Annotated in this window: 48 protein-coding genes and 1 tRNA gene (1 of these 49 running past the window's edge); 28 read left to right on the top strand and 21 right to left on the bottom strand. The window is 48.5% G+C overall.

Going from position 1 to position 57,671, the window contains the following annotated elements:
• Positions 1-502, bottom strand: a 502-nt coding sequence (locus KK083_RS20565) for an MATE family efflux transporter (protein WP_254167134.1), incomplete at its 3' end; no start/stop codon positions are given.
• 89 nt (positions 503-591) lie between these two features.
• Between KK083_RS20565 and KK083_RS20570 the strand changes: the two genes are divergently transcribed.
• The 3 genes from KK083_RS20570 (at position 592) to KK083_RS20580 (ending at position 5,605) form a co-directional block, all read left to right on the top strand.
• The gene (locus KK083_RS20570; RefSeq protein ID WP_254167136.1) at positions 592-1,746 is read left to right on the top strand and encodes a glycosyltransferase; all 1,155 of its coding nucleotides are present in this window, start codon (positions 592-594) and stop codon (positions 1,744-1,746) included.
• Positions 1,747-2,138: 392 nt separating this feature from the next.
• Positions 2,139-4,997: a sensor histidine kinase gene (locus KK083_RS20575; protein ID WP_254167139.1), complete on the top strand. Its 2,859-nt coding sequence runs from the start codon at positions 2,139-2,141 to the stop codon at positions 4,995-4,997.
• Positions 4,994-5,605 (top strand): response regulator transcription factor, encoded by a 612-nt coding sequence (locus KK083_RS20580; protein WP_254167141.1) that lies wholly within the window; start codon positions 4,994-4,996, stop codon positions 5,603-5,605. Before KK083_RS20575 ends, KK083_RS20580 begins: the two co-directional genes overlap by 4 nt.
• Here the strand turns inward: KK083_RS20580 and KK083_RS20585 are convergent.
• On the bottom strand, positions 5,597-6,904 hold the full coding sequence (locus tag KK083_RS20585; RefSeq protein WP_254167144.1) for a glycosyltransferase: 1,308 nt from the start codon (positions 6,902-6,904) through the stop codon (positions 5,597-5,599). The two genes, KK083_RS20580 and KK083_RS20585, sit on opposite strands and share 9 nt — an antisense overlap.
• A 105-nt stretch (positions 6,905-7,009) precedes the next feature.
• On the bottom strand, positions 7,010-7,912 hold the full coding sequence (gene miaA, locus KK083_RS20590) for a tRNA (adenosine(37)-N6)-dimethylallyltransferase MiaA (RefSeq protein WP_254167146.1): 903 nt from the start codon (positions 7,910-7,912) through the stop codon (positions 7,010-7,012).
• Between the two features lie 177 nt (positions 7,913-8,089).
• Here miaA and KK083_RS20595 point away from each other — a divergent pair, with 177 nt between their 5' ends.
• From KK083_RS20595 to KK083_RS20605, 3 genes are all read left to right on the top strand, one after another.
• Positions 8,090-8,362: a hypothetical protein gene (locus KK083_RS20595; protein WP_254167148.1), complete on the top strand. Its 273-nt coding sequence runs from the start codon at positions 8,090-8,092 to the stop codon at positions 8,360-8,362.
• On the top strand, positions 8,359-9,120 hold the full coding sequence (locus KK083_RS20600; RefSeq protein WP_254167150.1) for an MBL fold metallo-hydrolase: 762 nt from the start codon (positions 8,359-8,361) through the stop codon (positions 9,118-9,120). Before KK083_RS20595 ends, KK083_RS20600 begins: the two co-directional genes overlap by 4 nt.
• 204 nt (positions 9,121-9,324) lie before the next feature.
• The gene (locus KK083_RS20605) at positions 9,325-10,875 is read left to right on the top strand and encodes an NFACT RNA binding domain-containing protein (protein WP_254167153.1); all 1,551 of its coding nucleotides are present in this window, start codon (positions 9,325-9,327) and stop codon (positions 10,873-10,875) included.
• Between the two features lie 88 nt (positions 10,876-10,963).
• Here KK083_RS20605 and pyk read toward each other — a convergent pair whose 3' ends face one another.
• Positions 10,964-12,394, bottom strand: coding sequence for a pyruvate kinase (gene pyk, locus KK083_RS20610; RefSeq protein WP_254167155.1), 1,431 nt, complete (start codon positions 12,392-12,394; stop codon positions 10,964-10,966).
• Between the two features lie 57 nt (positions 12,395-12,451).
• Positions 12,452-12,871: an IPExxxVDY family protein gene (locus KK083_RS20615; RefSeq protein ID WP_254167157.1), complete on the bottom strand. Its 420-nt coding sequence runs from the start codon at positions 12,869-12,871 to the stop codon at positions 12,452-12,454.
• A 115-nt stretch (positions 12,872-12,986) separates the two neighbouring features.
• Here KK083_RS20615 and KK083_RS20620 point away from each other — a divergent pair, with 115 nt between their 5' ends.
• From KK083_RS20620 to KK083_RS20645, 6 genes are all read left to right on the top strand, one after another.
• Complete coding sequence (locus KK083_RS20620) at positions 12,987-13,226, top strand: acyl carrier protein (protein ID WP_025537672.1); 240 nt, start codon at positions 12,987-12,989, stop codon at positions 13,224-13,226.
• Between the two features lie 39 nt (positions 13,227-13,265).
• Positions 13,266-14,513, top strand: a complete 1,248-nt coding sequence (gene fabF / locus KK083_RS20625; RefSeq protein WP_254167159.1) for a beta-ketoacyl-ACP synthase II — start codon at positions 13,266-13,268, stop codon at positions 14,511-14,513.
• Between the two features lie 241 nt (positions 14,514-14,754).
• Entirely contained in the window at positions 14,755-15,486 is a 732-nt protein-coding gene (gene rnc, locus KK083_RS20630; RefSeq protein WP_254167162.1) for a ribonuclease III, read from the top strand.
• A 125-nt stretch (positions 15,487-15,611) separates the two neighbouring features.
• A complete protein-coding gene (gene nadE, locus KK083_RS20635; RefSeq protein ID WP_254167164.1) occupies positions 15,612-17,450 on the top strand; it encodes an NAD(+) synthase in 1,839 nt (612 codons plus the stop codon).
• 199 nt (positions 17,451-17,649) lie between these two features.
• A complete protein-coding gene (locus tag KK083_RS20640; RefSeq protein ID WP_254167167.1) occupies positions 17,650-18,774 on the top strand; it encodes a prolipoprotein diacylglyceryl transferase in 1,125 nt (374 codons plus the stop codon).
• Positions 18,775-18,815: 41 nt separating this feature from the next.
• Positions 18,816-20,285, top strand: a complete 1,470-nt coding sequence (locus tag KK083_RS20645) for a BamA/TamA family outer membrane protein (protein ID WP_254167169.1) — start codon at positions 18,816-18,818, stop codon at positions 20,283-20,285.
• On the opposite strand, the gene KK083_RS20650 is transcribed toward KK083_RS20645, so the two are convergent.
• Entirely contained in the window at positions 20,282-20,896 is a 615-nt protein-coding gene (locus KK083_RS20650) for a toxin-antitoxin system YwqK family antitoxin (RefSeq protein ID WP_254167171.1), read from the bottom strand. The genes KK083_RS20645 and KK083_RS20650 overlap by 4 nt on opposite strands.
• A 47-nt stretch (positions 20,897-20,943) precedes the next feature.
• On the opposite strand from KK083_RS20650, the gene KK083_RS20655 reads away from it, so the two are divergent.
• From KK083_RS20655 to KK083_RS20680, 6 genes are all read left to right on the top strand, one after another.
• On the top strand, positions 20,944-21,771 hold the full coding sequence (locus KK083_RS20655; protein ID WP_254167173.1) for a hypothetical protein: 828 nt from the start codon (positions 20,944-20,946) through the stop codon (positions 21,769-21,771).
• Entirely contained in the window at positions 21,768-23,819 is a 2,052-nt protein-coding gene (locus tag KK083_RS20660; RefSeq protein ID WP_254167176.1) for a ComEA family DNA-binding protein, read from the top strand. Before KK083_RS20655 ends, KK083_RS20660 begins: the two co-directional genes overlap by 4 nt.
• A gap of 272 nt (positions 23,820-24,091) precedes the next feature.
• A complete protein-coding gene (locus KK083_RS20665; protein ID WP_254167178.1) occupies positions 24,092-24,817 on the top strand; it encodes a head GIN domain-containing protein in 726 nt (241 codons plus the stop codon).
• A gap of 401 nt (positions 24,818-25,218) precedes the next feature.
• A complete protein-coding gene (gene rbp / locus KK083_RS20670) occupies positions 25,219-25,542 on the top strand; it encodes an RNA-binding regulator (protein ID WP_254167180.1) in 324 nt (107 codons plus the stop codon).
• Between the two features lie 191 nt (positions 25,543-25,733).
• Positions 25,734-26,639 carry a DUF2167 domain-containing protein gene (locus tag KK083_RS20675; protein ID WP_254167183.1) on the top strand — a complete coding sequence of 302 codons (906 nt, stop codon included), beginning with the start codon at positions 25,734-25,736 and terminating at the stop codon, positions 26,637-26,639.
• Between the two features lie 179 nt (positions 26,640-26,818).
• Positions 26,819-27,271 (top strand): DoxX family protein, encoded by a 453-nt coding sequence (locus KK083_RS20680; protein ID WP_254167185.1) that lies wholly within the window; start codon positions 26,819-26,821, stop codon positions 27,269-27,271.
• Positions 27,272-27,396: 125 nt separating this feature from the next.
• On the opposite strand, the gene KK083_RS20685 is transcribed toward KK083_RS20680, so the two are convergent.
• From KK083_RS20685 to KK083_RS20715, 7 genes are all read right to left on the bottom strand, one after another.
• Positions 27,397-28,632, bottom strand: coding sequence for a metallophosphoesterase (locus KK083_RS20685; protein WP_254167187.1), 1,236 nt, complete (start codon positions 28,630-28,632; stop codon positions 27,397-27,399).
• 79 nt (positions 28,633-28,711) lie between these two features.
• Positions 28,712-32,134 (bottom strand): efflux RND transporter permease subunit, encoded by a 3,423-nt coding sequence (locus KK083_RS20690; RefSeq protein ID WP_254167189.1) that lies wholly within the window; start codon positions 32,132-32,134, stop codon positions 28,712-28,714.
• A 112-nt stretch (positions 32,135-32,246) separates the two neighbouring features.
• Complete coding sequence (locus KK083_RS20695; protein ID WP_254167191.1) at positions 32,247-33,383, bottom strand: efflux RND transporter periplasmic adaptor subunit; 1,137 nt, start codon at positions 33,381-33,383, stop codon at positions 32,247-32,249.
• 31 nt (positions 33,384-33,414) lie between these two features.
• Positions 33,415-34,902: a TolC family protein gene (locus KK083_RS20700; protein ID WP_254167193.1), complete on the bottom strand. Its 1,488-nt coding sequence runs from the start codon at positions 34,900-34,902 to the stop codon at positions 33,415-33,417.
• A 2-nt stretch (positions 34,903-34,904) separates the two neighbouring features.
• Positions 34,905-35,543: a TetR/AcrR family transcriptional regulator gene (locus KK083_RS20705; protein ID WP_254167195.1), complete on the bottom strand. Its 639-nt coding sequence runs from the start codon at positions 35,541-35,543 to the stop codon at positions 34,905-34,907.
• 126 nt (positions 35,544-35,669) lie between these two features.
• Entirely contained in the window at positions 35,670-36,020 is a 351-nt protein-coding gene (locus tag KK083_RS20710) for a hypothetical protein (RefSeq protein WP_254167197.1), read from the bottom strand.
• Positions 36,021-36,047: 27 nt separating this feature from the next.
• Positions 36,048-36,602: an RNA polymerase sigma factor gene (locus tag KK083_RS20715; protein ID WP_254167199.1), complete on the bottom strand. Its 555-nt coding sequence runs from the start codon at positions 36,600-36,602 to the stop codon at positions 36,048-36,050.
• Positions 36,603-36,706: 104 nt separating this feature from the next.
• Here KK083_RS20715 and KK083_RS20720 point away from each other — a divergent pair, with 104 nt between their 5' ends.
• The 7 genes from KK083_RS20720 (at position 36,707) to pth (ending at position 44,464) form a co-directional block, all read left to right on the top strand.
• Positions 36,707-37,504: an alpha/beta fold hydrolase gene (locus KK083_RS20720; protein WP_254167201.1), complete on the top strand. Its 798-nt coding sequence runs from the start codon at positions 36,707-36,709 to the stop codon at positions 37,502-37,504.
• 63 nt (positions 37,505-37,567) lie between these two features.
• A complete protein-coding gene (gene purL, locus KK083_RS20725; RefSeq protein WP_254167203.1) occupies positions 37,568-41,257 on the top strand; it encodes a phosphoribosylformylglycinamidine synthase in 3,690 nt (1,229 codons plus the stop codon).
• Positions 41,258-41,355: 98 nt separating this feature from the next.
• Entirely contained in the window at positions 41,356-41,937 is a 582-nt protein-coding gene (locus KK083_RS20730; protein WP_254167205.1) for a DUF4136 domain-containing protein, read from the top strand.
• A 100-nt stretch (positions 41,938-42,037) separates the two neighbouring features.
• Positions 42,038-42,110: transfer RNA gene (locus KK083_RS20735), tRNA-Gln, on the top strand.
• Positions 42,111-42,188: 78 nt separating this feature from the next.
• Positions 42,189-43,118 (top strand): ribose-phosphate pyrophosphokinase, encoded by a 930-nt coding sequence (locus KK083_RS20740; RefSeq protein WP_254167208.1) that lies wholly within the window; start codon positions 42,189-42,191, stop codon positions 43,116-43,118.
• 27 nt (positions 43,119-43,145) lie between these two features.
• The gene (locus tag KK083_RS20745; protein ID WP_254167210.1) at positions 43,146-43,835 is read left to right on the top strand and encodes a 50S ribosomal protein L25/general stress protein Ctc; all 690 of its coding nucleotides are present in this window, start codon (positions 43,146-43,148) and stop codon (positions 43,833-43,835) included.
• A 68-nt stretch (positions 43,836-43,903) separates the two neighbouring features.
• The gene (gene pth / locus KK083_RS20750; RefSeq protein WP_254167212.1) at positions 43,904-44,464 is read left to right on the top strand and encodes an aminoacyl-tRNA hydrolase; all 561 of its coding nucleotides are present in this window, start codon (positions 43,904-43,906) and stop codon (positions 44,462-44,464) included.
• A 127-nt stretch (positions 44,465-44,591) separates the two neighbouring features.
• Here pth and metG read toward each other — a convergent pair whose 3' ends face one another.
• Both metG and KK083_RS20760 read right to left on the bottom strand, forming a co-directional pair.
• Positions 44,592-46,685, bottom strand: coding sequence for a methionine--tRNA ligase (gene metG / locus KK083_RS20755; RefSeq protein WP_254167214.1), 2,094 nt, complete (start codon positions 46,683-46,685; stop codon positions 44,592-44,594).
• A 110-nt stretch (positions 46,686-46,795) separates the two neighbouring features.
• Positions 46,796-48,901 (bottom strand): tetratricopeptide repeat protein, encoded by a 2,106-nt coding sequence (locus KK083_RS20760; RefSeq protein ID WP_254167215.1) that lies wholly within the window; start codon positions 48,899-48,901, stop codon positions 46,796-46,798.
• Positions 48,902-49,005: 104 nt separating this feature from the next.
• Here KK083_RS20760 and KK083_RS20765 point away from each other — a divergent pair, with 104 nt between their 5' ends.
• Complete coding sequence (locus KK083_RS20765; protein ID WP_254167216.1) at positions 49,006-49,149, top strand: hypothetical protein; 144 nt, start codon at positions 49,006-49,008, stop codon at positions 49,147-49,149.
• 1,048 nt (positions 49,150-50,197) lie between these two features.
• Here KK083_RS20765 and KK083_RS20770 read toward each other — a convergent pair.
• The 5 genes from KK083_RS20770 to KK083_RS20790 form a co-directional block, all read right to left on the bottom strand.
• Positions 50,198-50,566: a hypothetical protein gene (locus KK083_RS20770; protein WP_254167217.1), complete on the bottom strand. Its 369-nt coding sequence runs from the start codon at positions 50,564-50,566 to the stop codon at positions 50,198-50,200.
• A 113-nt stretch (positions 50,567-50,679) separates the two neighbouring features.
• Positions 50,680-51,300: a hypothetical protein gene (locus KK083_RS20775; RefSeq protein WP_254167218.1), complete on the bottom strand. Its 621-nt coding sequence runs from the start codon at positions 51,298-51,300 to the stop codon at positions 50,680-50,682.
• A 64-nt stretch (positions 51,301-51,364) separates the two neighbouring features.
• Positions 51,365-52,264: a tetratricopeptide repeat protein gene (locus KK083_RS20780; RefSeq protein ID WP_254167219.1), complete on the bottom strand. Its 900-nt coding sequence runs from the start codon at positions 52,262-52,264 to the stop codon at positions 51,365-51,367.
• Between the two features lie 68 nt (positions 52,265-52,332).
• Complete coding sequence (locus tag KK083_RS20785; RefSeq protein ID WP_254167221.1) at positions 52,333-53,904, bottom strand: tetratricopeptide repeat protein; 1,572 nt, start codon at positions 53,902-53,904, stop codon at positions 52,333-52,335.
• A gap of 48 nt (positions 53,905-53,952) precedes the next feature.
• Positions 53,953-55,551, bottom strand: a complete 1,599-nt coding sequence (locus KK083_RS20790; protein WP_254167222.1) for a tetratricopeptide repeat protein — start codon at positions 55,549-55,551, stop codon at positions 53,953-53,955.
• A gap of 158 nt (positions 55,552-55,709) precedes the next feature.
• On the opposite strand from KK083_RS20790, the gene KK083_RS20795 reads away from it, so the two are divergent.
• Complete coding sequence (locus tag KK083_RS20795) at positions 55,710-56,381, top strand: sensor histidine kinase (protein ID WP_254167223.1); 672 nt, start codon at positions 55,710-55,712, stop codon at positions 56,379-56,381.
• A 25-nt stretch (positions 56,382-56,406) separates the two neighbouring features.
• Here KK083_RS20795 and KK083_RS20800 read toward each other — a convergent pair whose 3' ends face one another.
• Positions 56,407-57,015 (bottom strand): response regulator, encoded by a 609-nt coding sequence (locus KK083_RS20800; RefSeq protein WP_254167224.1) that lies wholly within the window; start codon positions 57,013-57,015, stop codon positions 56,407-56,409.
• A gap of 234 nt (positions 57,016-57,249) precedes the next feature.
• Between KK083_RS20800 and KK083_RS20805 the strand changes: the two genes are divergently transcribed.
• Positions 57,250-57,671: the 5' portion of a hypothetical protein gene (locus KK083_RS20805; RefSeq protein ID WP_254167225.1), read on the top strand. The gene runs 43 nt beyond the window's last position; 422 of the gene's 465 nt are visible here — the first part of the coding sequence; its start codon is at positions 57,250-57,252; its stop codon lies beyond the right edge, outside the window.

Consider the following 57,671-nt stretch of genomic DNA (forward strand, 5'->3'; position numbering starts at 1 on the left):
GGACGATGCCCGTAAACAAAAACAGGTTTGACCAAAAGAAGGTCTCAGGCTTTTCGCGGCTTTGAAGCAGGTTGCTGTGCACTTTGAAGATCGCCTGAAAAATGCCGCCGCCCAGCGCGAGCCACCCGTTCGGAAAAAAAGCGATGTCCTGGTGTTTGAAGATCAGCCCCAGAATAGAACCGCCCGCCGGCAATATGATGATCGAGAGGCCGGCGGCGATGAGCAGCATCAACACAAAAGCAGAGCTCACAAAAGCGGAAAGTTTGGCCTTGTCGTTCTTGAACTCGTGGTAGTGGATGTACAACGACGTATCGAAGCTGTAGGTGACCAGCAACTGCACCAATAATGAAAAGGCCAGGTAAATCGACAACGCCCCGAAGTCTGCCGTAGACAGGCCTACCATGTAGAAGGGCACCAGCAGAATGGCGCTTGCCATGGGTAACGCACCGATGGCCGTATAAATGATAGATCCCTTAATGAACGAACGACTGATGCGTACCATGTTACAACGGGCAAAAATAACGTTTTACGTGAAAGTTGCGGCGCTTTATTTATCGACTTTTCACAAAACTTCCTCTATCTTCGCCGGCAATGAAAAAAGAGGTTCTTGTGCTGGTTTTCAGCAACCTGAAACACGACGCGAGGGTAATGCGCCAGGTATCTTTTCTGGCGAAAAATCATCACGTTACTCTGGTCTGTTTTGATGCCGACCCCATGACCAATGTTGACCTGGTACGCATTCAGCAAACGAAGCTCACCTTAACACGGAAGGCTATCATGAGCGCGGCGCTGCTTCTTCGACAATACAGCCTGGCATACCGTCTTTTTCACGAATATGAAGCTGATCTAAAGGAACGGCTTTCGAATAAAAAATTTGATCTTGTAGTTGCCAACGATATCGATACGCTCCCCCTGGCATTTGCGCTGAAGGGAAAAGCAAAGTTGATCTTCGATGCCCATGAGTATGCGCCCCGTCATTTTGAGAACAACCTTACCTGGCGCATCTTCTTCCAGCGATTTTATATCTATCTGTGCCGGAAATTTATTCCTGAAACAAATGCCATGCTTACTGTGGGTCAGGGGCTGGCCTATGAGTACGAAAAGAATTTTGGTGTAAAGCCGGTGATCATTACAAACGCCGCGAGGCAACATGCCATTGAGCCCAGTGCGATGGTCCCTGACAAAATAAGATTGATCCACCACGGCATCGCCAATCCGTCACGCAGGCTCGAGCTGATGATCGAGATGATGGGATACCTGGATGAGCGGTTCTCGCTCGATCTCATGTTGATGACCTCCAACTACGCCTCCGCGCAAACCCGCGCTTACATCGAATCGCTGAAAGCAAATGCTGCGAAAGATGCCAGAATAAAAATATTGCCGTCCGTTACCAGTACCGCAGTAGTTGCAACCATCAATCGTTACGACATGGGTGTATTTCTGTTGCCTCCTGTCAACTTCAACTACGCCAACACACTTCCCAATAAACTTTTCGATTTCATCCAGGCGCGGTTGGGCATCGCCATCGGGCCAACCCCTGAAATGGCAGCCATCGTCAATCAATACCAGAATGGCGTAGTGTCAGCAGATTTCACCCCGAAAAGCCTTGCCGCAAAACTCAACAGCCTCACGGCAGCGGATGTTGCCCGGTTCAAAGCACAATCGGCGAAAGCTGCGCTGGTGCTCAATGCAGAAAGAAATGAAATGATCTTCAACGATCTGCTTGTGAAGATTGAAAATGCGTAAGTTTGGAGGGCCTGAAAAAAACAAGATCACCATGGTGAGATCTGCTTCGAACAAACCTGACCATGGTGATCATTCAATGGAGAGGGTCCTCCTGTAATTTCTTGTAGAATCGTAAACTGTTGTTTACGTTTACTGAATCTAAGGTCGCAGAACTTCCGTATTTAAAAAAATTCAATCCACCGTTTTCACTACGCAAATTCCGCTACTCCTTTTTAAGTATCGGAGAATTCCTTCCTCTGAAAATCAAAGCGTTGTCGGCAATTTTTTCAGCGTTTCAAACGGCTACCTTACTTCTTCTCCACACACGAAACCAATAATTTAAAGCACTACGGTTTTCATGCATTCTTAGGTAATACATCGTACCTTGGCCGACGAATGGCCTTACCAGATTCATGAGAGCAACCGCCGTCATTTGTTTCATTCTCCTTCTCGCCCTGGAGGTAAACGGCCAATCGTTCACAATTTACAATTACTCTGTTCCCGAAGGCCTTCCCAGCTCAGAAGTATATGAAGTGTACCAGGACCGGAAAGGATTTCTCTGGTTTGCTACCGACAATGGAATAGTGAAGTTTGATGGCCATGAGATGAAGACCTATCATACAAAAGATGGATTGACAGACCCGGTGGTGTTCAGTTTTTTTGAGGATCACAAAGACCGGATCTGGTTCAGGACTTTCTCCGGCATCTTGTCATATTTTGAGAACGACAGCATTAAAAAATACAAGTACAATAACAAGCTTGGTTCCTATGCCCAAAAAGGATTGTTCAACTATGTGATCGATGACAAGGGCGGGCTGTGGTTCACCGTAAGAACCACGTTCGGACATGTTGATACGCTTGGAAACCTTGAAATAGTAGATGAGGTCAAAATACAAGGCGTCTACTACAAAAAGATCGGAGAACATTATTTAATGGAAGGTTCCAATCGCGGCGACCCCTATGTAAAGAGACTAATTATCGATGGAAAGCAACTTCCTGTGACAGGGTCAAGAAGCCCCTACCTGAACCGCGTGCTGCGAAATGTGAAATGGAAAGGCAAGGATTACTTTTCGCTGAACCAGGAGGTATACGCCTATGACGGGCAAACCCTGACCAAAGTGGTTTCTTCCGTCCATCCCGTCATCAGCCTTTCCGTTGACAAGGAAGATCAGTTATGGGTGGGCTATATGAGCGGCGGCACCACGCGATACGCCACCGATGATTTCAGCATAGCTTGGGAGCCTGATTTTCTGAAGAACAAATCCGTTACAAAAGTAGCGCAGGATCATGAAGGCGGGCTTTGGTTTTCTACGCTTGAAAACGGTGTCTTCCACGTACCGAACGTGCTGATCAGCCACTATTCGTTACCATCGCCCTCGCGTATCAAAAGTGTAGCATCCGGGGGCGATCATATGTGGGTAGGCAAGCAGGACGGAAGTATTTTTGAAGTGAACATTAAAACCAAAAAGGCCACCCTGGTAACAACGGTGGAAACTCCCCTGGTGCTGATGTTCAGCAATAATAAGACGTTGTGGGTCTCCACCAGCTCCGAGATCAAGGTATATGACCACAACCTGAAGCTCAAAAGAAAATACATCGGTCTATCGAATGATTTTTATGAAGATGACTATGGAAACGTGTATGCCGTTGGCGGATTCCGTGTTAGAAAATTCGATCCCGATGGAAATGAAGTGATGGCTGATACCATCCACCATCACTACCGGTCTGTGCTGGCCATCGACAGCATGATCATTTTTTCGGACCGCCTGGGCCTCCACCTCCGCGACACATCCTTAAAAACACGCACGGCTCCCGCGCAATTTTCTGATGTGAAATTCCCCGACCTTCTGCGCTTCAACGACACCACCCTGCTGCTGACAACATTAGGGAAAGGCTTTTTGCTGATGAACTACCGTGACCAGACTTATAAGTGGTACAACACGCAAAATAATTTTCTGGCCGATAACATCTATTCCTCGCTTCTGAATGACTCCATCTTATGGCTGGGCACCGAAAAAGGATTGGTGCGCATACCGGTTTCAAGTTTCAGCAACCAGGACATGTCACTGAAGTACCTCAGCAAAAAAAGCGGGTTGATCAGTGACAAGATCGACTTCCTGATCGAAGCCGACGATGCTGTGTGGGCTTTTTCGGATGAGGGATTTTCCGTGATCCCCAATACCTTCACCAAGTTCACCAATACGCGCCCCCTCTTTTACATCCAGGAAATAAAAGCCAATAAAAAGATCATTTCACCTGACAGCAAAGACATCAGGCTCGGCCCGCAGCAGAACAACATTGAAGTAGCGTTCAGCTTCATCTCTTTCAACAATCCGAACATTTTACTGCGATACCGTCTCTCTGAAAAAGACAGCTGGATCTACACCACCAGCAAAAAGCTCCTGTTCTCTTCCCTGGCGCCGGGCAAGTATACCTTTGCCCTTGAATACTCCACGGATAATTCTCACTGGATCCCCGCTACGGCCTCCATCAATTTTACGATCGTACCTCCCTGGCTGAGCAAATGGTATATACAATTGCTCTTGTTTTTTGTATTCCTCATGATAGCCTACTTGTATTTCAGGTATCAACGGTCCATCAACCGGGAGAAACATCGTTATCTCAAGATCATCAATGATCACCAGCAGAAATTAATTCAATCCGAAGTTGTTGCCCTGGAGCGTGAACGCAACCGGATCTCGAAAGAATTGCACGACCGCGTAGGCACGAATCTCACCGCCATAAAACTGATCGTGAGCCAGCTTCTCAAGAGCTACAAAGAACCGCTCGCCTCCGATGTGGAAGACCAGTTCCAGATCGCTATCGGTGAATTGAAAGAGATCATCTACGGCCTCACGCCCCCCAGCCTCGAGCGTTACGGGCTTTTTACAGGATTGAAAAATTATATCGGCAAGCTCAACAAAAGTATCCCGATCGCCATTTCATTAAAAACATTCGGCAAGGAGTTCAACAACCACGAGCTGAATACCATCGTGTTCAGGGTACTGCAAGAGCTGCTCACCAATTCCATCAAACACTCTTTCGCCAAACATATCACCATTCACATGAACGCGTTCGACGACGTGCTCAACATCGTTTACGAAGACGACGGCGTTGGCTTCAATTATGATCCGCTGCAAAGCGGGCTCGGTCTTGACAACATCGAATCCCGGATCCAGTCGGTTAACGGCACATTGAAATTCGAATCCGGAAATTTTGGTATTTCTTACACAATTGATATCCCCGTAACTATAAACAAGGAGATAGTATGATACGAACCATACTCGCTGATGACCACAAATTATTCTGTGATGGACTTGAAAGAGTGTTGAATGACTCCGGTCATTTTCAGGTGGTCCAAAAATTTTACAACGGCCAAAGCCTGCTCGAAAAGATGCAGGCATACAATGCAGACCTGCTGATCATCGATGTGGAGATGCCGGCCATTAACGGTTTCGATGCCATCAAACGGATCAGGCTCAATAACAATACTTCGAAGATCGTGGTGCTGAGCATGCACGAAGAAAGTGTATTCTCGCAGGAGGCGTTTATGCTGGGCGCCGATGCTTACCTGAACAAGTCTATGGAAAGTATGCAGCTGATCGACTCGCTGCTGAAGACCTGCCAGGGTGCCAAGTTGTTTCCGGCCGCGTCCATGACCACCAAGATCGAATCGCCTTTTTCAGAAAGGGAGCAGGAGATCCTCAGGCTGATCGCCTCCGGAAAAACGAGCGAACAGATCGCAGAAAGGCTCAAGATCTCTCACCTCACGGTAAAGGCCCACAGAAGGAACATGATGCGGAAGCTGAATGTGAACAACGCCGCCGAGCTCATCACCAAAGCGCTCGAGATGGGCTTTCTCTACAGGTTATCACAATGACAGCAGCTCGGCAAGCTGGCCTGCCACAGCCCGCCGGGAATAGGTCATGGCCCCTGTGCGTTTGATCGCCGGCTGGGCCCCCGAAAGCCAGTGGTTGAAATGCTGAAGCACGAATTGTTTAATGGCGGCGGTATCATCGCCTTCGAACATGGTGCCGCCCTGTGTTTCTTTCAGCAACGCCGCTGCATCTCCCCCCGAAGGACCGATCCCCAGCACCGGCAAACCCGTGGCCAGGTATTCGAACAGCTTGCCAGGCATGTAGCCCTCGGCATTTTTATAACCTGAGAGGATCAGCAGCAACAGCGATGAAGACCCGTATAATTTGGTCAGCTGCTTGTGCGGGATGTTGCCCGAAAAAACAGTAATGCCCTTCAACACCTCAGAATCGTTTATAAATTGCCGGAAGTGCGGATGAACCTCGCCGATGAACTCGAGCCGTGCGTGTGTTGCAAACCGTTCATCTTCACGTGCCAGGGCCAGCAAAGCTTCCATAAGAGGACGCGGGTCAACCTTCTCGTTGATGATGCCCACGTGCCGCAGGGTGAACTTGTCGGGCCTTGAATAAACAATGCCGTTGAAATCATCTTCATCGAAGCCATTGGTGAGCAGGTATACTTTGCGGTTTCCAAGCGCCTCGAATCTTCTCCGGTAGAAGGGCGTGGTGGCGACTACCTCATCGGCCGTTGAAAGCACTGCGGCCTCAAGGCGCTGATGTTGCCTGCGCGCCAGCTTTCCAACGGCCAGGCTATCCAGCAATCCCCACTCCGACCAGGGATCGCGGAAGTCGGCGATCCATCGCAGTGACGGATTTTTCTTGCGGAGCCTGAGCCCGATCAGGTGAATGCTGTGGGGTGGACCGGTGGTAACGATGGTGCGGATCTGGTTGTCTTCCAGAAACTCGTGCAGGAATTCCACCGAAGGCCTCACCCAGAACCGGCGCGGATCGGGAATGAACAGGTTGCCCCTGATCCACGTGCTGATGCGCTGAAACAACGAGCGTTTCTTTACCGATACCAGCTCCGTGGGCTTGGCCGAGCGTGCCGACCCGAACAGGGAAGACAATCGCATAAAAGCATTGTAAGGCTCCCAGATGGGAAAACGGATCACCTCCGCTTCGTTGGGCACGTCTTTCAGCAACGATTCATCCCTGATGTCGAACGAAGGATTTTCAGGTGTGAACACGTAAGGCTCCCACCCGAACGATGGCAGGTACTTCACAAACTTGAGCCATCGCTGAACCCCGCTCCCTCCACTCGGAGGCCAGTAGTAGGTGATGATGAGAACTTTATTACCGTTCAAGTCAGTATGGTTTCAATTCGAATATTAGAGTTTAAAGTTAGAAGTTTCAAGTTTCAAGTTTGAAAGCCGAGCCGTGTTAATCTTGACAGCCCCAACTTTAAACTTCTAACTTGTAACATAACCAACGATCTCCTCCACCTCCCCCGGATGAAACCATTCCATTTCAGTGTCCCGCTTAAACCACGTAAGCTGCCGCTTCGCATAACGCCGCGAGTTCCGCTTTAAAAGCCTCACGGCCTCCTCCTTGTCATAAGCGCCATCCATAAAATCGAAGATCTCCTGGTAGCCCACGGTTTGCAGCGCCTGGTGACTCTTGTAATCATACAAGCGCGCTGCCTCCTCGAATAATCCCGCGGCGATCATCTGGTCCATCCTGTCATCGATGCGCCGGTACAATTCTTCACGCGGAAGCTCGAGGCCTACCTTCACAATATCGAAGTGGTGCTGAAGTTTTTCGTTTTTCCGGAAAGATGATATGGACATGCCCGTTGCTATTTTCACTTCAAGCGCGCGGATGAGGCGGTGGGGATTCTGCCGGTCGATTGTTTTCAGATGCTCCGGATCCAGCTCGGCCATGCGCTGCTGCAGCCACACGATGCCATGATGGTTGAATTGTGTGGTAAGCTCATTGCGCACCTCCTCCGGAACTTCCGGTATATCGTCAAACCCCTCACATACCGCTTTGATGTAAAGCCCCGATCCACCACAGAGTATAGCGTAATCGTGGTGATGAAAAATGGTATGGATCACAGGCAGGGCATCGCGGCCGAATTGTGCGGCGTCGTAATCTTCGGTGATGGAGTGGCTGTTGATAAAGTGATGGGGCACGGCGCGCAGCTCCACTTCCGAGGGTTTGGCCGTGCCGATGGTAAGCTCGCGAAAGAACTGCCTTGAATCGGCAGACACGATCTCCGTTTTCAGCTGCCTGGCCAGCTCCAGGGCAATGGCGGTTTTACCTACGGCGGTGGGTCCGGCAACGACCACAAGTTTTTTTCGATCCGTTCTCAAATCTTCGCAATTTAGGGTGATTTTTTGACTGAAAAATGTGTTAAAATAGCCGCCGCAAACTGCCTCTGGCTGTTCGAGTTATCCACATCACAGCCGCTTATCCACAAGAAATTCCACATCAAAAAGCCCCAAAATGGCAAAATGGATTATCTTTGTGCATAGAATCTTGTAGCCACTATGATTAAATACACCACACAGTTTTTAGCCAAACTTGAAGACCTGGTTGCCGAATCGGATTACACCCTCCGGTACGAAAAAGGTAACTTCAAGTCGGGGTATTGTGTATTGAAAGATCAGAAGATCATCATTGTCAATAAGTTCTACCCCACAGAGGGAAAAATCAACGCTATGCTGGACATTCTGAAGAACGTTGTGCTGGACATGAGCCGTTTCACAGAGAAAAACGTTAAATTCTACAGCGAGCTCTTCCAACAATCAGCAGCTGCTTGAAAGTAACTTTCCTGGGCACCGGTACTTCGCAGGGTGTGCCAGTTATTGGCTGCACCTGTGAAGTTTGCCAGTCCCTCGACTACCGCGACAAGCGGCTGAGAAGCTCCATCTTCATCGAGATCCAGAACCAGAATTTTGTCATCGACACCGGTCCTGACTTCCGTCAGCAGATGCTGCGCGAACAGGTAAAACGGATCGATTCTGTCATCTTCACCCACGCCCACCGCGATCATACCGCGGGCCTTGACGATGTGCGGGCCTACAACTTCATGCAGCAGATGGACATGCCCGTGTACGGCACACAACCCGTGCTGGACCAGCTCAGAACCGAGTATGCTTACGCGTTCGCACCCCAGCACTACCCCGGCATACCACGCCTTACCCTCAACCTCATAGACCACGAAGCCTTCACCGCCAACGGCGTAAAGATCACACCCCTGCCGGTGATGCACCTCAAGCTGCCGGTGCTGGGTTTCAGGTTCAACAACTTCAGCTACATCACAGACGCCAACTACATTCCCGCAGAGACCCTGCAAAAGCTCGAAGGCACAGAAGTGCTCGTGCTGAATGCCCTGCAGCGTGAACAGCACATCTCACACTTCAACCTCGTGGAAGCGCTGGAAATGGTGGAGAAGATCAAACCCGCCCGTACCTACTTCACCCACATCAGCCACAAGCTCGGGCTGCACGCCGACGTCACCAAAGAGCTTCCCGCCAATGTCTCGCTGGCCTACGACGGACTGCAGGTTGTATTGTAATACCGCGCGCCCACCTGCCCATGTTAGTGTTCTTCACCAACATGAGACCACATGCTAATATGAGAATACAGGAATACTTTTGCCTATTAATAAACGCCACACGTGCCGTAACAACTACCGCCCATGTTGGTGTTCTTCACCAACATCAACCACATGCTAATATGAGAATACGGAAGTACTTTTGCCTATTAATAAACGCCACACGTGCATAACAACTATTATTTTTTAAAGCAACTCAGCGCTTCACTGCAAAAGATCCTGGCGGGATGTGTGGTATCCGAATGCTTCAGCCAGGCAAAGGATGAGCTTATTGTCAGGTTCGAAACACACCACGGCTCGTTCTACATCAAGGCAAGTGTGCTGCCCAACCTGAGCTGCCTCTCGTTCCCGCAGGATTTTCAGCGTGCGCGTAAGAACAGCGTTGACCTCTTCGGAGACCTGATCGGTCAGCGCGTGGCAGGCATCAGGCAGTTCAGCAACGAAAGGAGCTTCGCCATCGAGTTCACCAACCAGTTCTCGCTCCTGTTCAAGATGCATGGCAACCGGTCTAACGTGATCCTCTTCAAAGGTGATGAGGTCTCCACGTTGTTCAGGAACAACATCGTTGCAGACGAGGCGCTCAAGCTTAGTGCGCTGGACCGTGACATCGACTGGAGCTTCGAAAATTTTGAACGGCACCACGGCCAGTTAACCAATGTATATTTCACCCTGGGCAAAGTGGTATGGCAATACCTTGCCGCACAGGGGTTCGATTCAAAGTCAACACGTGAGCAGTGGAACATGCTGCAGGCCGTGCGCGTGCAGCTGGAGAATCCGCAGTTTCACATCACGGAGCTCGAAGGCAAACCGGTGCTCTCGCTTCTGCCGTTCGGTGAGATCAGAAAAACCTGGCACGATGCCATTGCCGCCAGCAACGACTTCTATTACACCTTTACCCATGTTTTTGCACGCGAGCAACAGAAGAACGCCGTGCTTTCGCTGCTCAGGTCACGACTGGCAAGCGGCAGAAACTACCACAAGAAAAATGCGGACAAGCTTCAGGAGCTGCGCCATGACAACAATTACAGGATGTGGGCAGACCTGATCATGGCCAACCTTCACGCCATCCGCCCGAACACGCCGGTGGTAACGGTGCAGAATTTCTATAACGACAACCAGCCCCTGGAGATCAGGTTGAAGAAAGAGCTCACGCCCCAGAAAAATGCCGAGGTGTATTACCGGAAAGCCAAGAACCAGCAGATCGAGATCGACCGGCTCGAGCAGGCCATCCGGGCAAAAGAAGCCGAGATGCTGGAGCTTGGCCAAAAGATCGCGGAAGTTGAATCGGCTGCCGATCTGAAAACGATCAAAAAGATCCAGGTGGCGCTGGATGGAGAGCCCGACGCCGGCAAACAGTCGGCCCCGCTCCCCTATCATGAATTTATAATGAGCGGATTCAGGATCTGGGTAGGCAGGAACGCCCAAAGCAACGACGTGCTCACGTTCAAGTTAGGTTATAAAGAAGACTTGTGGCTGCACGCCAAAGACGTGGCGGGTTCGCACGTGCTGATCAAACATCAATCGGGTAAGAATTTTCCGAAAGACGTCATCGAACGGGCAGCACAACTGGCGGCCTACAACTCGAAAAGAAAAACAGAAACACTCTGCCCCGTAGTGGTCACGCCGCGCAAGTTTGTACGCAAGCGCAAAGGAGACCCTGCCGGAGCTGTGGTAGTAGAACGTGAAGAGGTGGTGATGGTAGAACCGAAATTGTAAAGGTACGAAGTACGAACTACGAGGTACGACAGCTCGATCTGCATTCAATCGTACCTCGTAGTTCGTACCTCGTACCTTAAACTCGTCCTTATTTAACGATATTGATCTTAAGCGTGTTCGTCCTCGCCTTCTCCTGGATCGGCATGCTGGCCAGCACGATCATAATATCGCCTGATTTAACGTGGCCGTCTCTTTTGAGGGTGGCTTCTACGTCGGCGATGGTTTCGTCTGTGGAGGTCAGCTTATCATAGAGATATGCCTGTGAGCCCCATACCAGGTTCATTTGCGTGAGCAGTGATTTGTTGGAGCTGAACACAAAAACGTTGGCGTTGGGGCGGTAGGCCGATGACTGAAAGGCGGTGTAGCCAGACTGTGTCATGCCCACGATGGCTTTGGCACCTACATCTTTCGCCAGCTTACAGGCGGCAAGCACAAAGTTATCGTGGATATAGGTAGGTGAATCTTTGTTCACTTCCCTGAAACGGTAATACATCTTCGGGTTCTTCTCAACGGAAGCAACGGTACGCACCATGCTTCGGATCACCTCGATCGGGTATTTTCCTGCGGCGGTTTCGGCCGAAAGCATCACGGCATCGGCACCGTCCATCACGGCATTGGCTACGTCGTTGGTCTCGGCGCGAGTAGGGCGAGGGTTCTCGATCATGCTTTCCATCATCTGGGTAGCAACGATCACAGGTTTGCCGGCCTTGTTACATTTCTCCACCAGCATCTTCTGCACCATGGGCACTTCTTCCAGCCAGATCTCCACACCCAGGTCGCCGCGGGCTACCATTACGGCATCCGTTGCCGCTATCACATCATCGATGTTGCTGAGCGCTTCAGGCTTTTCGATCTTGGCGACAATACGTGATGTACATTTATTCTTATTGAGGATCTCGCGCAGCTCCTGGATATCCGAAGGTTTACGCACGAAAGACAGGGCGATCCAGTCTAGATTGTTCTTGATGCCGAATTCCACGTCTTTCAGGTCCTTTTCCGTAAGCGACGGTGCCGACACCTTGGTAAAAGGCAGGTTGATGCCTTTGCGCGATTTCAAAGGGCCGCCGTACACTACTTCGGTGACCACATCCACATCGCGTACTTCCTTTACTTTGAGCTCGATCTTTCCATCGTCTACCAGGATCATGTCGCCCTGTTTTACATCTCTGGGAAGGCCGGTGTAAGATGTGCTCACGATCTCGTTGTTGCCCAGCAGCTGGCGGGTGGTGATGATCAGCTCCTGGCCCCTTTCGATCACAACATCCGGCTGCATCTCCTGGATCCTGATCTTGGGACCCTGCAGATCTTGTAATAACGAAATGGAGCAGCCGAACTCCTTGTTGATCTCCCGTACTGCGTCGACCACTTTCTGATGATCGTCGTGTGAACCGTGCGAGAAGTTGAGCCGGAAAACGTCGACACCTTCTTTCACCAGCGCACGAAGCATGTCTTTTGAATTCGAAGCGGGGCCTACCGTGGCAACGATCTTTGTTTTATTGTACGAGATTTTTTCAAACATAAGGTTTAGTGTAAAGTCGAAATGAGGACGTAAATAGAAAGAAAAGTTGGCATAAGATCAAAAGATGAAGTTTGATTTTGACTTCAGGCCTTCTAACGGAATGGAAGCGGCAAGCTGTACAGACGGAATAGTTCTGATAAGCTCGATCAACTGTTGATGGGTATGGGCTTCCATGGCGGCCAAAATTATGAAATCATAGTGAGGAAACTCAGGGATGAGATAATACTTTGCAGCCTCCTGTTCGGAAGGTCTGTTTTTAAAGAGTTTCAAACGATTGAGGGGTGTTTCGTAAGCGTAGAAAGGGAAAGCCTTTTCCTCGTTATTCCGGAAGCCCACCACCAGGTCTGCCTGTTTCACCAGCTGAATGGCCAGAAGCTGGTTGATGTCCCATGCAAGCTTATACCCCCTGGCAGCTGTGGCGATACCCATCAGTTCAAAGTTGTATTCATAGTCGATAACGAGCTTGCTTTTCTTCATTTTTTGACAGGAATCACACGTTTTCAGCCTATTTCAGCAAGATCAAAAAAGTTTGACAATATTGCCGTAAATCTCTTTCTTTGCAGAGATTTTTAAATCATTAAACAGTAAAAACATGTCTGAAATTGCACAAAAAGTAAAACAGATCATCATCGAGAAACTTGGTGTTGAGGAATCTGAAGTTACTCCTGAGGCTAGCTTTACCAATGACCTTGGAGCAGATTCACTTGATACCGTAGAACTCATCATGGAGTTCGAAAAGGAATTCAACATTTCCATTCCAGATGATCAGGCTGAAAATATCTCAACCGTAGGCCAGGCCATCTCTTACCTGGAGCAAAACGTGAAGAAATAATTTTGATAACCGCCTTTACACAACCACATTATTTTGAACATGCAATTGAAGCGAGTAGTCGTTACAGGACTTGGTGCACTCACACCTATCGGCAACACCCTTTCCGAGTTTTGGGATGGTCTGAAAGCCGGGAAAAGCGGAGCTGCACCGATCACGCGCTTTGATTCTACTCTGTTCAAGACAAAATTTGCCTGCGAAGTAAAGAACTTTGAAATTGGTAATTTCATGGACCGCAAGGAGGCCCGGAAAATGGACCCCTTCGCGCAGTATGCCATGGTGGCGGTTGATGAGGCTATAAAAGACTCAAACCTCCCCCTGACCGAACTTAACCCCAACCGCGTAGGCGTGATCTGGGGCTCTGGTATCGGGGGGTTGTTGACCTTCCAGGAAGAGGTTAAGAGTTATGCTAAGGGTGACGGCACCCCCCGCTTCAACCCTTTCTTCATTCCTAAAATGATCCCTGACCTCAGCGCAGGTCACATTTCTATCAAGTACGGATTCCGCGGCCCTAACTATGTAACGGTTTCGGCGTGCGCATCCTCCACCAACGCCCTTTACGATGCCTTCACTTTCCTCAGGCTCGGAAAAGCCGATATCATTGTATCCGGCGGCTCCGAAGCTGCTGTTTGTGAAGCTGGTGTTGGCGGTTTCAACTCGCTGAAAGCACTGTCAGAACGCAACGACTCTCCCGAAACAGCGTCAAGGCCTTATGATAAAGACCGCGACGGCTTTGTGCTGGGAGAAGGCGCCGGTGCGTTGATCCTTGAAGAATATGAACACGCTAAAAAGCGCGGTGCCAAGATCTATGCCGAGGTAATCGGAGGTGGCATGTCTTCCGACGCCTACCACATTACGGCCCCGCACCCCGATGGCGCCGGCATCATCCAGGTAATGTACAACGCCCTGGAAGATGCCGGTATCACGGCCGACCAGATCGATTACGTCAACACCCACGGTACCTCTACCCCCCTGGGCGACATCGGCGAGATCAAAGCCATTCAGAAAGTATTCGGTGAGCACGCCTATAAAATGAACATCAGCTCCACCAAGTCCATGACCGGACACCTGTTGGGAGCCGCTGGCGCCATCGAATCCATCGCCTGTATCATGGCCATCAACCAATCAGTGGTGCCACCTACGATCAACCACTTTACCGATGACCCGGACCTCGATCCCAGGCTCAATATGACCTTCAACAAAGCCCAGCAGCGCACGGTGAACATCGCCCTGAGCAACACGTTCGGCTTCGGTGGTCATAACTTCTCCATCATCCTTAAAAAAGTCTGATCCAATCGTAGCGTCCTGTTCCGGGTGACTCAAGGGCCACAAAGGCACAAAGAGCCCAAAAAACCACAAAGTGAAATATTTTGTTGTGATATTGGCTTCACATCCGTGGATAGGACCGGAATTTTCTGAGTGCCTTAATACGCGTTAGTGTCTTAGTGGCAATGAAGATGATCTCTCCGGGACTTTAACCATTAATGAATATTGCTAAATTAGCATCTGTTAATTATTGAATTGATTTCACTTGGTTTGGAAAATCCTCAAGATACCGAAAGGAAAAACAGCAAATGACCTGAAACTGATCAGGGCCATTCAGAATATTGCTGGTATCACTCCCTCCAATCTGGCCCTGTACCGCCTGGCAACAGTGCACAGCTCCATTGCACGCGAAAACACACACGGCTTCAAGGAGTCGAATGAGCGGCTGGAGTACCTGGGCGACGCTATTCTCGGAGCGGCGGTAGCGGATTACCTTTTTAAGAAATTTCCCTTCAAGCCTGAAGGTTTTCTGACCGAGATCCGGTCGCGTATTGTGAACCGCGAGGCGCTCAACCTGCTGGCCAAGAAGATCGGGGTTGGTAACATCGTTCAGTTCGATAACAAAAATGCCCACCTGCAGCAGGTGATCCTGGGCAATACCCTCGAAGCCATTGTAGGCGCCATTTATCTCGACAAAGGATACCTGCGCACACGCAAATTCGTGATCGATAAGCTCATCACCCCCAACTATGACCTCGAAGAGCTCGTGAACTCGAACTCGAACTTCAAGAGCAAGATCATTGAATGGGCCCAGCGCGAAGGAAAAGAAGTGCGCTTCGAGATCCTGAACGTTAAAAAAGCCCGGAACCACAAAGAATTTACCGCACAGGTAATGGTCAACAACGAAGCCATGGGCACTGGCTACGGCAACAGCAAGAAAAAAGCCGAACAAGACGCGGCATTTAAGACCTGCGAGATATTGAATCTGTTCCAGTGATTTTGCGTTGTTGTGAGTGAAAGTCAGTTTAAATCCATCTCCCGCAGATCACGCGAATCAACGCAGATCAAGACTGCAAACCTTTCTGCGATAATCTGCGGGATCCGCGGGAAACAAACCACACCATGATCAGAATCGCCGGCGCCACTGTAAACCAGATCCCTTTCGACTGGAAAAATAACGTTGACAACATCGTTTCCGCCATCCGGGAAGCCAGGAACCAGAACGTGAAGATCCTGTGCCTGCCCGAGCTTTGCCTCACCGGCTACGGATGCGAAGACCTCTTCCTCAGCGACTGGCTCTCCGAAAAAGCATGGCACCACCTGCAGGCCATCCCCGAACACTGCGACGGCATCACCGTATCGGTAGGGCTGCCGGTAAGGATCGATGGCATCACCTACAACGGCGCCTGTGTGATCAGCAACAAAAAGATCCTGGGCGTTACCCTGAAACAGAACCTGGCCAAAGACGGCGTTCACTATGAGACCCGTTGGTTTGAAGCGTGGCCCGCCACCCAGGTAACAGACCTCGGCACAGCGTATCAGCACGTGCAGGCAGGAGATCTGACCTATGAAGTTGAAGGCATCCGCTTCGGCTTCGAGATCTGTGAAGACGCCTGGCGCCAGACCAACCGGCCCGGGTACCGGCTCTGCGAACGGGGTGTAGACCTCATCATGAACCCCAGCGCCAGCCACTTTGCCATGAGCAAAAGCGAGCTCCGCGAAAAGGTGGTGGTGATCGATGGCTCGGCAAAATTCAACTGCGTTTACGTCTTCACCAACCTGCTGGGCAACGAAGCCGGAAGAATGATCTATGATGGCGATATCATCATCGGTCAGCGCGGCAGGCTTCTGGCTGTGAATAGAAGGCTCTCGTTCAAAAAAGTGAACGTGCTGGCCTGCGATATCGACTTCCGTGAGCCTGGCAATACCCGCCCCGTTAAGTCGCTCGACAACAAGGAGAAGAACGAGGAGCTGGCACAAGCTGTGTCGCTGGCGCTGTATGATTACCTGCGCAAGAGCAAGGCAAAAGGATTTGTGCTTTCCTTGAGCGGCGGCGCAGACTCCAGTCTCTGTGCCGTGCTGGTGGCTGAAATGGTGAAAAGGGCTTCCGCCGAAATTGGCTGGAAAGATTTCTGTGCATCACTGGGCCTTGACGAAAAGGAGATCAACGGAAGCTGGCAACGTGCTGTGAACAAATTGCTCACCTGCGCCTACCAGGGTACCCGCAATTCTTCGGAGACCACGCTGGAGGCTGCCAGAAGCCTTGCCGGGTCCATCGGAGCCGAGTTCCATGCCTGGACCATCGACGAAGAAGTGACTTCCTATACCGCCAAGATCGAAAAAGCCGCGGGCAGAAAATTAAGCTGGGAAACGGATGACATCGCCCTGCAGAACATCCAGGCACGCACGCGCTCTCCCATCATCTGGATGCTGGCCAACATCAAACGCGCCGTGCTGCTGACCACCTCTAACAGAAGCGAAGGCGACGTAGGGTATGCTACCATGGATGGAGATACCAGCGGCAGCCTGGCCCCCATCGCCGGGCTGAGCAAGACCTTTATATTGCAATGGCTCCGGTGGGCAGAAAAAAACCTGGCCCACACAGGCCTTCATGCGGTGAACAATCTTCAGCCTACCGCCGAACTACGCCCACTGGAACGAAACCAGACCGATGAGGCCGACCTGATGCCTTACGCGGTGCTGGAAGAAATTGAGCGGCATGCCATCCTCAACAGGAAGTCGCCGCTGCAGGTGTACGAAGCCATGAAAGATCACTACGATGCCGGGCAGTTAAAAGCGTATATCAAAAAGTTCTTCAGGCTCTGGTCTGCCAACCAGTGGAAACGCGAGCGCCTGGCCCCGTCATTCCACCTCGACGACCTGAACGTGGACCCGCGCACCTGGTGCCGTTTCCCCATCCTTTCTTCCGCCTTTGCCGAAGAGCTCGAAGCCCTTGAATAGTAGGCAGTAGGTAATTCCGATCGTTATCGGGGCAGTATACGCAATGTGACCCTAATGTTATTGTAACACAACCCTTTGATCATTACTTTGCCTACTGCCATTTTGCCTACTGCCTACTGTCTCTCTACTGACAACCGGGCCCGCGAAAAAAGCCCCGCCCGGCAATACGGAATCCCCCAGGCCTGTTATATTTGCCGTCATGGCCATTTCGAACTTTATCATCTGGAACGGTAGCCCCGAAATTTTTACGATCGGCACGTTCGCGCTTCGCTGGTATGGGCTGTTCTTCGCCCTCGGTTTTTTGATCAGCCAGCAGATCCTCTATTACATCTACCGCAAAGAAGGCAAACCCGAAAAAGACGTTGAGATCCTCACCATTTACATGGTGGTGGCAACGATCATCGGCGCACGGCTTGGCCACGTTATCTTCTATCAGCCCAGCATCATCTGGGAAGACCCGCTGGGCATCTTTCTTCCGTTCGAATTCAGTCCTTTCCGGTTCACAGGGCTTCAGGGCCTTGCCAGCCACGGCGGCGCTATCGGCATTTTGTTCGCCCTTTGGCTTTATAGTCGCAAGAGAAAACCGGGGCAGAATTACTTCCAGGTGCTCGACCGCATCGTGATCCTGGTGGCGCTCACCGGTGCCCTGATCCGTTTTGGTAATTTTTTCAACTCGGAGATCATCGGTAAACCTACTGACAGTGGCATGGGCGTGGTCTTTGTGAACCGCCTCACCGAAGCTGTCAAAGACCGCCAGGGCGACAAAGAGATCATAGAATCCATCGTCTACCATCAGAACGACTCAGTACCGCAAGGCACCAACGGCCGGATCCCGCTTTCTGTTTATGTCTTCTTCAAACCCGGTGCGCAGGAAGATGCCGCACATGACCTCATGAGCTATGCCGAGAGCATTTCTTATCGCCTCGATGAGTTCTTCGACAGCAACGGTGACGCACACTATGAGCTCACCACGCAAAAAGATGGAACCCTTGCCGCCCGCCTGAATGTGATCGGCATTGCCAGGCACCCTGCCCAGCTCTATGAGTCGATCTCATGTTTTGTACTGTTCATTGCGTTGTACCTGATCTGGTCGCGTTACAAGCAAAACCTGCCCACCGGCCGGCTGTTCGGTATTTTCCTGATCGTATGTTTTGGTCTGCGTTTTGTTTATGAGTTCCTGAAAGAGAACCAGGAATCGTTCGAGAACGACCTGCCCCTGAACATGGGCCAGATCCTCAGCATACCATTGGTGATCGCCGGAGTTTTCGTTTTATTATATTCATTCAGGAAAGGCACTCAAAATTCCGCTGCAGCGGAAAAATAACTTTAAACCAGTTTACCGGGCGTGAGTCTTAGCAATACGGGATGTTGGGTATTATCATCGGTTTTTTTAGTTTGCTTTCCACGCATACACCGGCGGAAGACCATCACAGTATTGCTTTACGCGATACCGTAACCCTAAAACATCGCGCCGTAAAAACGCAAGCCGATTCATCGGGGCGTTTTCTCGAGGTAAACCGGATCTTCATCATCGGTAACCGCATCACCCGTGACCAGATCATCCTGCGGGAGCTTTCCCTGAAGAAAGGCGACATCGTGTACAGCACTGACCTGGTGTCGATCCTCGACCTCGACAAGAAAAAGCTCATCAACACGCGGCTGTTCAACAAGGTGGATATACGCACGCTGGTGCTCGACTCCATGAAGGTAGACCTGCTGGTAGACCTCGACGAACGGTGGTATACTTTTCCGGCGCCTATCTTCGAGCTCGCCGACCGGAACTTCAACGAATGGTGGCAAAATTACGGGCATGATTTCAGAAGGGTGAACTATGGCCTTCGCCTCTACCAGTACAACATGCGCGGCCGGAATGAGACCATGAGGTTCACCGCCCAGTTCGGATTTCAGCGCAAGTTCGAGCTCCTCTACCGCTTCCCTTACATCGATAAAAGGCAAAAACACGGGCTGGCCATCGAGCTCGGTTTCCTGGAAGCCAAGAACCTTGCCGTGCGCACCCAGGATCATAAATACGAGTTCCTGAAAACAGACGAGACCCTACGTGTAGACCGCCTCGCGGGACTGACGTACACCTATCGCAAATCATTCTACAAAACACATTCGGTGAAGGTCGAGTACAGGAACATCAACATCGCTGACACGGTAAAAAGACTGAACCCCGATTACATCAAAGGTGAAACCAACACGCGACAGGAGTACACCTGGATCCAGTACCAGTTCAACGCCGATCACCGTGATTTTTTTGCCTATCCCCTGAAAGGTTATCAGTTCCTGGTGGGCCTTACCAAAACCGGCATCGGCGCCGGAGATGACGTGAATAAAGTGGAAGCTAACCTGCTGTATTCAAAATACTTTGACCTTTCTAAAAAATACTATCTCGCCAACAACAGCGTACTTTTCTGGAGCACACCTGACGATCTCTCTTATGCCAACTATGGCGCACTGGGCCTCCGTAAACAATTTGTTCGCGGATACGAAGTGTACGTGATCGAAGGTCCTTATTACTTCCTCAACAAGACCACTTTTAAAAAGCTGATATTCTCCAACACCTATCACTGGGGCGACATGCCCATCGAACAATTCAGGCACGTTCCCATTGCCATCTATCTCAAGACCTATGCTGACCTGGGGTACGTCAAGAATTATCCCGATTACGAAAATGCCGGAAGGAATACTTCAATGACCGACCAGTTACTTGCCGGCGCCGGCGCAGGTCTTGACATTGTAAGTTCCTATGACCTGGTGCTTCGCTTCGAGTATTCATTTACATCCAACGGCACACAGGGCTTCTTCTTCAATGTAAAGAAGGAGTTCTAATACTTCCACGGCTTCTTGTTCCCCTTTTTGTCATACCGGTACCAGGTGCCCGTGCGATGTCCGCGCTCATAGTTGCCTGAATACTGAAGCTGTCCTTCATCGTTGTAGAATTTCCAAATGCCATGCTCCAGCCCTTGCTCGTAGCTTCCCTCCTGCAATAAGACACCGCTGTCATTGTAAACAGCAACGGGGCCGTGAGGAAGCCCGTCTTTGTAACCCACGGTCTTTTCAACCTTGCCATTCTCATGAAAGTACTTCCACACACCGGCATACATTCCCTGATGATACAGACCAGTGCGCTCCAATGCGCCGCTGTTGTAAAAGTAGCTGGCTGAATCCTGCAGCACACCCGTTCGCCATACTTCCCTGCCCTGCAGTTTGCCGTTGGGGTGATAGTACGTAACTGCTCCGTCGAGCACACCTTGGCTAAAAAATTCTCTGCTCATCAATACACCTGAAGGATAGTAGTATTTCCATTCACCCTCTTTCACGCCTTGAGCAAGTAAACCCTCTGCGCGCAAGGTTTTGTTCTTATAGTATTCACGATGCAGATCTTGTGCGTGCACAGCAAGACTCATCAATATTAAAACACAAAAAATTTTGATCTGCATGCGCGCTTCGTTAAATTCACTTAAGTACATATTAACCCTCTCTAACCGTGACCCATCTAAGGTACACATCTGTTATTGTATTGCTCATTCTTTCGAGCAATTCTTCCAACGCACAAAGCGCTTCATGTCTTATGGGGGCAAGATCCATGAGCATGGGTTATGCGTCGGCTTGTCTTAAAGACGAATGGTCCGTTTTCAATAACGTTGCCGGGTTGGCAAAAGTTGAAAACCTGGCCACAGCTTTCACCTATCAGGCCTTCCCGAATTTTTCACCTTTCAACCGGATGGCGGCAGCGGTAGCGATACCCGTGCCCATGGGTGTTTCGGCCATAGGCGCATACCGCTTCGGAGACGACTTGTACAACGAGCAAATGTTATCGGCTGGTTTCGCCAACACCATGGGACTCGCTTCGCTGGGCATCAGGTTGAATTATATCCAATACCATGCGGAAGGCTTCGGCACCACCCGCGCCGTGTCTGTCAACGCCGGAGGCATCGTAAACATAACACCTTCCTTCTCCATCGGCGCGCACCTGATCAACATCAATCAGCCACATCTCACGCGATCAGGTGGAGAAACACTGCCTGCCGTGATGATGCTCGGCTTCGGAGCGGAAGTCTCAGATCACCTGTTCATTGCAGGAGAAATAGAAAAGGATCTGTTGTATCCCCTCACCTTGAAAACAGGGCTGGAATATCAGGTCCATAAAAAACTGGCATTGCGTACAGGCATCAACCTTCAGCCCAACGCCGCCTTTTTCGGCTTCGGATGCAAGGCAAAAAAAATGGTGCTGGATTACAGTCTTCAGTGGAGCATGAATACAGGCACCAACCACCAGGCTGGCGTGAGTTACCGGTTTAAATCAAAAAAATGAACAGGAGAAATGTGATATGGCCCCTCTTCGTTGCCGGCGTTACCTGCCTGGCACAGGAACATCCACGCTCTGCGCAGGAGCTCTCAAGACTGGAAGAGCTGACGGCCTTCCAGGATGAAGATGCTGACTACGAAAGCCTTTATGAAAATCTGCTGCAGCTCATTGCAGCACCGGTAGACCTGAACAAAGCAAGCGCTGAAGAGCTCGGCGCACTGCACCTGTTAACGCAGCAACAGATCGAGGCGCTCATCCAATACAGAAATGCGTATGGCCCGTTGGTGAGCATCTACGAGCTCCAGGCAGTGCGTGCGCTGGACCTTGAAACGATCCGGCGCATGCAATCCCTTGTAAAAGTCAACGATCCGCAGAGCATCATCGGGCGGTCGTTGCTGGAGCGTGCCCTTTTCGAAAGGAACAGTTACCTGATCACGCGATATGAGCGCACCTTGGAGCACAAAGCGGGCAATGATCACGCCGCCGACACCAGCAAGATCTTCAAGGGATCGCCCGGTAAGCTCTACACACGATTCAGGTCTGCCATACCCGGAGATTACAGTCTGGGCTTCACCGCTGAAAAAGACGCGGGAGAACAATTCCGGTGGAGTGCAAAACAAAAACAGTATGGATTCGATTTTCTCTCTTGCCATGCGCAGATACGCAACAAGGGAAAGATCAAAAACCTGATCGCGGGAGATTACCAGTGCCAGTTCGGCCAGGGCCTGGTATTGGGTGGCCCCTTCGGATTGGGCAAAGGTGCCGAGACCGTGACCACGGCAAGAAAAAATAATGTAGGACTGATGCCCTACACTTCCGTGAACGAATCGGGTTTCTACCGCGGGCTCGCGGGCACTTTTCAGTTGCACAGGCGCATCAGCATCACAGCACTGTATTCAGCCTTGCGAAGAGACGGCAGCGAACAGACCGGTGATGAGCGTAACGTCACCATTTCATCGCTGCAGGTCACGGGGTTTCATCGCAATGACGACGAGCTCAGAACAAGAAAAAAGGTGCTTGAAAAAAATTACGCAGCGGTGATCAGCTATAACCGTGGCAACCTCGATGCCGGTGTGATCTTCCACGGCATTCGCTTCAGCGATCGCGTTCAAAAGAAGCCTACGCCTTACAACCAGTTTGTATTCAACGGGAAAACGAACGTTGCCCTGAGCATGTTTGTCAACTACACACACAGCAATTTTAATTTCTTCAGTGAAATTGCCAGGTCACAGCACGGTGGCAGGGCTGTGATCGCCGGTGTGCTTACGTCACTTCACAAAAAATTCGATCTGGCCATGCTCTTCAGAAAGTTCGATCCACATTACCATTCATTCTATGCCAATGCTTTCGCGGAGAGCTCACAGGCGCAGAATGAAACAGGCATTTACTGGGGATGGAAGTACACCTGGAGCAGGCGATACAGTGTGTGTGGCTACATGGATCTTTTCAGCTTTCCCTGGCTTGGATTCAGAAGATACGCTCCGGCTTACGGACATGAGTGGTTGTTGAAATTCAATTACCAGCCCAGCCGCAAGACCACTGTGTTTGTTCAGGCGAGAGAAGAGAAAAAAGCCCGCAATACCGGTGCGGCCGAAAATCTTTATCGGGTGAGCAACGGTACAAGGCGAAACTTCTGGTTTGTGCTGAGCTGTAGCCCGGCAGAAAAGCTCACCATGAGAACAAGGGCGCAGTTCAACACTTACTCCCTTTACGGAAGCACAACCAAAGGCATGGTTTTGCTGCAGGATGCAAGTTATACGGTGGGGAGATTTCAATGCAGTGTTCGCCATGCTGTATTCGATACTGATGATTATGAGAACCGGAGCTACGTTTACGAAAATGACGCGTGGATGTCGTTCTCGCTGCCTGCTTATGACGGCGTGGGTCTAAGGAACTACGTGCTGCTGGAGTATAAAGTGAGCAAAACGTTAAGCTTGTGGCTGCGATATGCAAGAACCAGGTACATCGATCGAAGCGAAATAGGCTCCGGCGTGGAAATGATAGCAGGAAATACGCGAAAGGATGTTAAATTTCAGGCGCTGATCACTTTTTAAATTATGCATGCCGTAGACCAGATAACGCCCGAAGTGCTTCTTGTGATGTGTATCGGAGGGATCGCCTTTATTATCATTTTCAAGGCCATTTTTCGCAAAAGACATTGATACCGCCGTCTGGCGAAGTAAACAGCCGTTAAGTCATATTTTCTTTAGCCAGGCAGAGTTTTTCCGCGTTTGCGGAGCGCTGCGCGTAAAGTGAGCTTTTACTATTGGCAGGATACGCGTATCTAGGTATAATTTTCAAACCTCCATTAAGTAAAAAACAAACCATGAAAACAAAACTTTTCGCTTTGGTTCTTTGCCTTGTCACCTCTGTGTCGTTTTCGCAGGTAACAAAAAAAGCGTTGGAACTGCCCGAGTTCAAGAGCATTTATGTGAACTCGAACTACACCGTGTATCTGAAACAAACCAACAAGCAGGAAGTTAATGTTGAAGCGCTCACCGAAATATTTTCCGTCAGCGACATCAAGGTGGAGAACGGTATACTGATGATCAACATCGAACGTAAACCCGAAACACCCAACAAGAGTCTGTGGGCCAAAATTGACGACATCAAACTGAACCCCACCATGAAGCTTTATGTGAGCATGAAGAACATCAGCGAGCTGAAGGTGAATAGCGGTGGAAAGATCATCTCAGAAAATTCGCTCGCCGCCAGCAATCTTTCACTCGCTGTGAATGGCAATGGCAGCATGGATGTAGACATCAAGGGCGATATTGTAAAAGCTGAAGTATCAGGCTCGGGTAGCCTGGCCCTGCGCGGTTATGCTACTTCGGTAGACGCGCTCATCAGTGGCTCCGGCAATATCAACGGTTTTACCTGCCCCATTGAAACGGCCAAAGTAGTGCTGACCGGGTCAGGCACATGTGAACTGAATGTTACCAATACCATTGATGCAACCGTGCTTGGCAGCGGCCAGGTGAAGCACAAAGGCAACACAAAGACCACCCAGAAGAAGGTCTATGGTGCGGGCGCCGTTGAGAGAGCCTACTAAAAACCGTCATTTCTACTTTCAAAGTACTATTCCGGCAATACCCGCAGGCTTATGCTTCAGGGTATGAACACTTTTCACCTGAAGCTCAGGGGAATTTGTTCGGAAAAAGCCGCCTGGAACTTACAGCAGGGGTGCTGAAAATGCAGATTTACACGGCCGGAAGCTGGCGGTGTTGTACGCGAAGCACACGTTTGCGATTTTTATAAAAATGGCGCCTGGAAAGGCCCTGGGAAGGCTAAAAACGACGAAATAGCACATTTTCTTTGCATAATTAAAATTTTATTACCTTTATACGTTAATTGATTAAATCTTTCTCTGTGCTTCATCAAGATTCATTGTGTCGTTCCAGTCAAAGTTTATCAGTTTTCGTAAACTAATTTCTCATTTATTTATTCAAAACAATGAACATTTATGTTGCCAACATCCCTTTTAAGGCTTCAGAACAGGAATTAAAGGGGTTATTCGAAGAGTATGGCGAAGTTTCTTCAGCCAAAATTATTATGGACAAAGTTACGCAGCGTAGTCGTGGTTTCGGTTTTATCGAAATGGCTGACGAATCTGCGGCTCGCCAGGCTATCACCAGCCTGAACGGTTTCAATTTCTTAGGTAAAACCTTGGTTGTGAATGAAGCTAGACCCAAAACTGACGCTCCCCGTGGCGGCGGTGGTGGTTATAGAAGTGGCGGTGGAGGATTTAACCGCAGAAACGATAATAACGGCTATTAATCAAGTACGCGATATTATTAGGAAACCGAAAACTGCTCCAACCCCCGTTGGAGCAGTTTTTTTTATGCCATCTCCTGCCCTGTTTTGTTCAGTTGGATAGCCGATTTCACCAGTTGATTGTAAAACTTACAGCGAGTTGGCGTTGCCCTGGCAAATGATGTTATTGCCGCCCGGCACCTTAAACATTTGCTATGAGAAAAAACATTTTCGCAGCGGCATTGATGCTGCTCGTCCAGTTATCTTATGCGCAAGATGCAGCGGACTCCGCCCCGCTTTTCATCGACAGCCTGGAGGCCAGCCTGCACTATCAGGAAGGCGAGATCAAGCTTGACAACAACATCGGTACACTGCAAACACCGGCAGGCTTCCGTTACCTCGATGCAAAGCAGACGACCTATGTACTGCAAGACCTGTGGGGAAACCCCGACGGTTCCGGTACGCTGGGCATGATCGTACCTAAAAACACCGGCCTCCTGGCAGACAATTCGTGGGCCTTTATCATCACCTATGATGAAATGGGATATGTGAAAGATGACGATGCAGATGAAATCGACTATGACGAGCTCATGGGCGAAATGCAGGGAGATACGAAGCAGGAAAACGAAGAACGTACGAAAGGTGGCTTTGAGCCGATCGAGCTCGTGGGATGGGCGTCGAAGCCATTCTACGACAAGGATAAAAAAGTGCTGCATTGGGCCAAGGAGATCAAATTCGGAGAAAGCGACTTCAATACACTTAACTACAATGTGCGCATCCTCGGAAGAAAAGGTGTGGTGGTATTCAATGCCGTCTCTTCTATGAACGAGCTGCCCGAAGTGCAGAAGAACATCACGCCGGTGCTGTCGTCTTTCAGCTATGCCGACGGTTACCGGTATTCTGATTTCAACCCAGAGATCGATGAAGTGGCTGCATGGACCATTGGCGGTCTGGTAGCCGGTAAGATCCTCGCCAAAGCAGGCCTCTTTGCCTTCTTACTGAAATACATCAAGATCATCGGTATGGCTATTGCCGCTTTGGGTGGCGCCATCTGGAGATGGTATAAAAGAAAAACAGCGCTACCCACAGTAAGAAATATTTCCGACGCACCCAACGCATAAAAACGTCGCACCCAACTTGCAAACTTCAAACCTGAAACTCTAAACTTGAAATTTTAAACTTGAAACCTGAAATTTTAAACTCAAAGAGCTGTCCGGCTGCCGGGCAGCTTTTTCTTTTTTGATTGCACTTGCCGCGATTTTTTCGTAAACTTTGTATACATCAAAAATATTTTACTGCCATGAGTGTTATCACCGATGTTGAAAGGTGGGGTAACGATCATCGCCCTGGCTTTCTGGATATATTCCGTATTGCGCTTGGAGTTTTTATCACCTACAAAGGATTGCAGTTTATCACACACCTGAGTGATCTTCAGAATACGACAGCAGGCATTAATATATGGTTTGCAGGCGCCACGCTTGCCCACTATGTGATCTTTGCACACATTCTTGCGGGCCCTATGATCGCCTTCGGACTTTATACCCGCATTGCCTGCCTGATCCAGCTGCCCATTCTGATCGGTGCGGTTTTTCTGGTGAACTATCCGAAAGGATTCCTGTTCCTGGGAAACCACATGGAGCTTGAAGTTTCATTGATCGTGCTGATCGGTCTGATCGTATTTATGATCTTCGGCGCAGGCAGGTTTTCCATCGATGCAAAAAGAAGAAGAGAAGAAATGGAAGCCACACATTAAGCTGAGAACTTTATCACCTTTACCTAATCCTAAAAGGGCATCAATAAAATTGATGCCCTTAGTTTTTATTACCGAATTCGTTTTGAATGACCTGTAGGATTCAGGCTAATCATTCGCACCGTTGATCAGGCGCGTTTCAACTCCATGATGGTAAGCTCAGGAGGCATGCCGATCCTTCCGGGATAGCCGAGGTATCCGAAACCGCGATTCACATAAAGATACTGTGAACCTTCCTGGTACAATCCTGCCCACTGCTTGTAAGCATATTGCGAAGGACTCCATTTGAAGTTGCCGAGCTCAATGCCGAACTGAAATCCGTGTGTATGCCCTGAGAACATCACATCGATGTCTTTATACGAAGGGCGCACCTGCGCATCCCAGTGGCTCGGATCATGCGAAAGCAAAAGTTTAACGGCCGCTTCGTTCGTGCCCTGGTGAGCCAGGTCAAGTCTTCCGTATTTGGAGAACCTTCCTCCACCCCAGTTTTCGTTGCCGAGAATGGCAAGCTTCTCACCTCCCTGCTCGATGATGTGATTCTGGTTCATCAACAGTTTGAAGTTCATCAACCGGTGCGCCTCCATCAGGTCCTTGAAATTACGGCGCTTTGCTTCTGTGGAGTCCCAGCGATGATAATCGCCGTAATCATGGTTGCCCGTAACAGAATAAACACCCAGTGGTGCCTTGAACTTATCGAAGATGTTGATGTAGTCTTTTACCTCACTGCTCTCGTTGTTCACCAGGTCGCCTGTGAAAAAAATGAGATCAGGCTTTTCGTTCAGCATCATTTCCACACCACCTCTCACCGCTGTCTTGTTGAAGAAGCTTCCGGAGTGAATATCGGAAACGTGACCTATTTTAAGACCGTCAAACGATTTGGGAAGATTGGGAAGTTTAACCGTAACACGTTTCACCCGGTAGTCATGCGCGCCTGAAAGAATTCCGTAGGCCATGGTTCCAAAGGGAATGGAGGCAGCCACCAACGCTGTCTTCGCAAGGAATTCTGACCGTGGGATGGCGTTGCCCGGCAAATGCTCGGGGTCGCCGCGGTAAAAGAATTGCGCAAGCCACTTCACACCGCGCGTGATGTCATCCATAAAGACAACCACGATGCCGAACACTTTAGAAAGATAACTGCCCAGCAATGCTGTTCTGATCCAGGTCCAGGTTCCTCCGCTCTGGCGATAGGGGTCCCCGAAAAGCCACCATGACAGCACCGCAATGCTGAGTATTGTCGGTATCCAGAAACCGAAGCGGAGCACATTTTTCCATACGGGCGTCCAGCCTTTGCTTACCGTGATAATAGCCTGAAACAGGTAATAATCGATCAGCAGCATTAGTGTTGCAAAAATCAGGAAGGTCATGATGCGGGATTTCATATAAAAACGGGAAAGTCGTCTTGTTTGTTAAGACGACTCTCCCGGAATTTTAGTTCAAATAGGATCAGATCGAAGCAACGGCTCCATCCACGTCAGGAGCTGGCTGGTTGCGCTTCTTAAAGATGCGCTCCTTAAGCTTGGTGGTAAGCAGGTACATTACCGGCACCAGGATCAGCGTAAGGAAGGTACCGAAGATCAAACCGAAGATCATGGTCCATGACAACGGGCCCCAGAAGGCTACGTTATCGCCGCCGAAGTAAATATGCGGGTTCAGCTCAGTGAACAGCTTCACGAAGTCGATGTTCAAACCAACGGCAAGCGGTATCAGGCCTATGGTTGCTGCCATGGTGGTCAGCAATACCGGCGTCATACGGGTTCTGGCTGCTTCAATAATCGCTTCGTAGAGCGGCACGCCTTGTGAGCGCAGCAGCTCTGTGAATTCAACCAGCAAGATACCGTTGCGCACAACGAGGCCGGCCAGCGCCATGATACCCACACCCGTCATAATAATGGAGATCTCCATTTTGAAGAGCGAGAAACCGATCAGCACACCAATGATACTGAACAGGATCTCAGACAGGATGATCACTGGCTTGCTCACAGAGTTGAACTGGGTTACAAGGATCATAAAGATCAGCATGAACGCCAGGCCGAATGCCAGCGCCAGGAATGCGCCGGTCTCTGCCTGATCTTCCTGCTCACCTGTCATCCTGATGGTAACACCGTCAGGAGCCTGGAATGACTCGAGGCGACGCTGGATGTCTGCCACAACCTCGTTCGGGTTATAATCACCCAGCACGTTTGACGACAGGGTGATCACACGTTTCTGGTCGATCCTTCTGATACCGGCGTAGCTGTTAGAGTAATCGATCTTGGCAACTGCCGACAGCGGTACCTGGCGAACCACGCCACCGGAGCCCATATCGCGGTAAGTAATGGGCAGGTTGATCAGCGTGTTCACATCGTTGCGCTGGTCTTCCCTGATCCTGAGGTTGATATCGTAATCGTCATCGTCGTCACGGAACTTAGATACCTCGCGGCCATATACAGCGGCATTCAAAGCAAAGCCGATCTGCTGGGTTGAGATACCTTCGCGGTTGGCCTTCTCACGGTCTATGGTGATCTTCACTTCAGGTTTATCGGCCTGGAAGTCAGACTTGAGCTCTTCCACCCCGGGCACCTGTTGTGCTATCAGGAAACGTTTGGCTTTATCGGCTGTTTCCACCAGCAGATCGAAGTTATCGGCAGCGATCTCGATGTTGATCGGCTTACCGGTCGGAGGACCGTTAGCTTCCTGGTTCACAGAGATCTCAGCGCCTTTAATCCCCTTAACAGCTTCACGGATATCATCCATATATTTTTTAGTAGACTCGCCATTGCGCGAAGCAAATTTTACGAACGCCACCTGCACTTTGCCCAGGTGGGGCATTGCCTGCTGGCCACCTTCAAACGGATCTTCGCTGGCACCGATGGCAACGTTCGAGATCACAGACTCAACAATAGGGTTGCGTTTTCCATCGCGACTCATGGTTTTGATCACGCGGTCTTCGACGATGGCCGTGATAGAATCCGTTACACGCTGATCTGTTCCGATAGGCATACGGATGTAAGCGAAGATAAAGTTAGGGTCACCGTTGGGGAAGAACACTACCGGAGGTTTGCGGATGGCCGTGAAAACGAACGAGAAGATAAACAACCCGATCACCGCTACCACAACCCAGATAGGCCTGTAGCGATACAAACACCATGTAACAACACGCTTGTAACCTTCCTGCACTTTAGGCCAGGCCGAGGTCTGGAAATTGGAGATCACTCGCTCCAGAAGGAAATGGTGCAGCACATACAGCAGGTAAAGGAAAACAACAAAGTTTCCGAGGCCTACGCCAATCAGATAAGAGACGATCGCTATACCTGCGAAAATAACGCTGGTAACTTTGAAACCTTTGGTGACCTTAGATCGCTCCTTGTCATCATGCTGGTCATGGTCATGCGCCGTCATAAAGTCAGCCGCAAAAACAGGGTTGATGATGTAAGCAACCACCAGCGAAGCCAGCAGGGCAACGATGAGGGTAATGGGCAGGTACATCATGAACTTACCGATCACACCGGGCCAGAAGGCCAGCGGAATGAACGGCGCCAGCACCACCATAGTACCGGAAAATACCGGGAGGAACACCTCACCCGCAGCGATCTTGGCTGCCTTGCGAATGGGTACTTTTCCATTGTCAAATACACGGTGTGTGTTCTCGATCACCACAATGGCATCATCAACCACAATACCCAGCGCCAGCAGGAACGAGAACAGCGTCATCATGTTCAATGTAAAACCGATTCCCGGAAACACAAGGAATGCGATGAAGCTCGAGATCGGTACAGACAACCCCACGAAGATAGCGTTGGTCACCCCCATGAAGAACATGAGGATGATGGTTACCAGTATAAAGCCGATGATGATGGTGTTGATCAGGTCGTGCAGCGTTACGCGTGTGTTATCGGACTGGTCTGCCGTAACAGTTACTTTCAGTCCGGGGGGCAGCACACCTTCTTCATATTCTTTGATGATGGCCCTGATATTGTCAGAAGCATTGATCAGGTTCTCGCCGCTGCGTTTAACGACGTTGAGCGTAACCACGTTCTTTTTATCCAGCCTGGCAAAGCTCTCCTGCTCTTTGTGGCTGTCCACCACTTCAGCAATGTCTTTCAGGTATACTTTGCCACCCTTGATGGAACCTACCACGGTATTGCCCATCTGCTCGGCATTATCATACTCACCGCTCACGCTGAGCGATCGTTTTGTTCCATCAACAGCAAGCTGGCCGCCCGGAACAATAACGTTCTCGCCACCAATGGCCTGTGATATGTCATCGAAGCTCACACCTGCCAACGCTGCCTTGTACATGTCAACGTTGATCTGGATCTCACGGTCGAGCGCACCAACGATATCGATGCGGCGGATCTCTTTGAGGCCCTCGAACCTGTCTTGCATCATCTCGGCATAACGCTTCAGGGTCTGAAGGTCATAATCGCCGGAGAGGTTCACGTACATGATCGGAACTTCCGAAATGTCGATGTCCATGACCACCGGATCGTCCGGAAGGTCATTGGGAAGATCGGGTTTCGCACGGTCAACCGCGTCTTTCACTTCACGCTTGGCTTCCGCCACGTTCTCATCGGCTTCAAATTCGATGATCACGTTCGAAAAGTCCTGAATAGAGTTGCTGGTGACCTTCTTGATACCGGAAATAGATTTCACCTGCTTCTCGATCTGTTTGGTGATCAGGTTCTCGATGTCTTCAGGGGCAGCGCCCGGATAAGGGGTAGCCACATAGATCTGCGGAAATACAACTTCGGGGAAGTTCTCCTTCGGCAGGCTGTTATAGGTTATGATACCCATCAGACAGATGATCACCGTGGCCACGTAAATAGCCACCTTGTTATCGATCGCCCAACTGGTGGGTTTAAATTCTTTGCCTTCTAAGTCTTGCATATCGTTAGAAATTAGATGTGAGGTCTGAGATGTGAGATATGAGATATGAGCGCTGAATCTTTCGTCTCCTCCCGATAGCTACCGGGACTCATATCTCTTATCTCATGTCTATTTATATCTTGACGTATTCGCCGTCGTTCAGGCCCTGATATCCTACCGTGATCAGTTTGTCACCGGCATTCAGACCTTTCACTCCTGCAAGGTTACCGTAAACGCCGTCTACTGTAACCACTTTTTTGCGGGCAACGGTTTGTTTACCCTTGGCCTCGGCAACGTAAACGATCTTTTCGTTGTTCACCTGCTGGATCACGTTCACAGGAACTACCAGTGTTGAAGGCTCTGTGCGGAAAACCACTTTTACAGTAGCCGTCATGTTGGGGCGCAGGTCGGGCTGTGAAGGAAGCTTCACTTCGATGTTGAACGTGCGTGACAAAAGGTCGATGGTTCTGCCTACGAAAGTTACACGGGCCTCGATCTCCTTCTTCAGCTCAGGGATGTTCACGATCACTTTATTACCTTTTTTGATATCCGTAACATAAGCTTCAGAAACGTTGGCCAGCAGTTTCAGGTCAGAGGCGTTCACCACCCTGAAGGCAGGCATGCCAGGAGCAATGTTCTCACCAGCTTTTACCGTTACTTCATCTACCACACCACTGATGGGCGATTTGATGCGGGTCATTTCGTTCTGTTCTTGTACGGAAGCCAATTGCTTCTCGAGGCTTTCTTTGTTGGTCTTGGACTGGAGGAACTGAACTTCAGTACCGATCTTCTGATCCCACAGGTTTTTCTGGCGCTCGTATACTGCGGTGGCAAGCTCGAGCTGCGCTTTCATAGACTCGATATTGCGAACGATCACTGAGTTATCGATCTGTGCCAGCACCTGTCCTTTGGTAACCTGCGAGCCTTCGGTGACATAAACCTGGGTAACAACACCCATCGATTTTGCACTTACAAGGATATTGTTCTCTGATTCAACCCTGCCCTGTGTTTGAACAAAGTGATCGAATTTGCGCGGCTGAAGCTCTTCTACAGCAACTTCTTTTGCCTTCACTTTGGTTTCAGCATCGGGGTTCTCTTTGGCGATCTCCTCTTCGAGCTTCTGGATCTCTTTGGAGATATTGGCCTGTTCGGTCTTCAATTTTTCGAGACGGGCCTTTTTATCATCTTCTGGTGATGCAGCGCTGCAGGCGGCCAGCAAACCGGCAACAACAACAGCAACTGCCAAACGATTGTACAAAGTAGGTTTCATGTATAAGGATTTTATGGCGGTCATAAGAGTTTTATTTATTTTCCTGGGGGGTTGGGCTTAATTTTCCGTAAGCTTTCTCGAGGTCAACCCTGGCAACCACGGCATCATACAGAGCAGAGTAGTAGTTGATCTGCGCTTCTTTCAGGGCGCTTTCTGCATCGATCACTTCAATGTTAGAACCTACCCCCTGCTCATATTTGATCTTGGTTACGCGGGCTACGTTCTCAGCCAGCTTTTTGTTCTCATCCTGTGATTTCAGGGTGGTAACGGCGTTGATATAGTTGGTGGCGGCCTGTTGCACCTCCAGGTCGATGGCAGATTTCAGGTTCGTAAAATTATTCTCTACCTTCTGAAGGGCCAGTTTTGCCTGCTGCACCCTGTAGTTCCGTTGCAAACCACTGAAGATGGGCACATTCAAAGAAACACCGAACGAAACAGCAGGATACCATTTGTCGGGACCAGTGACACCATTGTCCTTTATGTTTGTATTGGTTTTAAACACGCCACTGATGTTGGGCGACTGTGTTGAATACCCCAGGTTTGCAAAAGCTGAAAGGCTGGGAAGGGAGGTTGAATATTTGTTTTTGAGGTCAAGCTCAAGAAGCCTCTGGTTGGTTTCAAGAATGCTGTAGTCAATCCGTTCCTTATAATCCCAATTGGCGCTGTAGGTGCTCAGCACATCTTCGCTTACATTGAGCGAGGCAATATCTCCTGTCACCGCTATCGGCTGGTCCATCGGATAGGTCATCTGGAACTTTAACAATTCATACCCAAGCTCTTGCAGCTTGTAGAACTTGTCGCGCTCAGCCCGCAGGTTGTTCAAGGTCACCTTGATGCGGTCAACATCGATGCTCTCTGCAAAGCCATTTGTATTCATGGCCGAAGTGGTCTTCAGCAATGATTCAACCCTTTCAATGTTATTGTCAAAGAGCTGCATGCGGTCTTTGTTGATCAGCACAGCATAATAGGCCTTGATCACTTTCTCAATGGTTTGCTCCTTTGTCTGCTGTGTTGTTTTTACAGAGAGCTCGCGGTATGTGCTGGCTGCCCTCAAGCCCACCAGGTACGAGCTGTTGAAAAGCAGCTGGTTGATAGCAAGGTTTGCGTTACCGGAAGAAGGCAACTGAAAAAAGTTCCTTGAAGCAACAACACCATCATCCGGCACGCCTGGCATAAAATTAGCATAGTCCGTTTCGCCCGAGAACCCGAATGCTGTTTGCTTTGTTGCAAAGAACCGTGGAAGTTTGGAGTTGTGCTGCACGGTAACACTACCATCGATCTGCGGAAGGCCTATGCCCCGTGTTTCTTTCACGCGTGCATCGGCTATTTGCTCATCAATGACCGCATTCTTAACATTAGCAGAGTTATCCAACGCGTACTGGATACACTGTTCAAGTGTAAAAGCCTGCCCGGTCTGGCTTTGCTGCGCGGCCTGGCTCTGCCCTGTTTCAGTCTGCTGAGCTTTTATCAGCACCGGCGAGACCATCGTTGCTAAAATAATCAGGTAAATCCGTCTCATGTCTATAGTATAGTTGAAGGTTGGTGATGGTTTACTTCTTTATATTTCTGGTAAAGTTTTCTTCCCTTATCGGTTACAACACCGTACACGAAGTGATCGAAGATCTGCATCTGCACTTCTGTGAGGCGGAACTGCTCGCGCGGGAAGATCTCTTCATCAAAAGCGAGCTGCACCAGCTCGAGCCGCATGGAAGCGATCACTTCGGGGTCTATCTCGGGCCTGAAGTACCCTTCTTCAATTCCCTGCTTCAGGTTTCGCACCACTGAGCACCGGATGAACTTGTTCTTGTGGTTCACCCACTCTGCCCACGCCCGCGGATGGTACTTCTGAAGATCGAACAGCAGCGACGGGTTCAGGTCCTGCATGTTGCGTTTCAGACACACCGAAAGTTTGGCCAGCTCATCGATGGCATTCTTGGCCGTTTCCATCACCCGCTCAAACTCTTTCGCATTCTTTTCCAAATGCGCCTTGCAGGCCATGGTCACAATGTCTTCCTTATCAGCGAAGTGCTGATATAAAGTCTTTTTGGATACTGACAAATGCCGGGCTATGTCATCCATCGAAATACTCCTGACCCCGTATTTCTTGAAAAGCTCTTCGGCCCCTTTCAGTATCTTTTCCTTGACGTCTGTTTCTTCCATAAGGGCTGCAAAACTATGGAAACTTTTAACATTTCAAAAGTTTCCAACGTTTCCCTTAACGTGTTCCTCAGGCTCAGGTTGGGCTTTTTCACGATTATTTACGTTATTTTTTTGTGAAGCGGTGCCTCAAAGGTTTGAAGTGTCTGATTTCCCCGCTGAAGTGTCAGGGCCTTTGTAGCACCATTTTTCCCGCATTCTGGCCTTGAATCGCTCCCTGTCTTCAGGGGTCATGCTGGAGAGCTTTTCGTAGTAACGCTGTTTCCAGCGCATGCCCGCATGCCCCCCTTTGCCACCAAAACCGCTGAACAGGATCTTGCTCAGCAATAATAAGCCGAGTGCCTGCCAAAAATTGATAGCCGGTCCGTTGAAAAGCGGCGGGACGAGATAGTTCCATAAGAACATGGTGACCCATCCGAACAACATCACAAACAGGATGCACATCACCGTCCATTTCAATATCAGCAATCCCTTGTTCATAAAACGAATATCTTAATTATTTGAAGTTTACAGTTCCTCATAGAGCTTTTGCAATCTTTTTCTCAGGGCAAGAATTGCGTAACGCTTCCGGGAGAGCAGCGTATTGATGGATACACCTGTTTCTTCCGAGATCTCGCGAAAACCTCTTTCCTCGATCTCGTTCTGAATGAAGATGTCGCGCTGTTCTGCGGGAAGCTCGTCCAGCGCCTCCATGATCGCATCCCAGATCATTTCCCTCAGGTAAGTGTCTTCCGGGGTGTTGCCCAGGTCTGGCAATATCTCCTGGAGTGTAATGGGAGCCTCTTCCTCTTTTCCGGCCTGCAAACCAAAATCGGCACGCTTGGGCCTGGCGGACTCTCTGCGGTAACGGTCTATGATCTTGTTCCGTGCAACGGAAAACAACCACGAAGTGACCCGGTCAAGCGATTCGATCGTATTAAAACCTGCCACAAACTGATAGAACACATCCTGAAGGATATCCTCCGCCTCTTCCGTAGACGACACACGATTGCGGATGAAGCTCAGCAACCTGTCTTTCTCCCTTAGGAATGTCTGCTCTTTTATTTGCATGGCCACTTCCATTTGCCCGCGCTCTTGTTTTATACTCCCAGAGACGGCGCCTTTTCGATATTATTTTATTAAACCTGAAATTTTACGTAAAGTTGATCAGGCGACGTTGAAAAAACATGGTCCGCGAGAAGTTTATCCATTATAACAACAGCAGCCTGCATTATGCCAAAGCCGGTAATGGAGACCAGCACATGCTTGTTTTTCATGGTTTTGGGCAGGATATGAGTGTTTTTGATTTTTTTACCCAGTCATTGGCCCGCCACTATACTTTTTATGTGTTCGACCTGTATTTCCACGGCAAAAGTACCTGGAGTAACGGCGAGCGAACCCTCGAAAAAACGCAGTGGCAGGAGGTGATCCGGCTGTTCCTTACCGAAAACAAGATCGATCGTTTTCAACTGGCGGGATTCAGCCTCGGCGGCAAATTTGTGCTGGCAACCCTGGAAGCCTTCCCGGAAAAGGTCGACAAGGTATTTCTCATCGCCCCGGATGGCATCAAAACAAGCTTCTGGTACAGCCTGGCCACCTATCCGCTCATGCTCAGAAGCCTCTTCCGCAGCATGATCATCCACCCCGAAAGGTTTCTGGGCCTGGCCAGGTTCCTGAACAAAACCGGCCTGATGGACAAGGGCCTCATCCGGTTTGCGGAGTACCAGATGAATACCACCGAGAAGCGCAACCGGGTCTATTATTCGTGGGTGGTGTTCCGGCACCTGACGTTCAACACCAAACGCATCGCCCGCCTTATCAATGAGCACCAGATCAAATTTTCACTCATTGTTGGTAAATACGATAAGGTGATCACTCCCCAGAACATGACCCGCCTCACCCGCAGGCTCAACCACTACCGGCTCGAGATACTCGAAAGCGGCCACAGCGGACTGATCAACCAGAGTCTTCCGTTCTTCTTTTGAAGAAAATCCTTCATGTCCCGCAAAATGCTTGTATTTTTGCAGCTCAATTAGGTAAACCCATCCATGATTTTATTCTTTCGTTCGAAAGCCAACAAAATTTATGCTGTTGGCTCAGTACAGCCTTTGCAAAAATCTGACAATGAGAAGCTTATATGGTTATTAGGCGGTGCTGAACCCCTCGCTGAAAAAACTTTGAGCGGCTATTTCGTTGGCCCCCGGAAGGAGATGATCACCCCCTGGAGCACCAATGCCGTGGAAATAACCCAAACCATGGGCATCCGGGGCATTCAGCGCATAGAAGAATTTGACGTGGTGACCGATGCCAACGCCCGGCACGATAAAATGCTGCAGGTGGTGTACAAAACACTCGACCAGGATATTTTTACCATCCATCACACGCCGGAGCCTATTCTCGAGATAGACAACATTGCCGCCTACAATGAAAAGCAGGGCCTCGCCCTCAGCGGCGAAGAGATCAGCTACCTGGAGAACGTGAGCAAAGAGCTGGGAAGAAAATTGACCGACAGCGAAGTGTTCGGCTTTTCACAAGTGAATTCCGAGCACTGCCGCCACAAGATCTTCAACGGCACATTCATCATCAACGGAAAAGAAAAACCGTTCACCCTTTTCCAGCTGATCAAAAAGACATCGAAAGAACATCCTAACCAGCTGGTATCGGCCTACAAAGACAATGTGGCCTTCATCAAAGGGCCCGTCATTGAGCAGTTTGCACCGGTAAGGCAAGACATTGCCGACTATTTCAAGGTACAAGAGATCGATTCTGTGATCTCCATCAAGGCCGAGACCCATAATTTTCCCACCACGGTTGAGCCTTTCAACGGAGCCGCCACCGGGTCGGGCGGAGAGATCCGCGACAGGCTGGCGGGTGGTAAAGGTGCTTTGCCCCTGGCGGGAACCGCTGTGTACATGACCTCGTACCCGCGCCTGGAAGATGGCCGCAAGTGGGAGAAAAAATTCGAAGCGCGGCCATGGCTCTACCAAACTCCCGAAGAGATCCTGATCAAAGCTTCTGATGGCGCCTCCGATTTTGGCAACAAGTTCGGGCAGCCCCTCATCTGCGGAAGCGTGCTCACGTTTGAACATTTTGAAAATGACAAGCAGTACGGCTTCGATAAAGTGATCATGCTGGCGGGAGGCATCGGTTATGGAAAAGCGAATGATAGTCAGAAAGGCCACCTGCAGCCCGGAGACAAGATCGTGTTGCTGGGCGGTGACAACTACCGCATCGGCATGGGTGGTGGCGCAGTATCATCGGTAGCTACCGGCGAATACGGCAATGCCATTGAGCTCAACGCCATTCAGCGCTCCAACCCTGAAATGCAGAAACGTGTGATGAATGCCATCCGTGCCATGGTGGAAACAGATCAGAACCTGATCATCACCATCCACGATCACGGCGCCGGCGGCCACCTCAACTGCCTCTCTGAGCTGCTGGAAGAAACAGGCGGAAAGATCGATCTCGACAAACTTCCTGTAGGCGACCCTACCCTTTCAGATAAAGAGATCATCAGCAACGAATCGCAGGAGCGCATGGGCCTGGGCATCGCAGCAAAAGATGTAGACACCCTGAAAAAGATCTCCGAGCGCGAACGTGCTCCCTTCTACGTGATCGGTGAAGCTACGGGCAGCCAAACGCTGGAGTTCGTAAGGAACGGCAACGTGCGTAAACCTGTAGACCTCAAAGTAAATCATCTCTTCGGCTCTTCGCCCAAGACCATTATCAGCGATACCGCGCAGCCTTCGTCTTACAAGCCCGTGCAGTATGACCCGGCCCGCATCAGCGAATACCTGGAGCAGGTGCTTCAGCTCGAAGCGGTGGCCTGCAAAGACTGGCTTACCAATAAAGTAGACCGTTCTGTAACGGGCCGTGTTGCCACGCAGCAAACCTGCGGCCCTGTTCAGTTACCATTGAACAACGTGGGCGTGATGGCGCTGGATTTCCTTGGCAAAAAAGGTATTGCCACAGCCATCGGTCATGCGCCTGGTGCTGCCCTGATCGATCCGGTGGCCGGCAGCAAGCTTGCCATCGCCGAAGCCCTGACCAACGTTGTGTGGGCACCGCTTAGCCACGGCCTGAAAGGTGTTTCACTGAGCGCCAACTGGATGTGGCCTTCTAAAAACAAAGGTGAAGACGCAAGGTTATACGATGCCGTAGAAGCCGTGAGCGATTTCGCCATCAAGCTCGGCATCAACATCCCTACCGGCAAAGATTCGCTTTCGATGACCCAGAAATACCGCGACGGCAAAGTTGTTTACGCACCCGGAACGGTGATCATCTCGGCGGCAGGTGAAGTGGAAGACATCACCAAAACCATTTCGCCGGCGCTGCAACCTGTAAAGGGCTCGAAGCTGATCTACATCGATCTGTCGCGCGATGAATTCAAGCTCGGTGGCAGCAGCTTCGCCCAGGTGCTGAACCTGCTGGGCAACGAAGCACCTACCATAAAAGATGAAGCTTACTTCGCAAAAGCTTTTGGCGCACTGCAGCAACTGATCAAACAAGGCAACATTCTGGCAGGCCACGATATCTCTGAAGGCGGTCTGGTCACTGTGTTGCTCGAAATGTGCTTCTCAGTGCCAGGCATCGGTTTAAATGTGAGCATCAAGGATCTTGGCAACGACAGTGTGAAGGCCCTGTTCAGCGAAAACCCGGGCGTGGTGATCCAGGTGGCATCAGAAAGCGCCGTGGCTTCCGTTCTTGGCAATGCACAGGTGAGCTATAAAGTGATTGGTGAGCTTACACACGAACGCACGGTGAAAGTTACTTCACACAATGGAGACATGACCTTTGATGTGGATGCCCTGCGCGATACGTGGTTCAAAACTTCTTATTTGCTCGATAGCAAACAGCGCCCGCACGAGTATGCCCTGGCACGTTATAACAACTACAAGAAGCAGGTGCTGGAGTATAATTTCCAGCCGCGTTTCGATGGACGGTTTCAAACGTATAACATCGATCCCAGGAGAAGGAAGCCTACTGGCATCAAGGCGGCCATCATCCGCGAGAAAGGTGTGAACGGTGACCGCGAGATGGCCTTTGCGCTTTACCTCGCCGGCTTCGATGTGAAAGACGTGCACATGACAGACCTGGTATCGGGCCGTGAAGATCTCTCTGATCTGAACATGATCGTGTTTGTGGGCGGATTTTCTAATTCAGATGTGTTGGGCTCCGCCAAAGGATGGGCGGGTGCGTTCCTGTACAATCCGAAAGCCAAAGAAGCGCTCGATAAATTCTATCAGCGCCAGGACACGCTCACGCTGGGTGTTTGCAATGGATGCCAGCTGATGATGGAACTGGGGCTGTTATATCCCGAATGGAAAGATCACCCCAGAATGCACCACAATGCTTCGGGAAGATTTGAATCTATTTTCGTGAACCTCACCATACCTGAAAACGATACGGTAATGTTCAAGTCGCTCGCCGGCGCAAATCTGGGCGCCTGGGTGGCACACGGCGAAGGACGTTTCAGTCTGCCTGAAGATCAATCGAGGTACCGCATCGCGGCCCAGTATTTTTATAAGCAATATCCAGGAACACCGGGCGGCGCAGATTTTTCAGTGGCAGCCTTATCATCGAAGGATGGACGGCACCTGGCCATTATGCCACACATTGAAAGATCGCTTTTTCCCTGGAATTGGGGTTATTACCCAGTCAACAGAAAAAGTGATGAGATCTCTCCGTGGATGGAAGCATTTGTCAATGCCCGCGACTGGATCAAAGCACGGTTATAAACTGTGAAGCACATGTGACGTAAAAGGTTTCGATCCGGTTATTGTTCTGATGAAGTATTTAGTCTATATTCAACTTCACGATCAATGCTTGCTGGTATATGAAGAAACTCTCCGCTCCTTTCTTGTTGCTGCTCACGGTGATGATTATGGCTTCCTGCCTGGGTTATAAGGAACTTCCCGTAGAATATGATTACAGCTATAAAGGCAATTTCAAAAAATACAGGACCTTCGACATTATGAAGCCGGCCGGCGTGGCCGACTCCACCATGATGAACGATGTGATCGAGCGATCGATCATTGCCCGCATGAAGTTTCTGGGATACAGGCAGGCTTCTAACAAGCCGCACCTCATCATCGGCTTTAAAATGTTCAACGACAGCCTCAAATTCAACGGTTATAACCAGCCCGACATCGAAGAGTGGGTGCGTAACCAGAAAGAGGATATGAACTACGATCCGCAGAAGTTCAACCTGCGAACCGGAACGTTGCTGATACAGTTCTACGACCGCCGCCAGAACAGGTCTATCTGGCAGGGATATGCCACCACCATGTACGGTTCAATCGATTTCAATAACAACCGCCACCTGAAGAATGCGGTGATCTCTATACTGGATAAATACCGCTTCTGGGCAGAAGGCTTCCTGGAAGGTGGTAATCTGGCCCAGGAAAAAGACCTCTAAAAAAAACCGGAGGCTATTATCTTTTTTTAAAAATAATTCTACCTTTGCAGACCCAAAATCAAGGGTTTCTGTACAGATTTAACGATTTCTACAGGAATATTGTCCGATGGTGTAACTGGCAACACGCCTGATTTTGATTCAGGAAAGTCCAGGTTCGAGCCCTGGTCGGACAACTTATCCCGGTTCAACCCGGTTCTGATACTGTCGGAAAGGGAAGGCCGGGATTAGTTTTTTTTAATCGAACTGAACCCATGGCAGTAAAACTCTTCAGTGGCAGGGCCACACAGTATCTGGCTGAAAAGATTGCCAATGCTTACGGCGAGCCCCTGGGCACTGTAAATTACCAACAATTCAGCGACGGTGAGATGTCTCCTTTTATCGCAGAATCAGTGCGGGGCCATGATGTTTTCATCATCCAGTCTACCTTTGCCCCTTCTGATAACCTGATGGAGCTGCTGCTGATGGTAGACGCCGCAAAACGTGCCAGTTCGGCCAACGTCAACGTTATTATCCCCTACTTCGGTTACGCCCGCCAGGACAGGAAAGACAAACCCAGGGTTGCCATTGCCGCTAAAATGATCGCCAACCTGCTCTCTGCAGCCGGTGCCGACAGAATTATGGCCTGCGACCTGCATGCTGACCAGATCCAGGGCTTTTTCGATATCCCGGTAGACCACCTCGATGGCTCGTACATCTTTGTGCCTTACCTGAAATCGCTCAAGCTAAACGACATCATGTTTGCCACGCCTGACGTTGGCGGCATAAAAAGAGCCCGCAACTTTGCCAAGTTCTTCAATGCTGAGCTGGCCGTGTGCGATAAGCACCGGAAAGAAGCCAACAAGATCGAATCCATGCGCCTGATCGGTGAGGTGGAAGGCAAAGACGTGATATTGGTAGATGACCTGGTAGACACCGCGGGCACTATCTGCAAGGCGGCAGGCCTGTTGAAAGAAAATGGCGCCAAGTCTGTGCGGGCAGTGTGTACACATGCTGTGCTGTCGGGCAAGGCCTACGAGAACATTGAAGCTTCGGCGCTGGAAGAGATTGTGGTATCGGATACCATTCCGTTGAGAAAGGAATCGCCGAAGATCAAGGTGCTGACCGTGTCTGATCTTTTTGCAAAAGCTATCCGCAAGATCCACGACAACGAATCGATCAGCTCGCTGTTCATTAAACTGTAATTACGTTAAACTAAATTTTATATACTTATGAAAACTGTTGAGATTATAGGGTATAGAAGAGCAAATCTCGGCAAGACTGATTCTCAGAAACTGAGAGATGAAGGCTTGGTACCCTGTGTACTGTACGGTGGAAATGAACAGATCCATTTCTACTCACCCATGATCCTTTTCCGCGAGCTGGTGTACACCAACGAAGCACACTTTGTGCTGGTGAACATTGAAGGCGAAGAAGCCAAAGCCATCCTGCAGGAGGTACAATTCCACCCTGTGAGCGAGGTGATCCTTCACGCTGATTTTCTGAGAATATCAGACGAAAGAAAAGTGAAGATGAGCATTCCTACCCGGTTGGTAGGCCAGGCTCCTGGTGTGGCAAAAGGTGGCACCCTGGTTCGTAAAAGGGCTGCCCTGAAAGTGTACGGCTTCCCCAAAGATATGCCTGACCACATCGATGTGAATGTTTCTGAGCTGGATTTTCACCACGCCATCAAAGTTGGCGATATGAAAATGCAGGGCATCGATTTCCTCGACCCGAAACAAGCCACTATCGCTGCCGTTGAAATTCCCCGTGCTGCTAAAATGGCTGCCGAAGACGCTGCTGCTGCCGCTGCTGCCCCTGCTGAAGGTGCTGCTGCTGCTCCTGCCGCTGGTGCCGCTCCCGCTGCTGGTGGCGATGCCAAGAAGACTGAAGCGCCTAAGAAAGACGCCGGTAAAAAATAATCCGGAACCGATATTTGTCAGAAGATCCCGCCCCGCAAAGGCGGGATTTTTTGTTTATTTGAGATTGTATGAAATATCTGATAGCAGGTTTGGGCAACATTGGCCCCGAGTATGAGCTTACCCGGCATAACATAGGCTTTCTGGTGGCAGATCAGCTCGCAGACGAGCACCAGGCCAGCTTCAAAACAGAACGCCTGGCAGACAGGGCCGAGTTCAGGTTCAAAGGCAAAACCGTGCACCTGATCAAGCCCAACACCTACATGAACCTGAGCGGCAAAGCGGTAGCCTATTGGATGAACGACCTGAAGATACCCAAAGAAAATGTGCTGGTGATAGTTGACGAGATTGCCCTACCCTTCGGCAGCCTGCGCATGCGCACCAAAGGCAGCGCGGCGGGGCACAACGGCCTGAAGAACATTGAGCTTACCCTGGGTGGGCAGGATTACAGCCGGCTGCGCTTCGGCATTGGCAGCGACTACAGCAAAGGCCAGCAGGTAGATTTTGTGCTCAGCAACTTTACCCAGGAAGAATTTGAAAAGCTTCCGGCCATCATCAAAAAAGCAAACGAGATGGTGATCAGCTTCTGCACCATTGGCCCCGAGCGCACCATGAGCCTTTTTAATGATTGAAATAGACTTGAGATGTGAGTCCCCGATAGCTATCGGGATGAGACGTGAGACCCGGTAGTTAAGTTATCAGGATGAGACAGCTCCGATCTCCACGATTCAATGCAGAGATCGGAAACTGAAAATATTACTAGCTAACGGTAGCCCCAGGGTTCACGTCAGTGTTGGGCTGGATGAGCCTGAGCTTGCCGTCTGCGTCTTCGGCCATCAGTATCATGCCCTGGCTTTCTATGCCCATCATTTTGCGGGGCGCCAGGTTGGCAATGAACGTAACCTGCTTGCCTACCATCTCTTCGGCCGTGTAGTGCTTGGCAATGCCACTCAGGATGGTGCGCTTATCTACGCCGCTGTCTACCAGAAGCTTCAGAAGCTTGTCTGACTTCTCCATCTTTTCTGCGGCCAGCACCTTGCCAACGCGGATATCGAGTTTTGCAAAATCGTCAAAAACAATTTCGGGCTTCAGGGGTTTCACGGCATTCTCCTGCATGGCGGCAGCGGGTTTGTTCTCTTTTTTCTTTAAACGTTCTACTTGTTTTTCAATCTCGGTGTCTTCAACATTCCTGAACAACAGCTCAGCGGGGTTCAGCTGATGATGTTGGGGCACGGTGTGGATCAATTCTTCTTTGGTCCAGAATTCCTTCCACTTGTTTTCAACGGCGGCGGCATTGAGCTGCCTGCGGATGCTCACGGCGGCACCGGGCAGAAAAGGCTCGCAGGCCATGCTGATGTTGCCTACCACGGTTAAAGCATAGTTGAGTATAGCCCCAACGGCCTCCATATCTTCTTTTGCAAGCTTCCAGGGCTCGGTGTCGGCCAGAAATTTATTACCGATGCGGGCCAGGTTCATCATCTGGAACTGCGCCTCGCGGAACTTGAAATCTTTCAGGGCGCCGATCATCTCTTTCACGGTCTTGTTCAGGTCTGTATGCGCCTGCGTGTAGGAGGCCAATATCTTCTTGCGTTTATCAGTGGTGCCGGGCAGCTCATGCTCAGAAGGAACCTTGCCATCAAAATACTTCCAGGTGAGCACCATCACACGGTTCACAAAGTTGCCGAGAATGGCCACCAGCTCACTGTTCACCTTCTGCTGGTAATCTTTCCAGGTAAAGTCTGAGTCTTTGGTCTCGGGCGAAATGGAGTTGAGCACATAGCGCAGCTCGTCTTTGCGCGTGGGCAGGTCTTCGAGGTATTCATGAAGCCATACGGCATGGTTGCGCGATGTAGAAAGCTTTTCGCCTTCAAGGTTCAGAAACTCGTTGGCCGGCACATTATCGGGCAGTATGAAACTTCCCTCGGCCTTGAGCATAGAGGGGAAGATGATGCAATGGAACACGATGTTATCCTTGCCAATAAAATGGATAAGGCGTGTTTCAGGATCTTTCCAGTACTTCTCCCAGTCGTTGGGCTTCAGCTCTTTGGTGGCCGAGATATAGCCTATGGGCGCATCAAACCACACATAGAGCACCTTGCCTTTGGCGTCGGGCAACGGCACGGGTATGCCCCACTCCAGGTCACGCGTAATGGAGCGCGGCTGCAGCCCCTGGTCTATCCACGATTTGCATTGGCCGTATACGTTTATCTTCCAATCGTCTTTATGGCCTTCTATGAGCCAGTCTTTAAGCCACGTTTCAAACTTATCGAGCGGAAAGTACCAGTGCTTGGTAGGCCGCAGCACCGGCGCCTGGCCTGACACGGTTGAGCGCGGGTTGATAAGCTGTTTGGGGCTCAGGCTGGTGCCACACTTCTCGCACTGGTCGCCATAGGCATTGGGATGGCCGCAGTTGGGGCAGGTGCCCACAATGTAACGGTCGGCCAAAAAGATCTTCTCCTGCTCGTCGTAATACTGGTCTGAGGTATCTTCTATAAACAGCCCCTGGTCATAGATCTTCTTGAAGAAGTCTTGCGCCGTTTTATAGTGTATTTCGTTGGAGGTGCGTGAGTAGATATCGAACGAGATGCCAAAATCAGTGAAGGCCTTTTTCATCAGGTTGTGGTACTTATCTACAAACTCGCGGGGCGTGAGTCCCTCCTTTTTGGCGCCGATGGTAATGGCCACGCCGTGCTCGTCAGAGCCACAAACAAAAGCCACATCTTCTCCCCGCAGGCGCAGAAAGCGCACATAGGTATCGGCCGGCAAGTATGCCCCGGCAATGTGGCCAATGTGCAACGGGCCGTTGGCATAAGGCAAAGCAGCCGTAACCGTATATCGTTTAAACTTTTTCATGATAGCAAACCTGTAAGCGCATCAGGTATTTACCTGATAACCATTAATTGTGAAAAAAAATCCTGCGGCAAAGATGATAATAGTAAAGCACCTAAAAAAATGTGATTTTTTCAGGCCATGACCCTGATGGGTGCAAGGGGAATGGTAACAAAAAACTCGGTGTGTCCTTCAGGCGTTGTTTTGAGGTGCACATTGCCTCCCAGCTTTTCTGTAGCTGTTTTGGTGATGTACAGGCCTATACCCCCGGTCTCTGACCGCTCAGAGGCGCGTGAGAACATTTGGAAGATCTTATCGGGGTGAACTTCGCTGATGCCGATGCCATTGTCAATCACTTTGATGGTAATGTACTGGTCGCGTTCCGTTATGGTGATATCGACAAAAGGCTCTATGCGGTTGGAGTCGTTATAAAACTTGATGGCGTTATCGATGAGGTTTTCAAGGATGATGCGCACAAACTCTTTGTCTGAATAAAACTCGATGGAGTCGTCTATATGTTTTTTGATCTTGAGCCTGGGGGGCAGGCCCTTCTTCTTTTCGAGCATGAGCACATCGTTTACTATGCCCACAAAATCTATCTTTTCAAAACCCAGCGCCGAGTTGTTGATCTGGTTTACAATGAGCAGGCGTGTGAGTATGGTGTTGAGCTTTTCGGCGGTGATGTCTAGCTTCTTCAGGTAGTTCAAAGCCAGGGCATCTTTCACATCCATGAGGGCCACATTGCACATGCCCTTGAGGCTTGCCAATGGTCCCCTTATATCGTGCGAGGTTTTGTAAATAAAGTTATCGAGCTCTTCGTTTACGCGCAGCAGCGATTCGTTGGCTTTTTCAAGCTCGGTGTTTTTTTCTTTAAGCTCTTTATCGAGGTTGTAGTTTGAGCTGAGCAGCTGGCGGTTTTGGTCTTCAATAATGGCTTTGGCATCTGACAGTGCCTGGTTCACTTTTTTCTTTACGCGGTTGCTGCGGTAGAGCACAAAGATGAGCAGGCTGGCAAGGATGGCTATGATGATGATGGCAAAGTTGAGGGAGCGCTGGCGTTGGATTTGCTCTTCTTTATCTGCAATTATTTTTTTATTCTCCCGTTCCGCAAAATCAGTTTGGATTTTAGCTAGCCTGTCAATTAACGCGCCGCTTATAACGCTATCTTTTAATGCTATGTATTTCTTTTGATAGTAGGATGCTTTCTCAAACTCTTTAGTATGATTATAAACATCTGCAAACTCTCTATATGACGAAATTAACAATTCGTTGTAACCATTTTTAAGTGCTATTTGCTCGCACCGGCTGAGCACGAGTAGTGCAGAATCTCGATTTGATTCATCAGAATATATTTGACCTAAATACATCAGGTTCTCAGCTTCAAATCTTTTATTACCGGATTTTTGAGAAATAGAATGAGATTTCTTAAAATAGATTTTGGCCTTACTGAAATTGCCCAAGAAGTAATTCGAAACTCCAAGGCCGAACTCACCCTCGATGACTGTTTGATTATTACAGTTATCACCGCAGACTTTAAATCCTTCCGTAAAGTAACGTTGTGCCTCCGTAAAGTTCTTCAGCTGATTATAACACAATCCAATATTAATGTAAAGCCTGTCAAGATCGTACTCATCATTTATTTCTTTTTTAAGGACCAAAGAACGCTGGTAATACTCAAGGGCAGTCTTATAGTTCTTCAATTTAAAGTACACAAATCCAATATTATTGAGCGATATACTTATCTCTGATTTATTACCATCCATCTCACGGAGAGTTAGCGATTGAAAATGTATCTCAAGCGCTTTATCATATTCTGCTAGTACAGTGTGTGCTAATGCGAGGTTATTTAATATGATCTTGTATTCACTTCTAAAATCATTTCTTTTGGCAATTGACAAGCATTCTAATAGAACTTCAATAGCCTCTTTAGATCGATCTTGCTTATTTAAAAATTGGCCAGTGATTCTCTGCGCTCGAACAATTTTTGCACTGTCGCCAAATTTAAGGGCTACTTCTGAAGCTCGCTGGATAATTCGAAACGCCTTGTCATTTTCTTTGCCTGCATACTGAATGAAAAGATCAACTAGCGGTTCGAAAGTTTCAAGACCCGATTTAGACTGAATAACTTTTTCAAGAGAGTCAATTTTAGATTGTTGGGCATAACTAACCGTCTCGATAGCCAAAAGTGTGGCCAGTATTATTGGGAGTCTTTTTAGATTATAAAAAATTTTTTCGTACACGAGTAATCTAGGATGGTTAATGCCTCAAAAGATTCACAAAAACACACGGATCTTTGAACCACAATTTAGCAACAAAATTAACTGAAACCTAAAACCACAAAGTCATGAAAAAATTAATTTACACCACTTTACTCCTACTAGCTACGATCCTTTCGGTGACTTCTTGTACAGAAGAAACTGTTACTCCAACTATAGAGACTGACAATGGTGGCGGTAGCGGAAGCACTGATCCTTATAAAATTAAATGATCAAACACCAATTGCCGAAGTCCTAACTTAAACTTCCAACCTATTGAACAAATAACGTCCTTCAAAACCAATACTTAAACATCGAGCTTTATGAAAACCAGAATAATTGTATTTCTTGGCATCTCAGCGATAGCAACATTGTCTTTTACATTCGTATCGGTTACGAAAGAAGAAAAAGCCAAAGTTTCGGAGACTACGTCGGTAGTCCAAAGCCATAATAATGAGCCAATTGGCGGCTTTTTGTCTGAGGACAAATTTTAAACTGGAACTAAAGGCGTATTTAGAACACTATCAGTTCGAATAAACTTCCTTGAATTGGAATTGGCTTTCCTGAAGACAAGCTCTAAGGTAGTCAGATTAGACCGAGTTCACCTTAATCGATGAAAAGTCTTCTGCCCCATTTTGGAAGAGAGGGGATTCTAATCGTCCTCAGGGGATTGTCCAGCCTCCAAGGAGGGCGCCAGATAAAACTGTTTCATTTGCCAATCTTAATCGGATTTTTAGGGTCTAAACATTAAGCTTCATTTTATAACACAGCATAAGTCATGTAATTTGGCACTTAAAGTATTACTTTAATAGTAGTTTTTTACTATTCCCGCCATAAACCTTACATTGGAAGAACAGCATTTTTACCAAATTTTATTTTGTTTTTACGCTAAAAATCATAAAAAAACGGGAAAAAGCTGCAAGAGGTGCAGTAAGTTGACATCATTGAATTTTAAAGACTTTTGGGCGTTTGGTGGCGGTTACTTTCACATTCTATTACAAAAGAGACATTGACTTCAACAGGGCATTCGGCTCTAATTGCACTATATCTGGCAGGTCTAGTTTTTCTACGGCGTCAGTCAATTTGCTCGAGATAGCGTTTACTTTTTTGACGTATAATTTCGCATCGGCATCCTCAATATCTTTTAAGCCAGTCTCGCATAGCCCCTTTATTGTTGCAATTGATTTTTTAAGATCTCTAGCCGTTCGTTGAATCGACGGGTCACGCTCACGAAACGATGTGAGCAATTCACTCGTTCTCGTCTTTAACGTTCTTGTGCGATCACAAACTTTTCGTCCATGCCTTATTAATTGTCTTGCTTTTTCTGTTACTACGCGCAAGCAGCACTGCAATGGCGATCAGGCGGAGAGAAAATAGACCGGCGAAAATGTTCATGAGATTTTGCCTGCTGATAACTTCTTGATTTAAGATCAATATCTGTTCTTGCGCAGCAAGCTTCGTTGTATTCTCACGCTCCAGGTATGTTGACTCGATCTTCATCAGGCTGTTGGCAACCCGATCGTTGTAAATGCTATCCTTCAACGCAATGTACGTTTGCTGATACTCAGCCCAGTTTTGCCAGTTATTCTTCAGATCATAGAACTCCACGAACAACGCATAAACCTTGATCAGCTCCAGATTAAGCGCCACAGATTCATTGATCAACGCCGTGGCCTTATGCAGGTAACGTTCCGCTTCGTCCAGACGGCTCTGTTGAACTATCGGATAAATGATTTTCCTAATTATTATGAATGCATTCGTTTTTACTTTCGGATATGCGCATTTACAATCTGGTCCTTTATATGAAAAAGTGACTGTAAGCCTGTAGCCATATGGTGCGAAGTTTTCTCCAACTGGTGCATGTACTGACGTGCAGTTGGGTCTGAAACATCTTTAAGTCCTATCACGCACAATCCCTGCATGGTAGACAATGCTTCCTTCACGTCTGACACAGCGCGATCGATTAGCATATTACGACTAGAAAGAGCTGTTATTAAAACATCCCGGCTTAATTCAAGCTCGGCGGTGCGCGATTTTACCTTCGCATCAAGAATGATGTTAGCGCGCTTCTTCCGCGTATAATTTCTCCACAGCACGATACTGAATGCTACCACTATCAATACCAGGGTACTGGCTACTATGTTTAAGATTTGCTGACCGTTGATGATCTCTTCCTTCAATCGAAGTACTTGCTCTTGCGCAGCAATCTTGGCCCTGTTCTCCCGCTCCTGGTAGTCGGCCTCTATCTTCATCAGGTTGATGGTGAGCTCTTCATTATAAACGCTGTCTTTCAAGGCAATGTACTTCTGTTGATAAAATGACGCTCGTTCATGGTTTTTAACCTTGTTGTACATCTGAAAGAACCGTGAGTATATTTTGATCATTTCGAGGTTATAGGGCTCACCTCCTTCTATCAGCGCCTCAGCTTTGCTCAGATAAAAAGAAGCATCACTGACACGGTTTTTGCATAAGATACATTTGTGACAGATAGTCTACATTATCAAACTGGAACCGACCATAATCATTCTTTTCCGCGAGATGGTAAGACTTTAAAAAATGATGTTCAGCGTTTCCATACTCCCTTAGCCCGAAGTAAATAACGCCCATTGCAAACTCTGCACATACAAATTCATACGCAGAAGAATTGTTGTCATTGACCTTAAGTCCTTTTAGAACGTTCTCTTTTGCATCAGCGTAATTACCAAGATAGGCATCGCAAAGGCCAAGATTAATAAAGGCCGCGCCGAGGTCGTAGTTGTCATTTATCTTTCTCTTTAGAGCGATGGCTTCCACAAAAAATCCCTTCGCTTTCCTATAATCCTTCAGTTTATAATAGACCAGTCCAATGTTATTCAAAGCCATCGACTCTCCGCCGGCATTGTGGCTATTTCGATTACCTTCAAGGTATTGAAAAAAAAGCGGCAAGGCTTTATCATATTCAGCTGTAAATGTATAGCACAAAGCCAGGCCATTGAGAATAAAAAGATGAGGAAGTGATTTCTTATATTTCATGCTCAATGGCAATATCCTCTCATAAATCCTTATAGCGGAATCAACTTCACCATTGCTCCTTAGTCCAGCGGCCGCAATTCTCCCATTTTGAACGATCATCAAACTATCATTCAAGTTCCTTGCAATCTCATATCCTTCGAGGGCAGTAATTACTGCAGGAATATTTTGGTCAATGAGATTATATTGACGTCCTAAATGATAAAGAACGTTGGCCTTGTCAATGCCTTCTCTTTTCGGAACGAGTAATTTTAATGAATCGATTTTGCGATTTTGACATCTGGTATTGAAAGAAATCAAAATTAGGAAAAGGATAATTCCCGTTGTCTTAAAAGTCATGCTCGCAGTGTTTATACTCTGGATACTTTTTTATGGTATACCTTTACGCGGAGGGCCTTACGGCAGGATCATGAACGCCCAACAGCAACATCGCTAAACGCGTTTTGGAAACGTTGCACTTCCGACTCCAGGTGGTCAGACAACATATTCACCTGGACCATGTATTGCCTCGCATTTGGATCGCCGAGATCGTGCACGCCAGTTGTACATAGCCCCTTGATAGACGCCAGCGAACTTCTCATGTTATACGATGCTCTTTCAACAAGTATTTTATTTTCCCGATGTGCATGAAGTAATGCTTCTTGCTTTTGTTCTAACTGCCTTGTTCTGTCCCTAACCCTTTCATCGAGAATTTTGTTTATTGCCTTTTTCCGACGGTTACTTCTGATCAGCAAGACGGCCAACAACGCCAACATCACTGTCATGCAACACGCAAAAACAATCAACAATTGTTGTCGGTTGATCACCGCTTCTTTTAGGTGAAGAATTTGCGCTTGTGATGCTATCTTTGCGTTATTTTCGCGTTCCAGATATTCCGTCTCCACCTTCATTAGCTTATTTGTAAGTTCCTCGCTGTAAACACTATCTTTCACCTGAATATATTTCTGTTGATAAAATGTGGCCTTTTTATAGTCGCCAGTTCTGCTATAGAGTTCGATGAACCGAGAATATATTTTGATTACTTCAAGATTATAAGGCGCGCCTGCATTAATAAGCACTTCAGCCGTGCGTAAATATTGTGCAGCATCTTTGATGCGATTCTGGTGAAGATAAATCTGTGTGAGATAATCAATGTTATCAAACTGATATCGTATGTTATGTGTTTTCTTCGACATAGCATACGATCGCAAAAAATAAGTTTCGGCGTCGCCATATTGTTTCAACCCAAATGAAACTACTCCAAGGGCAAAGTCAGCACTTTCTATTACGTAATCCTTACAGTGGTCTCCGCAGACTTTAATGCCCTGAAGAATATTTGATCGAGCGGGAATGAAATCGCCAAGATATGCATAGCAGAGGCCAAGGTTAATGTAAGCAATGTCTAAATCGTATTTATCGTTTAGTTTCTTTTTTAAAGCTATCGTTTCTTCAAAAAGTGCTCTGCCTTTCTTATAATTCTTCAGCTTGTAATAAACAATACCTATATTATTTAATGTTATCGCTATCCCTCCTTCATCATTTCTGATTTTTTCCTGCTCAAGCTCTTGAAAGAAAAATCGCAATGCTTTGTCATATTCCGCCTTGAAATTATATGCCAGGCCCATGCCACTCAAAATATTAACATACTCAAACGAGTTTTTCAACTTTTGGCTCATTGGGAGTATCTTTTGATATAGAACCATTGCTGAGTCAACCTTTCCCAGGTATCTCAATGCACTGGCTGTAGCTCTTCCTGTCTTAACGATCCTTAAACTATCGTTCAGGTTTATCGCAATTTTATATCCTTCTAAACCAGAACACGCCGCAGCCGAGTCCTGGTCAGAACGTATATATTGACGAGCCAATTCAAACAACACATCAGCTCTTTCAGCGCCATTTTTTTGTTTAAGCAGAGATCTTAATGAATCGATCTTCTGTCCATTCACACCGAATAAAATAATTATGGAAAATACTGTGGTTAGAATGATTTTTAAATTCATATTTAAAAGAGTCTTTAGCAATACGTTGCATTGGAGTAATTAAACCTCTTAGGGTTTATTCACGCCATATGAGCCACCAACACCTTCCTGAAAATACCGAAGGCCCAGTGCCAACTGATCAGACATCATAATCACACCGTCGATACAGCGCTTCGTGGATGCCGGGTCATCAATTTCCAGCAATCCTACTTCGCACAATCCTTTAATAGAAGCCAGCGTTTTTCTCAATTGACCTGATGTCTTTTCAATAGACATGTTCCTCTCGTTCAAAGTCCCTATCAGCATCTCATGATTTTCTTCCAATTGCTTTGTTCGTTCCTTCACCCTTTCATCGAGAATCACATTGATAACTTGTTTCCGCCGGTTACTTTTGAAAAGAATTATTGCCAGCGATACAGCCATGGCCGCCACAACACCGATAAGAATATTGAGCAGGATCTGTCGTCTAATCGCAGCATCTTTCAGTCCCAGTACCTCATCCTGAGCAGCTATCCGTGCCTGATTTTGTTTTTCCAAGTGCTCCGCTTCTAACTTCATCAGGTTCGTAGTCAATTCATCATTGTAAATACTGTCTTTCAACTGGTTGTATTTCTTCTGATAACGTAGCGCTTCTTTCAAATCACCTTTACTATCATAGACTTGCGAGAAACGCTTGTATACCTTGATCATTTCAAGATTGAATGGTTCGCCTTGTGCAATCAGCTTTTCGGCAGCTTTTAAATAGACAGTCGCCTTACCAAGGTCTTTGCGTAAAATATATATCTCAGCCAGGTAGTTAATATTATCGAGTTGATATCGGGCATTTCCAAGCTGCCCCGCCAGGTGGTAGGATCGCAAAAAAAAGATTTCCGCTGCGCGCAGTTTCTTCTGAAGGAAATAAACCATACCCAGGCTGAAGAAAGCATCCACCTTTGCGTCCTCTTTACATTGCCTATGCCGGCAATAGGCCAGCGTACTATCAGCAAATCGCCTCGCGGCTAAAAGACTGTTCATTTGGGCATGACAAAGGCTTATGTTAGCCAAAAGCGTCTCGCGTTCAAAGTCATCATTTAACTTTTTTCGCAGCTGCAACGCCTGCTTAAAATAAGACAATCCCCTGGCATAATCGTTAAGCTTATAATACAATACCCCAATGTTATTGAGCGTAGTAGCCATTGCATCCTCATCTCTGTCTTGCTGACGAAGCGTTAACGCCTGAAAATTCAAATCAAGCGCCCTGTCGTATTTCGCGTAATATGTGTTTATAACTGCAAGACTGTTCAATATTGCAGAATGATCGGTTCTTAGGCTGTGTCTTTTGGCAACCGGTAGAATCTCTGTTAAAACCTTATCCGCTTCTCTATACATTAACAACCTATTCAACAATTGTCCGACGATCCGCGAAGATTGAACTATTTTAGCTGTATCGGCAGCCTGAAAAGCCAATTCCCTCGCTTCTCTGGCTAGTTCAAGCGCAACAGCGTTGTTATTCACAGCTCCGTGCAGACGTACAAGGCTGATCAATGGATCGTATTTAGAAATGCCTGAGCCCTTTTGAATCAGGGACTGCAGCGAGTCGATCTTTTGCTGCTGAGGATAGACGCATAATGGCATGAAAGCACAGACTATCATCCACAGATACCTGCTGGGAATGTGTAACAATTTCATAAGGACTAATAATTTACAAATTGTATTTTCAGGATCTTAACGTTTTGCAGAAGAAAAAATGTAAACGATACCGAAACTGATAACATTTGTATTTCAAATGATCATAACTTTGAAAAGTTGCTGAACAATATAATTTAGCTAAAAAAATAGTTACCGTAATGCCATTCTTTGTCTCCCGCAAAAATTTTGAATCAGAGATATCAAAACGTGCAGCCGAAGCCTGCGACCAGGTGATCTCGCAAATGGGCGCCGAGCTGCATGATGACCTGATACAGAAACTTTCCATTTTCAGGCTTTATATGGACAGGATCGAACGATCATCTAGCGATCCTGCAGAGATTGAAACGCTTGTAATCAAAATGAAAAGTGATTTTGAGCAGGTGACCCGCGCCGTAAAAAATCTATCGCGCAGGCTACTGCCCGTACGCATGGAAGGCGATACGCTGATCAAAATGCTTGAAACGCTTTGCCTAACCATGGAGCACCCTGGCACAGGACATGTCCACTTCTCAACGGAGGGCGATCCCATACCCATGAGCGAACAGGTAGAAATGCACGTCTTGCGTATTGCACAGGAACTGATCCAAAATGCATTCAAACATTCGGCTGCATGGCACATCTGGGTTCGTGTTCAATGGCAGGCAAATAAACTTGTCATGGAAGTAGAAGACGACGGAAGCGGATTCTCCCGCATACCTGAATTCATCAATCGGCTCAAAAAAAAGAACAACACGTTAAAAATGAGATCTCAAGCGATAGGAGCTTCGATTGACTATCGGCAAGGCACAAAAGGATTGTTAGCGAAGCTGATACTGCATACAAATCGATGAATGCCGACTTACATACATGCAAAGATCATAGTATTCCATTGCGAAAGGCATAGACGAGCAATGCTGCGGTATTTGTCACACCTACTTTTCGCATCAACCTGATCCTGAAAGTTTCCGTGGAACCAGGACTTCTTTTCAGCATCGAAGCAATTTCTTTGGAAGTAACTCCGGTGGCTATTGCCTTTAAAAGTTCCTTCTCCTGAGAAGACAGCAATACTGACGGAATATCCGCCCAATGATAACTATTATTTTGAATGATTGTGAGAACGCTTTTTGGAAAATAGCTGCCTGAATCGAGTACGCCCTTTATTGCATTACTGATCTCCACGTAGCCGTCTAACTTGTATACAATACCGTTCACGCCAGACTTTAAAAGCTCTACGACCACCTCTATGCCATCGAGACCAGTAACAGCAATGACGTATGGCTGGCTGCTCAGGTGTTTCATCTTTCTAAATAACTCCAGTCCACTGATCTTCCGCAATCGGATATCAAGCAAAACAAGGTCAATCTTATTGGCTCCAAGCTGGTGCATGAAGGTTTCTTCATCATCAGCTTCGTAGACTGCACCTGTAAATACTTCCTTTTGCAGCAACAACCGCAACCCTTCCCTGAGCAGGGCTTCGTCATCCACGATCAGTATATTCAACTTATTGGCCGGTACGGATCTCAATATCGTCATCTCCTTGAAAATGTTCCTCGACAGTCAAACCTGCCCATGTAAACAATAAAATCACCCTAAATTAAGGTTTATGGTAGGAAAACCTAACACAGTATTGTTAGGTTTTCCTACCATAATGAGTTTGAATGGTGCACAGAAGAATATCTGCACTTACTTTCGGGTCAACAACGCACTAACCCTAAAGTTATGCCACAGGAGAACAGACCATTCACCCTCAAGCCCGAAAACCTGCAAAAGATATTCAATGCTTTGAACGACGCAAACGAGTCATTGAAGCCATACCTCATCTCACTTACACAGGCTGAACGGCAAGCATTGCCCAAGATGAGCGAAGGAACTTTGCCGTTTGTACAAATGGCGCTGGAGTACGCCAGAAAAAACCCCGGGCTTGTGCCTGTCTATATCGATGTGAATGAGCTTAAAACTGATCTCCAGACGGTAGAAGGCCTGCTTCGTATCTTCAAACCAGTGGAGGAACTATACCACAATCTCAACGATACTATTACCCTCTCAGGCAGTGAGGCCTTCATGGCTTCACTTGCCTTTTATAATAGTGTGAAGCACGCAACAAAGATCAATATCCCAGGAACAAAGGTGATATCAGAGGA

This window comes from Chryseosolibacter histidinae (assembly GCF_018598225.1).
In the GTDB taxonomy this organism is placed as follows: domain Bacteria; phylum Bacteroidota; class Bacteroidia; order Cytophagales; family Cyclobacteriaceae; genus Chryseosolibacter; species Chryseosolibacter histidini.

Excerpts from the sequence above, each read along its gene's own strand:
- KK083_RS20570 (WP_254167136.1), top strand. The coding sequence starts at position 592 with ATGAAAAAAGAGGTTCTTGTGCTGGTTTTCAGCAACCTGAAACACGAC.
- KK083_RS20575 (WP_254167139.1), top strand. The coding sequence starts at position 2,139 with ATGAGAGCAACCGCCGTCATTTGTTTCATTCTCCTTCTCGCCCTGGAG.
- KK083_RS20580 (WP_254167141.1), top strand. The coding sequence starts at position 4,994 with ATGATACGAACCATACTCGCTGATGACCACAAATTATTCTGTGATGGA.
- KK083_RS20595 (WP_254167148.1), top strand. The coding sequence starts at position 8,090 with ATGATTAAATACACCACACAGTTTTTAGCCAAACTTGAAGACCTGGTT.
- pyk (WP_254167155.1), bottom strand. The coding sequence starts at position 12,394 with ATGTTTGAAAAAATCTCGTACAATAAAACAAAGATCGTTGCCACGGTA.
- KK083_RS20615 (WP_254167157.1), bottom strand. The coding sequence starts at position 12,871 with ATGAAGAAAAGCAAGCTCGTTATCGACTATGAATACAACTTTGAACTG.
- KK083_RS20620 (WP_025537672.1), top strand. The coding sequence starts at position 12,987 with ATGTCTGAAATTGCACAAAAAGTAAAACAGATCATCATCGAGAAACTT.
- fabF (WP_254167159.1), top strand. The coding sequence starts at position 13,266 with ATGCAATTGAAGCGAGTAGTCGTTACAGGACTTGGTGCACTCACACCT.
- nadE (WP_254167164.1), top strand. The coding sequence starts at position 15,612 with ATGATCAGAATCGCCGGCGCCACTGTAAACCAGATCCCTTTCGACTGG.
- KK083_RS20640 (WP_254167167.1), top strand. The coding sequence starts at position 17,650 with ATGGCCATTTCGAACTTTATCATCTGGAACGGTAGCCCCGAAATTTTT.
- KK083_RS20645 (WP_254167169.1), top strand. The coding sequence starts at position 18,816 with ATGTTGGGTATTATCATCGGTTTTTTTAGTTTGCTTTCCACGCATACA.
- KK083_RS20650 (WP_254167171.1), bottom strand. The coding sequence starts at position 20,896 with ATGCAGATCAAAATTTTTTGTGTTTTAATATTGATGAGTCTTGCTGTG.
- KK083_RS20660 (WP_254167176.1), top strand. The coding sequence starts at position 21,768 with ATGAACAGGAGAAATGTGATATGGCCCCTCTTCGTTGCCGGCGTTACC.
- KK083_RS20665 (WP_254167178.1), top strand. The coding sequence starts at position 24,092 with ATGAAAACAAAACTTTTCGCTTTGGTTCTTTGCCTTGTCACCTCTGTG.
- rbp (WP_254167180.1), top strand. The coding sequence starts at position 25,219 with ATGAACATTTATGTTGCCAACATCCCTTTTAAGGCTTCAGAACAGGAA.
- KK083_RS20675 (WP_254167183.1), top strand. The coding sequence starts at position 25,734 with ATGAGAAAAAACATTTTCGCAGCGGCATTGATGCTGCTCGTCCAGTTA.
- KK083_RS20680 (WP_254167185.1), top strand. The coding sequence starts at position 26,819 with ATGAGTGTTATCACCGATGTTGAAAGGTGGGGTAACGATCATCGCCCT.
- KK083_RS20685 (WP_254167187.1), bottom strand. The coding sequence starts at position 28,632 with ATGACCTTCCTGATTTTTGCAACACTAATGCTGCTGATCGATTATTAC.
- KK083_RS20690 (WP_254167189.1), bottom strand. The coding sequence starts at position 32,134 with ATGCAAGACTTAGAAGGCAAAGAATTTAAACCCACCAGTTGGGCGATC.
- KK083_RS20695 (WP_254167191.1), bottom strand. The coding sequence starts at position 33,383 with ATGAAACCTACTTTGTACAATCGTTTGGCAGTTGCTGTTGTTGTTGCC.
- KK083_RS20700 (WP_254167193.1), bottom strand. The coding sequence starts at position 34,902 with ATGAGACGGATTTACCTGATTATTTTAGCAACGATGGTCTCGCCGGTG.
- KK083_RS20705 (WP_254167195.1), bottom strand. The coding sequence starts at position 35,543 with ATGGAAGAAACAGACGTCAAGGAAAAGATACTGAAAGGGGCCGAAGAG.
- KK083_RS20710 (WP_254167197.1), bottom strand. The coding sequence starts at position 36,020 with ATGAACAAGGGATTGCTGATATTGAAATGGACGGTGATGTGCATCCTG.
- KK083_RS20715 (WP_254167199.1), bottom strand. The coding sequence starts at position 36,602 with ATGGAAGTGGCCATGCAAATAAAAGAGCAGACATTCCTAAGGGAGAAA.
- KK083_RS20720 (WP_254167201.1), top strand. The coding sequence starts at position 36,707 with ATGGTCCGCGAGAAGTTTATCCATTATAACAACAGCAGCCTGCATTAT.
- purL (WP_254167203.1), top strand. The coding sequence starts at position 37,568 with ATGATTTTATTCTTTCGTTCGAAAGCCAACAAAATTTATGCTGTTGGC.
- KK083_RS20730 (WP_254167205.1), top strand. The coding sequence starts at position 41,356 with ATGAAGAAACTCTCCGCTCCTTTCTTGTTGCTGCTCACGGTGATGATT.
- KK083_RS20740 (WP_254167208.1), top strand. The coding sequence starts at position 42,189 with ATGGCAGTAAAACTCTTCAGTGGCAGGGCCACACAGTATCTGGCTGAA.
- KK083_RS20745 (WP_254167210.1), top strand. The coding sequence starts at position 43,146 with ATGAAAACTGTTGAGATTATAGGGTATAGAAGAGCAAATCTCGGCAAG.
- pth (WP_254167212.1), top strand. The coding sequence starts at position 43,904 with ATGAAATATCTGATAGCAGGTTTGGGCAACATTGGCCCCGAGTATGAG.
- metG (WP_254167214.1), bottom strand. The coding sequence starts at position 46,685 with ATGAAAAAGTTTAAACGATATACGGTTACGGCTGCTTTGCCTTATGCC.
- KK083_RS20765 (WP_254167216.1), top strand. The coding sequence starts at position 49,006 with ATGAAAAAATTAATTTACACCACTTTACTCCTACTAGCTACGATCCTT.
- KK083_RS20775 (WP_254167218.1), bottom strand. The coding sequence starts at position 51,300 with ATGATCAAAATATACTCACGGTTCTTTCAGATGTACAACAAGGTTAAA.
- KK083_RS20780 (WP_254167219.1), bottom strand. The coding sequence starts at position 52,264 with ATGACTTTTAAGACAACGGGAATTATCCTTTTCCTAATTTTGATTTCT.
- KK083_RS20785 (WP_254167221.1), bottom strand. The coding sequence starts at position 53,904 with ATGAATTTAAAAATCATTCTAACCACAGTATTTTCCATAATTATTTTA.
- KK083_RS20790 (WP_254167222.1), bottom strand. The coding sequence starts at position 55,551 with ATGAAATTGTTACACATTCCCAGCAGGTATCTGTGGATGATAGTCTGT.
- KK083_RS20795 (WP_254167223.1), top strand. The coding sequence starts at position 55,710 with ATGCCATTCTTTGTCTCCCGCAAAAATTTTGAATCAGAGATATCAAAA.